At 71.3% G+C, this 57,671-nt stretch carries 10 protein-coding genes (1 of these 10 running past the window's edge); 1 reads left to right on the top strand and 9 read right to left on the bottom strand.

Features of this window, described 5'->3' with window-relative positions:
* The 9 genes from ACZ4WQ_RS42575 to eccD all read right to left on the bottom strand — a co-directional run.
* Nucleotides 1–43,997: the 5' portion of a lonely Cys domain-containing protein gene (locus tag ACZ4WQ_RS42575; protein WP_468022820.1), read on the bottom strand. It extends 17,659 nt beyond the left edge of the window; only the first 43,997 of its 61,656 coding nucleotides appear in the window; its start codon is at nt 43,995–43,997; its stop codon lies off the left edge, out of view.
* 4 nt (nt 43,998–44,001) lie between these two features.
* Nucleotides 44,002–44,409: a hypothetical protein gene (locus ACZ4WQ_RS42580; RefSeq protein ID WP_398896151.1), complete on the bottom strand. Its 408-nt coding sequence runs from the start codon at nt 44,407–44,409 to the stop codon at nt 44,002–44,004.
* Nucleotides 44,406–44,870, bottom strand: coding sequence for a YbaB/EbfC family nucleoid-associated protein (locus ACZ4WQ_RS42585; RefSeq protein ID WP_398896149.1), 465 nt, complete (start codon nt 44,868–44,870; stop codon nt 44,406–44,408). Before ACZ4WQ_RS42585 ends, ACZ4WQ_RS42580 begins: the two co-directional genes overlap by 4 nt.
* Nucleotides 44,871–44,952: 82 nt before the next feature.
* Entirely contained in the window at nt 44,953–48,756 is a 3,804-nt protein-coding gene (locus ACZ4WQ_RS42590; protein WP_468022821.1) for an AAWKG family protein, read from the bottom strand.
* 100 nt (nt 48,757–48,856) lie between these two features.
* The gene (locus ACZ4WQ_RS42595) at nt 48,857–49,345 is read right to left on the bottom strand and encodes a type VII secretion system-associated protein (RefSeq protein ID WP_361181833.1); all 489 of its coding nucleotides are present in this window, start codon (nt 49,343–49,345) and stop codon (nt 48,857–48,859) included.
* A 110-nt stretch (nt 49,346–49,455) separates the two neighbouring features.
* The gene (locus ACZ4WQ_RS42600; protein ID WP_385338687.1) at nt 49,456–49,779 is read right to left on the bottom strand and encodes a WXG100 family type VII secretion target; all 324 of its coding nucleotides are present in this window, start codon (nt 49,777–49,779) and stop codon (nt 49,456–49,458) included.
* A gap of 76 nt (nt 49,780–49,855) precedes the next feature.
* Nucleotides 49,856–50,191, bottom strand: coding sequence for a hypothetical protein (locus tag ACZ4WQ_RS42605; protein WP_385338690.1), 336 nt, complete (start codon nt 50,189–50,191; stop codon nt 49,856–49,858).
* A gap of 53 nt (nt 50,192–50,244) precedes the next feature.
* On the bottom strand, nt 50,245–51,696 hold the full coding sequence (gene eccB, locus ACZ4WQ_RS42610) for a type VII secretion protein EccB (protein WP_398372841.1): 1,452 nt from the start codon (nt 51,694–51,696) through the stop codon (nt 50,245–50,247).
* Nucleotides 51,697–51,728: 32 nt separating this feature from the next.
* Complete coding sequence (eccD, locus tag ACZ4WQ_RS42615) at nt 51,729–53,129, bottom strand: type VII secretion integral membrane protein EccD (protein WP_385338696.1); 1,401 nt, start codon at nt 53,127–53,129, stop codon at nt 51,729–51,731.
* A 381-nt stretch (nt 53,130–53,510) separates the two neighbouring features.
* Between eccD and eccCa the strand changes: the two genes are divergently transcribed.
* Nucleotides 53,511–57,488, top strand: coding sequence for a type VII secretion protein EccCa (eccCa, locus tag ACZ4WQ_RS42620; RefSeq protein WP_468022837.1), 3,978 nt, complete (start codon nt 53,511–53,513; stop codon nt 57,486–57,488).
* Nucleotides 57,489–57,671 lie beyond the last annotated feature (183 nt).

Genomic DNA, 57,671 nt, shown 5'->3' on the forward strand with positions numbered 1-57,671 from the left:
ACCTGCTTCAGATGGCCCATGAACACCGCGTACGCAGCCCGCGCCCGCCACTCGCCACCGCCGGCGACATCGACACCGTACCCGGTGATGACAATCCGCGGCAGCGCCGCGCCCACCTCCCGGTTCCGCAGACCGGCAGACGCCACCTTGAGCGCCAGCGCCCTGATGGCCCGCTGCCCGTCCCCGGACGGGCCGGTCCAGTCCGGCGCGAACTCCACCACGCTCAACGGCGGCAACTCGGGAGGCAACACGGCCGGCTGCGGAGCGAGCGGTGCAACCGGGGCGGGCGCCTGCGGAGCGAGCGCGGCGGGAGGCGCGGGTAGCGCGGCCGGCTGCGGAGCGAGCGGGGCGGGCGGTTCGGACGTCTGCGGGGCGACCGGCGCGACGAACACCCGCGCAGCGGACTCGGAGTCCCCGGACACGGGCGTGGACGGCACCGACAACTCCCGCACCGACCCCCGCGACCCGGCACCGTCCGCGCCCGAAGCCCACGGCACGCCCGGGGCCGCGACCGCACCGGCCGCGCCGGTCCCGTCGGCCGGCCCGGGGGGCGCGCTCCTGGTGGGACCGCCGTGGAGCTTCGCCGGAGCCGCCGAGGGCACGGTCGCCGCCGTCGTAGTCGTCGTAGCCGCGGGCAGGGCCGCCGCGGGAGCGGGAAGCCCGGAAGACCTGGGGAGCGGCCGCGGGACCGGGCGCGGGGCGTTCTGAGTGCCCGGCGGCGGGGGCTCCGGCAGCGCCTCCTGCCAGACGGCGGCGGAGGCCGCTCCGGCGGGCACGGTGAGCACCGGCGCGCCCTGGTCGTCCGTGCCGGACAGGTCCGTCCGGTCGTTGGTCCACAGCACAGGACGGCCAAGCCCCTGCGCCAGCAACCACGCCACGACGTAGATGCGGGGAGCGGTCCTGGCGTGCGACAGGACGACCTTGGTGCCCTTTCCCTTGGCTGTCAGGATGGGGTCGTTCGCCATCAGCTGCAGGAACTCAATGACCGATATCCGGAACACACTGCCGTCGATGTCCAGCTCGATGATGTACGAGTCCTGCGGGTCCTGTTCGATCCGCAGCAGGAAGGGGACCGGCTCGGTCGCCTGCCGCTTCCGGTTCCGGTTCCGCCACGGCGCGTCCACCAGCCCGCCGGACGTACGGATCTGCGCGAGGTTCACCCGCGGCCACGACTCCCCCGTGAAGTCACGGCTTTTCCCCTCGACCCCGTCCAGGACCGTGTCCCTGTCGGTGGCGATGAACGCCAGGTTCACCTCCAGGTGGTACGCGGCCGCCGCGTCCGTGTCGGACGCGTTCTGCCCCACGGCGAACGCGCGGGTGAGCAAGGTCCGCAGGTTCTCACGCTCCGACGCGCCGACGCCGACGGCCGGGTCCAGGTGGCGCACCCGTATGGCGAGATCGTCCACGTCCACACCAGGCTTGCTCAGCAGGTCCATGGTTTTCACCCACGCCCACAGCATCCGCAGCCGCTCCGCCTCACCCAACGGGCGGGGTTCGGGCAGATTCAGGACGGTGGCGGCCTCGGACCTCGCCTCATCCCCCCGCACCCACTGCGCGCCCAGCCGCACCACCGGCAGCTCCACGAAGTCCCACGGCATGTCCACACGCTCGCCCCGCGGACCACGAGGCCGTGCCTCCCACCACGCCGCCGCCGCGGCCAGCACCCGGCGGGCAACCTCCTGATCCACCCCGGACGCCGCCTCCGGACGCGCCTCGATCACCCGCGACAGCAGATCCAGCGTCAGCGGACCCACCCGCCGGAACTCTGGATCGGCCAGCCACATCTCGTCCACCGCCGCCACACCCCGCAGCAGCTCCCCGAAATCCGCACGGTCCTCCACATACACCCCGAACATCGACTTCAGCGCCCGCACCGCAATCAGCGTCCGCTCCCGCACCTCCGCCGACACCGGGCCACTCCCCGAGTGCAACCGGGCCACCACCGCAAGCCGGTCCAGCGCCGCACCCTCCGGCTCCGGCCGCCCCAGCTCCCAGTCCCGGGCCCGCCCCTGGGGATCGGTGAACAGGGTCCGCACGTACTTGCCGTTCCTCTGCAGCTTCATCTCCGACTGCGGGCCGTAGGAGACACGCGCCCAGCGCCGCGCCTTGTTCACGATGTGCTGTCCCGGAGACAGCTCCCGCAGCGGATCGGCCACGAACACTTCGCGGTAGAAGAGGGATCCCACGTCGGGATCCGGCCTGTCGCTGTCCTTGGGGGAGGCGAGGCAGCAGCAGGCGAGGTCGATCCAGCGGTCCTTGGGGAGCCCGGACACCAGCCACGCCACCCACGCCGCTGCCTCGTCCTTGTCGAGGGAGCGGTAGTACACGCGGTCCCCGCTCCGCACCGCCACGGCCATGTAGCCCGGGATGCCATGCGCGCTGATGCGGAGCGCGTCGGCCTCGGGGAACGGACTGCCCTCGGGACCCGGACGCGGCAACTCCCGCTCCGGTGAAACGGTCTCCGAGGCGAAGCGGAAGTCGACGTACGTCGTCATCCGGTCGCTGTGGCGTTCGTTCTCCTCGAATGTCTCCGCGTACTCGGTGGGGCGAAACGAGGAGTGGCCCATCTGCTCGCCAATCGCCTCGCTGACCATCGGCCACATCACCACGCTGCGGTACCAGTCGGGCAGGCCGGCATGGAGAACCGGCCCCTGGCCGGGCCGGAGCGGGAACCAGACACCCTTGGGAACTCCGGGCCGTCCGGCGACCGTGTCGATACGGCCCTTCCCGTCGGGCAGCGGGCTGACCTCCACCTCACCGCTGTGCGGCCACACCACCAGACCCGTACGATCCGCCAGCTCCTGCAACAACGGGCCATACCGGCCCAGGAACGGAACGGCCACCACGATCGGGGTACCCGGCGGCAGACCCGCCCGCGCCACATCCGCCGCCACCAGCTCCACGAACTCCTCGACGTCCACGTCCCGCGTCGAACCGTCCGGAAGCCGCACCACCACCTTGCCGTCCTTGCTGCCGTCGCCCCCGACGACATACGGCCGCGTCCCCTTCGGCCACGGCGTCTCCCGCCCGGGGCCACCGCCAGGGGCCGGGGAGCCGCCCGCCTGCGGAACCAGGACCTCGCTCCGGTCCGTGTCCAGATCCAGGGCGTCCGACTCCAGCCAGTTCAGACCCGGAATTCGGTGTCCCCCCTGCGTGAAGTGACGGCTCCGGTCCGACCCGGCCGCCCCCAGCCTCTCCAGATGGAACGCCCCCAGCGCCGCCAGACTCCCCGCACGCCCATCCGCCTTGGCAGCCCTCACCAACCCGAACAACTCCGCACGCACCGCCTGAACCACCTGCGCGCCCTCCGGCAGACGCAGCACATGACGAGCCACCACATCCACGTCGAACGGGCTGCTCCGGAACCGCAGGTCCCGCCCGTGCAGAGCCTCCAACAACCGCTCTGCCGCCGCCTCGTCCGGGGCGGGTGGCTCGGCCGTCTCCGGGGCGGGTGACGCGGACGCCGGCGGGGCGACCGGCGCGCCCAGCACTCGGTCGGCGGAGTCGGTGGCCTCCCCGGTGAGTGGCCGGGCGGCGGGGAGCTGTGCGACCCCCCTGACAGCCCCGTCGAGGGCCTCGGACTGCCGCGGGGAGGCCGGGGCCGGGAGGGCTGGTGTGGGCGGTGCCTCCGTCAGCGGGATACGGACCGCTGTAGCACCGGTTTCCCGCTCGTCGGGCACCAGCAGCAGACCCGAGGAATCCGCGGACAGCGTGTAGGGCACCGTCGGGAAAGCCTCCAGCACCTCGGCCGCGTTGGCCGCACGCCCGATCCACCCGCTGTCCCCGTACAGCAGCGCACCACTGGGCTCATGCAGGAAATCGGCACCGAACCGCCGCCAGCCCTCCGGCTCCAGCACCCGCCCCACACCATCAGGACCGCCGGGAAGCCGGACCCGGCCCGCGTCACTGACCTCGTAACCCAGCGGCTCCGAACGAGAATCCGCCCGACGCTCGAAACCAAACCACTCCTCCCGGCCCTTCCCCTTGCCCGCGGACACCCCAGCAGACGCCTCAGCAGACGCCTCGGCGGCAGGCACCTCCACCGGCGCGGCAGACCGCGGCCCCGCCACCGTCACCACACGCCCGATCGGCCAGTGCGCCGCCAGCGGATCCACACCCGCATCCGGCGAACCGCCCCGCAAGCCCCCCAGACGCGAACCCAGCCGCCGCACATCCGACCACCGTGGAAGGCCACGGCGCCCGGGGCCTCCCGGCCCACCGGCGGTACCCGCCCGGCCCGCCACCGAGGACTCCGGGGCCTCCTCCCACGCCCGCCGGGGTTCATACCGCGGCGTCAGATCGAAGCCAAGGAGGTCCAGGTCCGTCCCGACCTCGTCCGCGGCCCGCTCCAGGAACAGCGGCAAAGCCTGTGCCAGTGGCGGGGCCGACTGCCCGGGGGAGGCGAAGTGCTCGTCGGTCAGGGCCCGCAGACGGCGCCAGGTCAGCGGGGAAGCGTCACGCCGGCGCGCCCGCCACTCATCCAGCGCGCGGAAACCACGCAGCACAGCGTCAAACGCCGCCCCGTCGTTCTCCAGCAACGGCCCGTACACCAGCCGGACCGCCCGCCACCACCGCCGCACATCCTCAGCCCGCCTCCGATCACCGGTCACCCGCTCAGCCCACACCGCCAACTGCACCGACGACGGCTCCCGACGGAACCCCACCAGCCGGTCGCCCTCCGCCAACTGAAGCCGCACCACCGGCACCTGCCGGGTGACACCGTCCTCGCCCACCACCTCCTCGACGCCCGAGGCGAACCCGAACTCCAGACCCAGGGCGGAAGCCCACACCCCCCGGTCAAAACCGGTGCCGTTGGCCAGCGCCTGACCGGCCAGCGGCCACTCCAGCGGATCACGACCAGCCGCATATGGGCCCCCCACATCCGCACCCGCCACCAGCACATCCGTGTCCCACGACGTCTCCGTCAACTCCGGCGCACGCGCGAAGAGATAATCGATCACCCCCTTGTAGCCGAACGCCACACCCGAAACACCCGAACCGTCCTCGGACCGCACCGGCAACCACGCCGCGGTCCCGTCCCCGTCCAAACCGACCAGGAACAGCCTGCCGAACGGCGCCTTCTCCCACGGGCCCTCCGACACCACCACCGGCGTCTCCGCGCTGCCGTCCGGCTGCTCCCACCGGACCTCCGTGACGTGGCCCACCTCCGGCAGCAGGCCGTAGGACTCCTGCCGCCCCAGCCACACCCCGCCCCCGCGCAGCGACACCCCCACCGGCGCGCCCGAACGGTTCGAGTGCTTCACGTGCCACACCCGGGCCGCGGGAACCCTGGACCCGTCCAGCGCCACGATCTCCGCCAGCGACCCGATCGCGGGCGGCGTCGGCGCCTCGCGGAGAACCTTCAGCGCCTTCTCCGCACCCCTGACAGCCTTACTGACGTCCTCGCGCTCGCCGGCGGGCACGGTCCGGTTCGCCAGGAAAGCGGACGCCTCCCCCACCACCTCGGCCAGCAGCCGATACAACGGATCGGCTGTGGGCAACGGGGTGCCCAGGGCGTAAAGACCCAGCGCCTCGGCCGATTCCTGCTCGCCCCTCACGGTCAGCAGCCGCCGCGGCGCGCCGTCCACGTGCGGCACGCCCTCGACGGCCAGCCGCAGGAACCGGGAGAAGTCCCGCACCACCCGGTTGTCCAGAATCCGTTGCACCGACCGGCGCAGCTCCTCGGGGGGCAGCGGGACCGAGGCCGCCACCGCCCGCCGGTACAACCGCTCACCGAGGGCCGCCAGTTCGGCGTCGGTCTGCTCGATCTGCTCCTCGGTCATCGTGGGGCCTTGGCCGTTCACCGCGAGCGCCCGGAACTCGCCCAGCAGCAGCGCGACCGACAGCCGGGCACTGTCGGTGTCCAGCGGGAACTCCACCATGCCGAGCGTCTCGTACGGGGTGGTCTGCCCTCCCTGGGACGTACGCCCCGTCAGCGCGGCGGTCACCTGCTCACGTGGGGAGGGCGCGTCGCCGAACGCCATGTCGAAGAACCCGTCCGGGACGGCTTCGCCCGGCTTGTACCGCCGGAAATAACGCCTCATCACCGCCGTCAGCTCGTCGTGAACCAGCTTGCTGAGCGCGTCGTGATCCTCGTCGAGAAAACCTCGCGTGTCCGGCCGCAGAGCCCGGCGGGCGCTGTCGAGCGCGTGCCGCAGCGGCAGCGGCAGCAGGTTCTTGAACAGCTGCGGGGGTTTGCTCGCCGGCTGGGCGGCGGCCTGGTTGAACATCTGCCAGGCGTATCCCCAGACCTCGTCCACATCCGGGATGACCGACAGGAACGGCAGGAACCTCGCCGGTACCTTGTCGCCACCCATGATCCGGGTCACGAGTCGCCGGGCGGACCGCTGCCCGGCCTGCCGCCCCGCCAGGAACAGATCCAGCTGGTACGGCGCCAACAGCCGCCCAAGAGCGTGGTCCTGGGCCGCCCTGAACCCGAACGCCGGGGTGCCCAGAGTGGGCTGGTGGTAGGAGCGGCCGTCATACCCCAGACCGGGAGGATCAACGATGACTCCCTGGCCGAGTTCGGCGATCTCCCACCCCGGAAGGTCTTCCAGAAGCTCCCGTAGCGGTATCGGACCGCCCCGCTCGGCCGTGCGCGCCAGCCGGTCACGGATCAGCTTCCGCTTGGCCTCCGCCTCCGCCAGAGTCTGCCGTCGCTCACCCGGAATCGAGACCGCCGGATCGACGACGACCTCCGGGATATACCTGGTGACGAGTTCACTCCCCGGGGGCACTTGAGGCGCACCGATGTCATAGAGCCGCTGGGTGGCGGGGTCGCGCCAGAAGGGCGTCGTGTCGAGGGCGATCTTGATGCCGGGACCTTCGGCGAGGATCTCCCCCCGCATATCGGGCGCCTCTCCGGGGTCCTCCGGGATGAGGACGCCAAGCCTCCGCAGGAGGTCGGGGAGGAGAGGGACGGTGAGCGGATAGCGGTACTCGGTCTCGGTGCCGAGGGCCCCGTACTCATCGCGAACCGCCCCGTCCAGCAACGCGTGCGCCACCGACGACGACTCCACGAACGGCTCCAGCGCGTCCGCCACCACCCGCCCGGACGGACCCACCACCACCGCTTGCGCGTCAAACAACAGCCCCACCTCCGGCGGATCCGTCGACACCCGGCGCCCCTTGCGCTTCGACGCGTCAACCCACACCACACCGCCATCCGCCGTGTGATACGCCGCGAACGCATGCCCCAGCCCGTCCTCCGGCCGCCGCCCCCGCTCCAACGACACCGACCCCGGCCGCCGCGCCAACACCAACGCCACCGACCCCGGCCCCGCGAGCCGCGCTTTCTCCAGCGCATCCGCCACCGCACCCCACGAACCCACCCGGCCCCACCCAGGACCCACCACCGAACGGGAAGCCGCACCCGGCCGGTCCAGCACCGAGTCATCCACCACACCCCCCGCCCGCACACCCGACGCAAGCAACCCGCCCGGATGCAACTCATCCCGCAACGCATCCAGCAACTCCAGACACCGCCGCTCCGACACACCCCCCGGCGGCACCGACACCGCCACCATGCCGTCCACGAGGTCCGTCAGTTTCCTGCGGCTCAGCACCCGGGGAGCGGAGTCCGGGGCGGCGGCCTGGCCGCCGTGAAGCGCCACCGTCCCCGCCGCGCCCGCCCCGTAGCGAGCCCCCACGGCCAAAGCCGCCGAGGGCGGAGCCGATGTCGTCGCAGTCGAGGTCGTCGCGGGAGCAGCAGCCACGGCGGACTTGGGCAACGGCTCCGCGACCGGGCGCGGGGCGGGCGGGACGGGCAGCGTCGGGAACACCACCTTCGCCTCCTGCCAGACCGGGCCGGAGGCCGCACTGGCGGACGCGGTGAGCACCGGCACGCCCTGGTCGTCCTTGCCGGACAGGTCCGTCGGGTCGTCGGTCCACCGCACAGGACGGCCCAACCGCTGCGCCAGCCGCCTCGCCACCTCGTCGATGCCGGGAGCCGGCCGGGCGTGCGAAAAGACGACTTCGGTGCCCCTTCCCTTGGCTAGCAGGATGGAGTCGTTCGCCATCAGCTCCAGGAACTCACTGACCGGTATCCAGAACACGTCGCCGTCGATGTCCAGCTGGATGATGTTCGGGTCCTGCGGGTCCAGTTCGATCCGCATCAGGTAGAGGTCCAGCTCGATCGCCTGCCGGTTCCGGTTCCGGTTCCGCCACGGCGCGTCCACCAGCCCGCCGGACGTACGGATCTGCGCAAGGTTCACCCGCGGCCACGACTCCCCCGTGAAGTCACGGCCGTTCCCCCGGATCCCGTCCAGGACCGTGTCCCTGTCGGTGACGGCGAACGCCCAGTTCACCTCCAGGTGGTACGCGGCCGCCACGTCCGTGTCGGACGCGTCCCGCCCCACGGCGAACGCCCGGGTGAGCAGGGTCCGCAGGTTCTCACGCTGCGACCGGCCAACGGCGAGGCTCGGGTCCAGGTGGAGCACCCGTACGGCGAGTACGTCCACGTCCACACCGGGTTTGCCCAGCAGGTCCATGGTCCTGACCCACGCCCACAGCATCCGCAACCGCTGCGCCTCACCCAACGGAGCGGAGCTGAACAGGCTCAGGACGTTGGCGGCCTCGAACCTCGCCGCACCCCCCCGCACCCACTGCGCGCCCAGCCGCACCACCGGCAGATCCACGAAGTCCCACAGCATGTCCACGCGCCCGCCCTGCGGACCACGAGGCCGTGCATCCCACCACGCCGCCGCCGCGGCCAGCACCCGGCGGGCAACATCCTGATCCACCCCGGACGCCGCCTCCGGACGCGCCTCGATCACCCGCGACAGCAGATCCAGCGTCAGCGGGCCCACCCGCCGGAACTCTGGATCGGCCAGCCACATCTCGTCCACCGCCGCCACACCCCGCAGCAGCTCCCCGAAATCGGCACGGTCCTCCGCATACACCCCGAACATCGACTTCAGCGCCCGCAGCGCAATCAGCGTCCGCTCCCGCACCTCCGCCGACACCGGGCCGCTCCCCGAGTGCAACCGGGCCACCACCGCAAGCCGGTCCAGCGCCGCACCCTCCGGCTCCGGCCGCGGCAGCTCCCAATCCCGGGCCCGCCCCTGGGGATCGGCGAACAGGGTGCGCACGTACTTGCCGTTCGCCGACAGCTTTGTCTCCGTCTGCTGGCCGTAGGAGACACGCGCCCAGCGCCGCGCCCCGTTCACCATGTGCTGCCCCAGAGACAGCTCCCGCAGCGGATCGGCCACGAACACCTGGCGGTCGAAGAGGGATCCGTGGGCGAGAGGACCCGGCGTGTCGCTGTCCTTGGGGGACGCGAGGGAGCAGCAGGCGAAGTCGATCCAGCGGTTCCAGGGCAGCCGGGACACCAGCCACTTCACCCAGGCCACCGCCTCACTCTCATCGATGAAGCGGTTGTACACGCGGTCCCCGCTCCACACCGACAGCACCATGTAGCCCGGCACGCCATGCAGGCTGATGCGGTACGCGCTGCTCTCAGGGAACGGACTGCCCTCGGGACCCGGACGCGGCAAATCCTGCTCCGGCGAAATGAGCTTCAAGGCGAATCTGTAGTCGACGTACGTCGTCATCTGGTCGAGGCGGCGGTCGCCCTCCTCGAAGTCCTCCGCATACTCGGCGGGTTCGAACGAGGCGTCGCCCATCCGCCCCCCGGTCATCTCACTGACGATCGGGAACATCACCACGTCGCGGTACCAGTCGGGCACGCTCTCATCGAACACCGGCCCCTGGCCCGGCCGGAGCGGAACCCAGGCACCCTTGGGAACCCCCGGCCGCCCGACAACCGTGGCGATACGGCCCTTCCCGCCGGGCAGCGGGCTGACCTTCGCCTCACCGCTGTGCGGCCACACCACCAGACCCGTACGATCCGCAAGCTCCTGCAACAACGGGCCATACCGGCCCAGGAACGGAACGGCCACCACGATCGGAGTGCCCGGCGGCAGACCGGCCCGCGCCACATCCGCCGCCACCAGCTCCACGAACTCCTCGACGTCCGTGTCCCGCGTCGAACCGTCCGGCAGCCGCACCACCACCTTCTTCTTGTCCTCGCGCCAGTCGGCCCCGACGACGTACGGCCACTCCCTCTTCGGCCACGGCGTCATCCCCCCGGGGCCACCGGTCGCCAGGGATCCGTCCGCCTGCGGCGTAAGGACATCGCTCCAGTCCGTGTTCAGCTTCAGGGCGTCCGCCCCCAGCCAGTTCAGACCCGGAACCGGGTGTCCCCCCCGCGTGAAGTGGCCACTCTGGGCCGACCCGCTCGCCCCCAGCCTCTCCAGATGGAACGCGCCCAGCGCCGCCAGACTCCCCGCACGCCCGTCCGCCTCGGCGGCCCGCACCAACCCGAACAACTCCGCACGCACCGCCTGATCCACCGGCGCGCCCTCCGGCAGACCCAGCACATGACGGGCCACCACGTCCACGTCGAACCGGCCGCGCCGGAACCGCAGGTCCCGCCCGTGCAGAGCCTCCAACAGCCGCTCCGCCGGAGACACGGCAATCCGCACGGCGAGCGGAACGGGTGGTGTGGCCGTCTGCGGATCAACCGGCGCGGTGAACCGCGAAATGCAGCCCCCTCGCATGGACATCACCCGCTTCGGCGCCAATGCCCGCGATCCGGCACCGTCCGCACCGGAAACCCCGACCGCACCCCGGGCCACGACCTCGCCGGAGCCCTCGGCCGCCTCCGGGGCGGCGAGCGCCCGGCCCGCCACCGCGGACTCCGGAGCCTCCTCCCACGCCCGCTCAGCGACATACCGCGGCGTCAGATCCAAGCCGCGCAGCTCCAGGACCACCCGGACCTCACCCGCGGCCCACGACAGGAACACCGGCAGCGCCTGCGCCAGCGGCATGGCCTGCCCGGTCCCGAAGGAGTACGCGCTGACCAGGTCCCGCAAAGCGCTCCAGGTCAGCGGGGAGACATCGCCCTGGCCGGCCCGCCACAGGTCCAACGCACGGAAACCATGCAGCAGAGCCTCGAACGCCGCCTCGGCGTCCTCCAGCAGCGGCCCGTACACCAGCCGGACCGCCCGCCACCACCGCGCCACATCCCCAGCCCGCCCCCGGTCACCGGTCACCCGCTCGGCCCACACGGCCAGCCGGACCGACGACGGCTCCCGACGGAACCCCGCCAGCCAGTCACCCTCCTCCAACTGAAGCCGCACCACCGGCTTCTGCCGGACCACACCGTCCTCGTCCGCCACCTCCTCGACACCCGAGGCGAACCCGAACTCCAGACCCAGGGCAGAAGTCCACACCCCCCGGTCAAAACCGGTGCCATTGGCCAGCGCCTGACCCGCCACCGGCCACTCCAGCGGATCACGGCCACGCGCATGCGGACCCGCCACATCCGCACCCGCCACCAGCACGTCCGTGTCCCACGACGCCCCCGTCAACTCCGGCACACGATCGAAGAGACAGGCCACCAGCGCCGCGTAGCCGACCGCCACACCCGAAACACTCGAACCGTCCTCGGACCGCACTGGCAACTGAGCCGCGGTCCCATCCCCATCCACACCGACCAGGAACACCCTGCCGAACGGCGCCCTCTCCCACGGCCCCTCCGCCACCACCGCCGGAGTCCCGGCCGCGCCGTCGAGCCCCGGCCCCCACCGCACCTGCGTGACGTACTCCACCCCCGGCAGCAGACCGTAGGACTCCTGATCCCCCAGCCACACCCCATCCCGCCGCAGCGACACCCCCACCGGCTCATCCTGCGGATTCCGGTGCTGAACATGCAGCACCCGATCCACCGGAACCCCGGTCCCGTCCAGCGCCTCGATCTCCCGCTTCCACTCGATCGCAAGCGGCACCGGCCCCTCACGCAGGACCCTCAACGCCTCCCGCGCGCCCTGGACCGCCACCTCGACACGCGCACGCTCACCGGCAGGCACGGCCCCGGCCGCCAGAAGCCCGGACACCGTCTCCACCACCCTGGCCGCCAGCCGATACGCCGGACTGTCCGCGGACAGCCGGACATGCCCCAGGGCATGACGGCCCAGCGCGACGGCCACGGCCATCCCGTCCAGCTCGGTCAGAATGTGCAGATTCGGGCCGTCCGCCCGCGGGATGCCCTCGCCGAGCAGGGTCAGGAACGGAGCGAGTCCCCGGACCACCTGATCGCCCAGAATCCGCTCCACCGACCGGCTCAGCACGTCACGAGACAGCGGAACCGAGGCCGCCACCGCCCACTCGTACATCGCCCTGCCGAGATCCACCAACTCGGCCTCGGCCCGGTCGATCTGCTCCTCGGTCATCCACCGGTGGTCGAACCCGTACGCCCGAAACTCGTCCACCATCAGCGGGACCCGCAGCCGGCCGCCACTGGTGTCCAGGGCCGGGAACCCGTCCATGCCGACCGCCTCGTACGGGCCGATCCGCCTCCCCTGGGACGTCAGCCCCGTCAACGCGGCAGTCAGATGCTCACGCGCGGACGGAACATCACCGGCTTCGGGATCGCGGACCCCGACGTCGAAGAACCCCTCCGGAACAACCCCCCCGCCTGGCTTGAAGAGCCGGAAATGGCGCTCCATTTCGACGAGCAGCATGTCGTGGGCGACCGCGCTGAGCCCATCATGGCGCTCATCAAGGAAGCCTCGCGTACCAGGCCGCAGAGCCCGCCTGTCACTGTCGAACGCGTGCCGCGACGCCACCGTCAGCCAGTTCTTGAGCAGTTGCGGGTACGTGACGTTGAGCGGCCTGGCGGCGACCTGGGTGAACGCCCGCCACGCGTGCCCCCAGACCTCGTCCACATCCGGAATGGCCGACAAGAACGCGACCAGCTCCACCGGCACCTCACCACGGCCAGTGATCCTGCTCGCCAGCTCCCCGGCGACCCGCCGCCCGAAGTCCCTCCCCGCCCAGGCCAGATGCCGCAGTTCCCTGGGCCACGTCCGATCGAGGGAGTGGTGCCAGAGCATCGTGCGGCCCACCGCGGCGTTACCCAGGGAGAACTGCCCGTAGGAGCGGCCGTTGTGGCCCACGGCGAGGGGAAAGACCGTGGTCACCTGGCCGACCTCGGTGATCTCCCACCCCGGCAGATCACCCAGAAGCTCCACCAGCGGCATCGGACGCCCGCCCCGCCCGGCCATGCCCGTCCGCGCCAGCCGGTCACGCACCAGCCTCCGCCGGGCCCGCCCCTCCTCCAGCGACTGCCACCGCTCACCCGGAACCACGGCCGCCGGATCACCGACGACCTCCGGGATGTAGATAACGACCCGTTCGCTCCCTGGGGGCGCTTGGGACGCAGAATCAAAAGGCATCGGGGAGTCGGGGTGGCGCCATTGGAGGATTTGGTCGACGACGATCTTGACCCCAGGGCCTTTCGCCAGCACCACCTTCATGAAATCGGGCTCGTCCGGGGGCTCCGGAATGCGGATGCCGAGCCTCCGCAGAACGTCATCAGGGAGGGGACCGATATCGAGCGGATACCGGTACTCGATCTCGGGACCGAAGGCCCCGTACTCATCACGCACCGACCCGTCCAGCATCGCGTGCGCCACCGACGACGACTCCACGAACGGCTCCAGCGCGTCCGCCACGACCCGCCCGGACGGACCGACCACCACCGCTTGCGCGTCAAACAACAGCGCCACATCCGGCGGATCCATCGACACCCGGTGCCCCTTGCGCTTCGACGCGTCCACCCAGACCACACCATCCGCCGTGTGATACGCCGCGAACGCATGCCCCAGCCCGTCCTCCGGCCGCCGCCCCCGCTCCAACGACACCGACCCCGGCCGCCGCGCCAACACCAACGCCACCGAACCCGGCCCCGCGAGCCGCGCCTTCTCCAGCGCCTCCTCCACCGCATTCCACGACCCCACCCGGCCCCACCCAGGACCCACCACCAAACGGGACGCCGCACCCGGCCGGTCCAGCACCGAGTCATCCACCACACCCCCGGCCCGCACACCCGAAGGATGCAACACACCCGGATGCAACTCATCCCGCAACGCACCCAACAACTCCAGACACCGCTGCTCCGACGCACCCGGCGGCACCCGCACCGCCACACGATCCACACGGTCCGTCAGCTCCCCACGGCTCAGCACCCGGGGAGCGGAGTCCGGGGCGGCGGCCTGGCCGCCGTGGAGCGCCACCGTCCCGTCCTCGTCCGGCCCGTACGGAGCCCGCGCGGCCGAGGCCGAAACCGCCGAGGGCAGAGCCGGCGTAGCCGAGGTCGTCGTGGGAGCGGCAGGCCCGGTGGACCCGGGGACCGGGTACGGCCGCGGGACCGGGTGCGGGGCGGGCGGGACGGGTGCCGCCGGGGCCTCCGGCACCGCCAGGTGCCAGACGGGGCCGGAGTCCGCACTGGCGAAGGCGGTGAGCACCGGCGCGCCCTGGTCGTCCGTGTCGGACAGGTCCGTCGGGTCCTCGGTCCACCACACAGGACGGCCCAGCCGCTGCGCCAGCCGCTTCGCCACCGCGCCGACGTCGGGAGCCCACTCGGCGTGCGAAAAGATGACCTCGGCGCCATTCATCCGCTTTGTCAGTACGGGGTCTACCGCTGTCAGCTCCGAGAACTCACCGACCGGCAGCTCGAACACCTGGTCGTGGACGGTCAGTCGGATGGTGTCCGGATCCCGTTGGTCCAGATCGGCCCGCAGCAGGTAGGGGAGGAACGCGGGCGCCCGCCGGTTCGGGTTCCGGTTCCGGTTCCGCCACGGCGCGTCCACCAGCCCGCCCGGCGTATGGATCTGCGCAAGGTTCACCCCCGGCCACGACTCCCCCGTGAAGTCACGGCCGTTCCCCCGGACCCCGTCCAGGACCGTGGCGCTGCCGGTGTCGTCGAACGCCCCGAACACCTCCCGGTCGTACGCGGCCGCAACGTCCGTGTCGGACGCGTCCCGCCCCACGGCGAACGCCCGGGTGAGCGTCTCCCGCAGTTCCGCACGTTCCGTCGGGTCGACGTCGAAGTCCGGGTCCAGGTGGAGCACCCGCCGGGCGAGCGCGTCCACGTCCACACCGGGTGCGGTCAGCAGGTCCATGGCCTTGACCCACGCCCACAGCATCCGCAACCGCTCCGCCTCACCCAACGGACCGGGGCTGGACAGGTTCAGGGCGATGGCGGCCTCGGACCTCGCCTCATCGCCCAGCACCCACTGCGCGCCCAGCCGCACCACTGGCAGGTCCACGAAGTCCCACGGCATGTCCACGCGTTCGCCCCGCGGGCCACGGGGCCGTGCCTCCCACGCCGTCGCCGCCGCGACCAACGCCCGGCGGGCGACCTCCTGATCCACCTCGACCCCGGCCCCCGCATGCGCCGCGATCACCCGCCGCAGCAGATCCAACGTCAGCGGGCCCACCTGCCGGAACTCCGGGTCGGCCAGCCACATCTCGTCCACCGCCGCCACCCCACGCAGCAGCTCCCCGAAATCCGCACGGTCCTCCACCCAGACCCCGAACATCACCTTCAGCGCCCGCACCGCTATCAGCGTCCGCTCCCGCTCCTCCGCCGACACCGGGCCACTCCCCGAGTGCAGCCCGGCCACCACCGCAAGCCGGTCCAGCTCCGCACCCTCCGGATCCGGCCGCTCCAGGGCAAACCCCCGGGGCCGCCCCTGAGAATCGGAGTACAGGGCCCACCTCCGCCCGTTGGTCCCGGGCCGCTCCCCATCCGACAGCTGGCCGTAGGAGGCACGCGCCCAGAGTCGCGTCGCGTTCGCGGTGCGATGCGCCACAGAGATCTCCCGCAGCGGATCGGCCACGAACACCTCGGGGTCGAAGACGCTCCTCATGGTGGGACCCCGGCTGTCGCTGTCCTTGGGGGAGCCGAGCCAGCAGTCGGAGAAGTCGATCCAGCGGACCTTGGGCCGCCGGGACACCAGCCACTTCACCCACGCCACCACCTGACCCTCGCCGACATAGCGGTTGACCACGCCGTTCCCGCTCCGCACCGCCAGCACCATGTAGCCCGGGATGGCATGCGCGCTGAGGCGGAACCCGTCGGCCTGGGAGAACGGACTGGCCTCGGGACCCGGACGCGGCAGCTCCAGCTCCGGCCCCTCGGTGTTCGTGGGGAAGCTGTAGTGGATGAACGTCGTCATCCGGTCGCTGACGCGCTCCGTCTCCTCGAAATTCCGCGCGTACTTGTCGGGTTTGAACGAGGCGTAGCCGGTCTCCTCTCCGGTCGCTTCGCTGACCACCGGCCACATCAGCACATCGCGGTACCAGTCGGGCACGCTCTCGTCGAGAACGGGCCCCTGGCCCGGCCGGAACGAGGCCCAGTCGCCCGTGGGAACTCCGGGCCGTCCGGCAACCGTGTCGATGCTGCCCGTCCCATCGGACCACGCGCTGACCGTCACCTCACCGCTGTGCGCCCACACCTCCAGACCGGTACGGTCCGCGAACTGCTGGAGGAACACGCCGTACTGACCCAGGAAGGGAACGGCCACCACGATCGGGGTGCCCGGCGGCAGACCCGCCCGAGCCACGGCGATCGCCATGAGCTCGATGAGCTCCTCGACATCCGCGTCCCGCGTCGAATCATCCGGCAGCCGCACCGCCACCATGTCGCCAGGCCCGTTACCCGCGATGACGCACGGCACCGTCTCCTTCGGCCACGGCGTCGCCCGCCGGGGACCGCCGACCGCCAGGGAACCATCCGGCTGCGGGACGAGGACATCGCTCCAGTCCATGTTGAGCTCCAGGACGCCCAGCGCCCCCATCACGTCAGGACCCAGCCAGCTGACACCCGGGATCTGGCTCCACCCCATCGTGAAGTAGCTGCTGTGGTCCGGCCCGACCGCCCCCAACCGGTCGAGGTGGAATGCGCCCAGCGCCGTCAGACTGTCCGCACGCCCAGCCGCCTCGGCGGCCCACACCAGCCCGAACAACTCCGCACGCACCGCCTGGTCCACCGGCGCATTCGCCGGCAGGTGCAGCACACGACGAGCCGCCGCATCCACATCGAACGGGCTCTCCCGCAGTCGGCGGTCCCGGTCGTGCAGAGCCGCCAGCCGCTCTATGGCCACCGTGTCCCAAGAGGGGGTGATCCCGGCCGTCGCCTGCCGTTCCAGTTCCGCCGGGCCCGTCCCGTCCGGCGCGAACTCCACCACGCTCAACGGCGGCAACCCGGGAGCCGGCGCGGCCGCAGACGGGGCGGGCGCCTGCGAGGCGAGCGGGGCAGACGAGGCCGGCGCCCGCGCGGCGACCGGCGCGGCGAACACCCGCGAAGCGGAGCCCCCCGGCCCGGCACCGTCCGTGGCGGGCACGTCCCAGCGCCGCCGCAGACCCAGATCGAGCCGCAGGATGTCGGCCAGCTCCGCCGCGGACCCCAGCGCGGCCTCCGTGTCCGGTCCCCACATCAGCAGGTGATCGGCGACCTGGCGCACCGCGCTGCGGAAGCCGTCCCCGGCGTACCGCGAGTCGGCGAGCACCGCGTGCGGCTCCACCGGCAGCACCAAGGAGACGGCGGCGGCCCAGGCCCGGGCGACGTCCGTCTCCATGGCACCACCGGGTGCCGTACCAGGTGCCGCGCCCGCGAAGTCCGCGTACGCCGACGCCCACAGCCGCCGCGACGCGTTCGCCGCCACGTCGTCCAGTGCGTCCGTCCAGGGGCCGGGCCGCATCATCAGCACCCGGGCCAGCTCCAGCGGCGGGAGCGCGTGCACCGGCACCCGGTTGTCTCCACTGTCCCCGCGGAGCGCCATCTGGATCTGGGCCTGCTGGTCGTAGACCGGCGTGACGCCCGCGGCACGTACGTCGGCCTCGTCCAGGCCGGTGGCGGCGCTCGCGGCGAGCCGCTCCGCGACGGGATCCACATCCCCCTCGGTCAACTCCCCCGCGATCCACCGGCGTTGCGCGTCGTCCCGCAGCACGACCGGGGCCTCGGCAACGTCACCGGTAGCGGCACCCCGCGCCCCGGCCAGGACATCCAGCGGGACACCCAGAGCCCGCAGCCGCGCCTCGGCGTCCTCCAGCCGCTCGCGCGCCCGCTCGACCCCGGCCCAGAAGTCCGGTTCCAGGTCCGGGTCCGGGTCCGGGTCCGGGTCCGGGTCCGCCATCAGCGTGTCCTCGCCGCTTGCCCGCCCGGCCCGCTCCGCCGACGCGGCCCCCGCGGCAGCCTCGGCGAACGCGGTCCGCGCCGCCGCGTGCGCGTTCCACGCGGGGACGAAGACCTGGTCGGCGGAGTCGGCGGAGTCCACGGTGAGTGGCCGGGCGGCGGGGAGCTGTTCGACCCCCCTGGCAGCCCCGGGCTCGGGGCTGCCAGGGGGCTCATGGGCGGTGCCCGCCCGGGGCGCCACCGGGGACTCCGGGGCCTGCTCCCACGCCCGCACGGGGGCATACTGCGGCGTCAGGCCGAGGCGGGACAGCTCCAGCTCCATCCCGATCTCACCCGCGGCCGACACCAGAGTGAACAGCAGCGCCTGCCACCACTTCAGCGGGGCCTGCCCGGACTCGGAGACGTGCGCGTTGACCGCCTCCATGTACGGGTTGACCACATCCAGCAGACCACTCCAGGTCAGCGGGGAAGCATCCCCCCTGCGCGCCCGCCACTGATCCAACGCGTGGAAACCATGCAGCAGAGCCTCGAACGCCGCCTCGGCGTCCTCCAGCAGCGGCCCGTACACCAGCCGGACCGCCCGCCACCACCGCGCCACATCTCCAGCCCGCCCCCGATCACCGGTCACTCGCTCGGCCCACACGGCCAGTTGGACCGATGACGGCTCCGGACGGAACCCCGCCGGCGAGTCACCCTCCTCCAGCCGGAGCCACGTCACCCGCCGCTGCCCACCGTGGCCGTCCGCCTCCCTGCGCGAGGCGAACCCGGGCTCCCCACCCAGAGCAGAGGTCCACAACCACCGGTCAAAGCGGTTGGACAGCACCTGACCCGCCACCGGCCACTGAAGCGGATCACGACCACGCGCATACGGACCCGCCACATCCGCACCCGCCCACCACACAGCCGTATCCCTCGACGCCGCCGTCAACGCCGGGACACGCGCGAAGAGATAGTCCACCACCCGTTCGTAGCCGAACGACACAATCGACCCATCCTGGATCGGCAACTGTGCCGCGGTCCCGTCCCCGGCCACACCGACCAGGAACACCTTGTGGAACGGCGCCTCCTTCCGCGGGCCCTCCGCCACCACCGCCGATGCCCGGTGTCCGTTGCCCTCCTCCGGATCCCACCGCACCTCCGTAAAGTGATCCACCTCCGGCAGCAGACCGTAGGACCCCTGCCGACGCCGCCACGATCCGGCTGCTCCATCCCCCCGCAGCTCCACCCCCACCTGCACATCCGAGGCGTTCCGGTGCTGCACCTGCGACACCTGATCCACCGGAACCCGGGTCCCGTCCAGCGCCTCGATCTCCGCCGGCCACTCGATCACGGCCGGTGCCGGCAACTCGCGGACGGCCGTCAACGCCATCTCCGCGCTCATGACGGCTTCGTCGACGCGCGCACGCTCCCCGACAGGCACGGTCCCGGTCTTCAGGAGAACGGCCACCTTCTCCACCGCCTCGGCCGCCAGCCGATACACCGGACTGTCCGGGGACAACCGGACGTGTCCCAGGGCATAACGGCCCAGGGCGCCGGCCACGACCATCCCGTTCGCCATGGTCAGCACGCGCTGGTTCGGGCCCTCCACCTGCGGGACGCCGCCGACGAGCAGGGACATGAACGGGGCGAACCCCCGGACCACCGGATCGTCCAGAATCCGCTCCACCGACCGGCTCAGCACGTCGGGAGACAGCGGAACCGAGGCCGCCACCGCCCGCTCGTACATCGCCCTGCCGAGTTCCGCCAACTCGGCGTCTGCCTGCTCGATCTGCTCCTCGGTCATGGTCCTGTCGTCGAACCCGTACCCCCGCAACTCGTCCACCATCAGCGCGACCAGCAGCCGGCCGCCGCTGGTGTCCAGGGCCGGGAACTCGTCCATGCCGACCGACTCGTGCGAGCCGATCCGCCTCCCCTGGGACGTACGCCCCGTCAGCGCGGCGGTCAGCTGCTCGCGCGGGGACGGCACATCGCGGGTCTCCCCGGGATCGCGGACCACGAAGTCGAAGAACCCGTCCGAAACGACTCCGCCCGGGCTGAAGAGCCGGAAATGGCGCTCCATTTCGACCTTCAGCATGTCGTGGGCGACCGCGCTGAGCCCGTCATGATGCTCTTCAAGGAAGCCCCGCGTACCAGGCCGCAGAGCCCGCCGGTCACTGTCGAACGCGTGCCGCGACGCCACCGCCAGCCAGTTCTTGAGCAGTTGCGGTTGCGTGACGGTGAGCGGCCTGGCAGCGACGTGGGTGAACGCCCGCCACGCGTACCCCCAGACCTCGTCCACATCCGGAATGGCCGACAAGAACGCGACCAGCTCCACCGGCACCTCACCACGGCCAGTGATCCTGCTCGCCAGCTCCCCGGCGACCCGCCGCCCGAAGTCCCTCCCCGTCGTGGTCAGAAGGAGCAGTTCTCTGGGCCATGCCCGATCCAGGGCGTGGTCATGGAGCATCCTGAGGCCCACCGCGGGGGTACCCAGGGAGAACTGCGCGTAGGAGCGGCCGTTGTGGCCCGGGGCAAGGGGATAGATCGTGGTCGCCCGGCCGACCTCGGTGATCTCCCACCCGGGAAGATCACCCAGAAGCTCCACCAGCGGCCTCGGCCGCCCGCCCCGCTCGATCGTGCCCAACCGCGCCAGCCGGTCACGCACCAGCCTCCGCCGGGCCCTCGCCTCCTCCAGCGACTGCCACCGCTCACCCGGGACCAAGGCCGCCGGATCACCGACGACCTCCGTGATGGCGCCAGAGCCCCGTACGCTCTGCGGGGGCACTTGGGCCGCCATGTCAAAGGGCATCGGGAAGTCGGGGTGGCGCCACAGGGGGGCCTTGTCGACGACGATCTTGATCCCGGGGCCGTACGCCAGCACCACCTTCGTGAGATCGGGCCTGCCCGTGGCCTCCGAGACGGGGATGTTGAGCCTCCGCATAAGTTCAGCGGGGAGGGGGGCGATAGCGAGCGGATAGCGGTACTCGATCTCAGGGCCACTGGCCCCGTACTCATCACGCACCGCCCCGTCCAGCATCGCGTGCGCCACCGACGACGACTCCGCGAACGGTTGCAGCGCGTCCACCACCACCCGCCCGGACGGGCCCACCACCACCGCCCGCGCGTCAAACAACAGCCCCACCTTCGGCGGAACATCCGACACCCGGCTCCCCTCGGGCTTCGACGGATCCACCCACACCACACCATCCGCCGTGTGATACGCCGCGAACGCATGCCCCAGCCCGTCCTCCGGCCGCCGCCCCCGCTCCAACGACACCGACCCCGGCCGCCGCGCCAACACCAACGCCACCGAACCCGGCCCCGCGAGCCGCGCCTTCTCCAGCGCCTCCTCCACCGCACCCCACGACCCCACCCGACCCCACCCAGGACCCCGCACCAGACGGGAGCGCGGGCCCTGGTCCAGCACCGACTCATCCACCACACCCCCGGCCCGCACACCCGACGGAAGCAACACGTCCGGATGCAACTCATCCCGCAACGCGCCCAACAACTCCAGACACCGCCGCTCCGACACACCCCCGGGCGGCAGCCCCTCCGCCATGCCATCCACAAGGACCGTCAGTTCCGCGCGGCTCCACACCCGGGGCGCGGGCGCCGGGGCGGGGTGCGTGACCGGCGCGATGGAGACCCAGTCTTCGGCCGTGTGCGGCCGACCCGCCGCGCCCCGCCCCAGGGCGAGGGTGAGCCTGCCGGTGTCCCGGTCCTGGTAGATGTCGGCCTCGCCGTACGCGGTCCGCGCCAGGTGGCCCGTCGCGAGGCTGGTCGCGAGGAGAAGGCCGTCAACGGCGTCCCCTGCCTCGGCGGGATCCGCGTCCGGGAGCAGCCAGACGATCTCGGCGCCCGGCGGCAGCGCGCGCACCTGGGGGTCGTGGGAGAGCAGGGCGGCGGCGTCCTCCGCCGGCACCACTCCGGACAGCAGGTCCGAGCCGAGGTCGCCGCGCGCCCGGATCACCCAGGGCGCCGGGCCGCCGGGCCGGTGCCAGGGCGCGGGCGCGGAGCCCGAGGAGGCGTGGTCGATCGTGCCGTCGGGCCGGTGCCGGACCAGGGTGACCCGGCTCGGGTCGAAGTCCAGTCCGTCCCTGCCCGGTCCGTCCAGGTGACGGCCGAACGCCCGGTCCCCGGTGTCCCGCAGGAGGGTGTGCGAGCCCAGCATCCCTTCGCGTTCCAGATGGAACGCGCCCAGCTCCACGGTGCTGCCGATGTCGCGGCCGGCGTCCCGTGCCCGGTTCACCAGCCGGTACAGCTCCCCGCGGCGCTCGGGGTCGGGGCGGTCCAGATGCAGGACGCGGGCGGCGAAGGCGTCGGCGTCGCCGCCGTGGTCCCAGACGCCCAAGACGCCCTGGCGCGCGAGGTGGAGCCCGGCCAGCACCGCGAGGCTGGGCGTGTTGTCCGCCGCGTCCAGTGCCAGGCGGAACAGCTCGGCGCGCTCGTCGGCGGTCACGGGCCCGTACCCGTCCGGGTCCAGCACGTGACGGGTGAGCGCGTCCAGGTCCAGCGGCCCGTCGGCCAGTTCCGGGACCTTCGCCCGCAGGGTGTCCAGCCTGCGCAGGACCTCCCGTGCGGTGTCAGGACCGTGTGCGGCGTACAGGCCGGACAGGCCGTGCAGGCGGGACAGGGCGTCGAACTCGGCAAGGGCGGCGGCGTACGGATCGCCGTCGTACGAGTCGCTGTCGTAGAGGTTGTCGTCGCGGGCCGGGTCCTCGGCCGACGCCGGGGGGCCGTCCGGCGGCGGCACTGCCGCGGGCTCTGCGGGCTCTGCGGGCTCGACGGACCGGGCAGGCGGGGCAGCGGTGTCCTGGACGGGAGGGATCTCGTTCCGGGGGCCGAGGGCGTCGTCGGCCGGCGGCGCCTTCGGCTCGCCCTTCGCGCCCTCCGGCCCGTCCGGCGCGAGGACCACGATCGCCGGGGGCGTGTTCCTGCGGGGCGGCTGCGGGGGCCTGGTGGTGCGGTGGTTGCGCGGGGCGCCGGGGTTGCGGTCGCCCTCGGGCAGCGCGGCGAGGTACTCGTCGCCGCGCTCGTACACCGTCACGGCGTTCCTGGCGTTCTCACCGAGCGCCACCCCGAAGGTGTCGATCGTGCCGTTCTCGTGCACCAGGGTCAGGTGGAGGTCCGCGTGGCGGGCGAGGAGTTCCGCCGCGAGCAGGGCGGTGGGGCGGTTCCACCGCCGGGCCGCGAACAGCTGGGCCCTGATGAGGCCTTCCTCCTGCCGCCGGGTCAGCGGCAGAGGCAGCAGGGGCAGCCGGCCGCCGCCGCGCTCGAACTCGCGCCGCTGGGCGTCCGTCAGCGCGATCCCGGCTCCCTCGATCCCGGCCCCCGCCAGCTCCTCGGCGCGGAAGGTCGCCCGCGGGTCGAGCCGCGCCGTGCTGGGCAGCGGCAGGTAGGCCGACCAGGACAGGTGGTCGGGTTGGTACTCGCCGCCGTCGGGGAGGCGCAGCCCGGCCGCGTTCATGGCCATGGCCAGGGCGGCGTAGAAGCGGTTTCCGTCGCCGGGTGGCACGACGAGCCGGTGCGCGTAACCGTCGGGGTCCGTCAGCCGGTTGAGGTCCGATGCCGCGTCGTACTTGGGCTCCGGCTCGGACTCGTCGTCGGTCAGGCCCTCCCAGGTCCACGGGCGGTGGGCGTGGGCGGGCAGCGCGTCGTCCGCCGGGGGCTCGTCGGGGGTGGCCGGGGCGGGGGCGGCCGGTCCCGCTTCCACCTCGTCCGGCAGTACGGCGCGGAAGCGCTCGTCGGCGAGGTGGAGTACGACGCCGGGGGCGTCGTCGGGCAGGGGTTCGGGGTCCGGGGCGTAGTCGAGGAAGCTGCCGTCCTCGCGGACGACGCGGACGACGGTGCCATGGATCCGGGCCGCGAGCGCGGGCAGCAGGTCGGCGGCGGCGTTGTCCCAGGTCTGCTTGTCGACGTGGGCGGCCAGGCGACGCAGTTGCGCGGCCGCCAGGCCGCGGCGCTGGGCCGGGGTCAGCGGCTGGTGGCGCCGGTCGGGGGTGGGCTGGTCCCCGGCCGAGTGCGGGATCACGCCGAAGGCGTCGAACTCGCGGCGCTCGGGGGTGCCGGTGCCCAGGTCGAGCCCGGCGGCCTCGACCTCGGCCGCGCTGAAGGTGTCCTTCTCGTCCGGGGCTAGGTAGGCCAGCAGCGGGGAGTCGTCGGGGAGGGCGGCCAGTGCTTCGGCGAACCGGCCGCGGAGGGTGTCGGCGTCGTCGGTGATCCCGCCGTGGGCGGCGATGAACGCGTGGTAGAAGGACTTGCCGTCCTCGGGCACGTCGCGCAGCGGGTGGGTGGTGCCCTCGGGCGAGGTCAGGGCGGGCGAGCCGTCATCAAGGACGGTGGCGGGGGTGTAGACCGGGGATTCCTCGGATTCCTCGGTGACCGTCTCCAGGACTGCGGTCCCTGTCCGGCCCGTCAGCTCTCCGCCGGTCAGCTCTCCGCTCGTGAGCCGGGGTTCGGGCACCCCGGCGCGGGTGCGGACCGCGCCCTCCTCGCCGCTGCGCGGGTCGTCGGGCAGCTGGTGCCAGCGGGTCAGCCGGATGGTCTCGCCGTGCAGACGGTGCAGGGTGTCGGCGGCGGTCTCGGCGGTCGTGCGCTGCTTGGCCAGCTCCGCCAGCCGGGTGTCCCGGGCGCGTTCGGCCGTGCGCAGGGTGTGGTGGGCGGCCTGGACGGCGTCGTCAGCGCTCACCACGCGCCGGGCCGCCCCGCCGGTGACCTCCTCGTGCACCCGCCGCGCCTCGGTGACGAGCCAGTCCCGCTCGTCCTGCCGGATGCGGGCAACGAGGCGGTCGGCGGCGGCCTGCTCCTCGCGGGCCTCGGCGAGCCGCTGGTCCGCGGCGGTCCACCGCTCCTCGGTCTGCTCGGCCTCCGGCTGCGTCTGCCCGGTCTCCGGCTGCCCGGCGGTGGTCTCCAGGAGTTGTGCCCACAGGGCGTCGCGGACGGCCTGGGCCTTCGCCGCCGCCTCCTCCTCGGCGGCCAGGAGGCGGTCCCGGACACCCTCGCGGAACTCCGCCGCGGGCCCCCTCGCCGCCTCGTCCGCGGCCGCCTCGGCGGCGCGGTAGTGGTGGCGGGCGCTGCGCTTGGCGGCCCGCTCGGCGCGCTCGGCCGCGGAGCGGTTCCGCCGGGCCCGGGCGTACTCCGCCTCGGCCTCGTTCACGGCCTTGTCCAGGTCGGGGACGTCCCGGCGCAGGCGCCAGTACTCCTGGTCCGCCTCGGTCAGGGCCTTCGCCGCCTCGCTGACCTTGTCCCACGCCGTGGCGACCTGCTCGGGGAAGTTCTCGTCGGTGATCAGTCCGAGCTGGCGTGCGATGTCCTCGCGTACCCAGGCGATGATCTGGGTCTGGGTCTCCACGGCCTGGATGCCCGGCTTGACCCCGCCGAACGGGCCCATCAGGTGCTCACGGACCCAGGCGGCGGTTGGGCTGTCCTTGAGCTGCCGGTCGACCTCGGCGACGGTCAGCCAGGCGGTGGGGATGGCGAACGCGAACATCCGGCCCGTGGTGGGCTTCACCTTCGTCTGGTGCACCTGCTCGTTGGTGATGGCCTGGCCGTCGGAGTCCTGCGCGTTGGCGCCGGTGCCGCTCACACCCAGGTTGACCGTACCGAGCGGCTGGGTCTTGATCAGCGGGAAGCCGCCGATGGCGGTGTCCGTGACGCCGCCGTAGTTGGTGTTCGCGGTGTCGTTGTGGGTGTGCTGCTGCGCGGCTTCCATGTCGCTGCCGTCGGCCACCGTCAGCAGCTGGGCGCCACTGAGGTCCGGCCGCATGTAGCGGGCGAGGTTGCCGGTCGCGGAGTCCAGGATGTTGTTCTCCGTGATACCCGCGGTGTGGTAGCCGCTGTCCCCCGTCGCGTCCTCGGCGAACGTGCTGAGCGCCACGTTGCCGGAGGAGTCCTCCAGCACCTGCGCGGCGCCGGTGCCCTCGGCGGTGAGCGGGGTCAGCCGGGCCCAGCGCAGGGCCTCTTCGAGCGCGTCACCGGTCAGCTGCCCCGACACCTGGGCGAGCCGGTTGTCGTACGCCTTGGCCAGGGCGAGGAGCCCCGCCGCCTCGACCCCCTCGGCGCCGATGACGGCACGGACGTCGAAGCCGTTGGACGGCATCTCGAACGGCGCCTCGCCGCCGTCGGGTTGCGGGACGGAGCGCCAGGCGAGCACCCGGTCCCACAGCTCCTCGGACGGGATACGGCTGGTGGCCGACGTCAGCACGTTCACCGCGGGCGGCTCGTCCACCGGCTCCGGCGGGCGCAACGGGTCCGGTGCGGCGCCGGGTTGGCCGTCGTCGGCGGGGTCGGGCCGCAGCAGGCTGAGCGGGATGATGTCCTTCAGCGTGCCGACGTCCTGCTCGTGGGAGATCCGGGAGGCGTCCGAGTCGCGCGGCATGTCCCCGCGGGTGCGCCCGATCTCCAGGGTGAGCTCCAGCCGGTAGCGGGTGGTGAACTGGGCGTGCGGCCCCTTGGTGGTCGCCTTCCGCGACCGGGTGAGGGAGATGCCCGAGGAGCCGGAGATGATCTGGCGGTTGGAGCCGAACTCGGCGAGGGACGGGCCCGCCGTCGGCACGGACGGGTTGTCGGTGCGCACGCCCTCGGTGATGGTCGTGCCCGCGTCGGAGCCGCGGCCCTGCTCGAACGCGCGGGTACGGGTCTCCACGGCCGTACGGGACTCCCCCAGCTCGGCGCCGGGCCACAGCCGGTCGAAGTCCTGCCCGTCCTCGACCGGTATGAGCCGGGCCCGTACCCGTACGTCCCGCTTGCCGATCCGGACCTTCTTCCACCCCGGGCCGCCGATCCTGGCGGGGAGTGCGGAGCCGGTTCCGATCATCTCCCGGCGCAGTGCGCGCGCGACGCGGCCCGACACCAGCCGGCGGACCGCCTCCCGGCCGGCACTGTCGAGGTCGTGGCCGAGGTCGTCCAGCTTCTGGTCGAAGGCGGTCAGGGCTTCGGTGACGTTCAGGGAGTCGACGGGGTACTGGGCGAACGGGTGGCGGCGCAGCCAGCCGGGCAGGGACCACGTCCGGTCCGCGTACATCGGCCCGGCGCCGAGGCCGTCGCGGATCAGGCCCATCTCGGCGGCGGTCCGCTCCGGGATGTGGCCGAGCCAGCCGCCCGTGATCCGCTGCCACCGTCCGGCCCGGTGGCGTCCCTTCTGCAGCAGGAGCCTGCCGACCGGCTTCAGCAGACCGATGGAGCGTACATAGGCCGCGACCTGGTGCTCGGCGTCGCCCGCGGTGAGCACCTGGTAGTCGGAGTTCGACCAGGAGGTGTCGGTGGTGACGGTCCGGGTGACGGTCTCCGTCTCGCTCTCCGAGCGCACCCACGGGCGCCAGACCGCCCCGTAGTTGCCGGTGAGGCCCGGCCCCGCGGAGTGGGACTGGCCGTAGACGAAGCTGACACCGGCGGAATGGCTGGAGGACTTGGTCTGGGTGCCGGTCATCGCGGTGCTTGCGCCGACCGTCACCGAGGCCTTCACCGGCTCGGGCCGTCCCAGGGCGCGCAGCCCGGTGACCCGGATCCGGTGGACGACCGTCGCCAGCCAGTCCAGGTACGGCCCCTTGCTGAACAGGCCCGTGGCGCGGAGCCCCAGCGGTGTCGCGGTCTGGTCGAAGTTGGCCGTCAGAAGCTGCGGCTGGTGCGTGCGGACTGCGGCGTCGTGCGCGGGCGCCCCCTCGTAGGTCAGGTGCCACCGCCCCTGGGACGCCTCCTCCAGGACGGCGTCCATGATGCCCTCGCCGTGCGGCGGCGCCAGGACGGAGACGGTCTGGTGCGGCTGCCCGTCCAGCGGCCCCGGCTCCTGGGGGTGGATGGGGGCGGTGGGCGCGCGGTCCACCAGGTCCCTGGTCTCGCGGACGGACAGGGTGCCCTGGGTGACCCGGTCGGGGCCCCGGTAGGGGTTGGCCGCGCCCGGGGCGTGCGGGTCGGTGTCCGGGCTGTGCTCGGCGGGGACGGCCAGCAGCACCTTGGCGCGTATGGGGGGGACCAGGCCGCGGCGCGGGGCGCGGAAGACGAACAGCTGGGTGCCCAGCAGGCCGAGCGAGGTGATGCCGCGCAGCAGGCTGCGGAACCGCCAGTAGCCGCCCGTGCTCACCGTGATGGACAGGTCGTAGCTGTAGAGGTGCGCGGGTTCGGTGGTGTCCGCCGACGGTTCGGCGGACGCGGTGGAGCCGAAGGGGGTCTCCGCCCGTTCCTGCCAGTTCCCCCGGTAGCCGAACTGTGCGGTGACGGAGTGCGCGGGGGCGCCGCGCTCGTCGGTGGCGCCGGCGTCGATGGTCGAGAACAGGGCCTCGAACGTGGCCTCCGTGCTCCGCGCTCCGTACCGTCCGCCGTCGGCGTTGGTGACGCCGGGGGAGCTGCGCGTCAGCAGGTTGTCGATGGTGCCCTCGAAGCGGCGGCCGGTCATGTCGGCGTAGAGCCGGATGTAGCGGTGGCCGCGGGTGAACCGGCCCGGGTCCTGCAGGGGGACGCGCAGGCCGGTGGTTCTCATCGCGTCCAGGTTTCCCTCCATGGCGTGGTGGGAGGACAGCGCGTTGTACACCGTCAGAACGTTGTGCAGCACCATCTGGTAGTGCGCGTGGTTGCGCCACCTGCTGTCGTCGGGGTCACCGAGGTCTTCGAGCGGGGCGATCATCCCGGGGAACTCGCGGGCGAGGGCCGCCACCACCTGCCGGGTGATCGTGGCCAGCCGGGTGTCCGCGGGGCTGTCGCCCGACGCGGTACGGTCGGTGTACCGGCCGTCGGGGTACAGGAACTGCACCACCCGGCTCATGCCGAGGGTCGGCGGGTGGTCCTCGGTCAGATAGGCCGGGGCGTACGGCTCCCGGCCGTCGCGCTTGGCGAGGGTGGTGCCGTCGTCCAGGCCGGCCAGGCGGCGCGCCTCCCGGTGCGTCATCCAGTCCAGGCTCCAGGTGCGGAACGCGGTCGGCTCGGTGTCCCCGGTCTTCAGCACGTACACGGTCTTCTCGACCCGGTACAGATCGGTGGCGGTCTTCGTGGTCTGGATGGCGGACTTGACCGCGCCGGATCCGCCGACCGTCAGGTACCGCCCGCGGGTGTGTCCCCGGCGTCCGCCCGGGCCGAACTGCAAGCGCGGCTTGATCTTCTCCATGAAGCCGGGGATCAGGTTCAGCACGTCCACCACCGGCAGGTTGAACGTCGGCCCCACGACGCCGAAGAACTCCAGGGTGTGCGCCCTCGTCTGCTTGCGGGTGTTCTGCTTCGTCAGCTGCCCGGTCTGGGCCAGCTTGGCCTTGTCGCTCTCGTTGGCCAGGACGGCCCTCCCCGGCACGACCCGCGGGATGACGAACGCGCCCAGTGGGGTGCGCTTCTTGTCGTCGGCGAACAGCGGCTTGCCCGGCACCACGGATCGGGAGAGCCGCTCCGCCATCTGGTCGAAGTTGCCGGTGGAGAAGAACGCGGACAGTTCGTCGTGGGCGGTGGTGCCCGGTTCGGCGCCGACCCGGTTGACCGCCCAGTCCCGGATCTCCTCCACGGGCCCGTAGCCCACGGTGGTGACGACCCGGTAGTCGGACTCGGGGCCCAATTGCATCCGCTGCGGGGTGCGGACCGTCTCCTGCGTTTCGGTGAGGGTGTCCGCCAGTCGCAGACCGAGCCCGTCGCGCAGGGGCACGCCGGAGGTGAAGTCCGGGGCGCTGGTCCTGGCGGGCCTGGCGCGCCACCGGGTGCCGAGGACGCCCTCCTTGGCGGGGCGCGGGGGCAGGGCGTCGGTGACGGTCACCTCGTAGTACACGTCGTCGATGTGGACGTGTGAGTGGTCGTCGGCCTTGGTCTCCCCCTGGCTCACCACGTCGTCCTGCATGGTGTAGGCGGTGTCGTGGGAGCGGGCGAACCGCATCCCCAGCCGGCCGAAGGCGGCGAAGGCGAACGGCAGCGGGCCGATCGGCACGGCCGGGCCGATCTGCCGGGTGGTGCTGAGGACCTTGCTGCCGCCGACGGTGGTCTTGGCGCGGTACTGGTTGTCGATCTTGGTCGGCCCGGTGCTGTCGGCGAACCTCTCCCAGGCGCCGTAGTTGCGGATCCGTACGCGCAGCGTGCGCAGCCGCCCGGACTCGGCGCGGTAGGTGAACTCCCGGCCGTCGCCGGCGAAGGTGCGCGGCTGTTCCCGCATGGCCCGCAGCAGCCGGTGCTCGACGCCCACGTCGATGTCGCCGGAGCGCGCCGGGTGGCGCGGCTCCTTGGTGTCGACGGGCCGGGTCTCCTCGTCCTCGCCGCGCAGCAGGTCGGTGACGGCCCGCGCGGCGGTGTCGGGGCCGCGCAGGTAGGGGTGGCCCTGGCCGAAGGCGAGCAGCGCGTCCTCGGCCTCCTCCTCCGGTGTGCCGTCGGTGGAGAACGGCAGCAGGCCGTCGACGTACGCGGGCATGCGGCTGTCGTCGGCGAAGTTGCTGACCCGCTGGACGACCGGAGGGGGCAGCAGGGCGCGGTCCACCCGCGGCGGGCGGCGGTCCATCAGCTCGTCGTCGATCTGTGCCCCGGGGAACGGCGGGGTCGGCTGCTGGACATGGGCCAGCCCGGCCCGTTGGCTGGAAGAGCCGGAGAGGGAGGATCCGGAGCTCACGCGCTCGAAACCCTCGCGGGCCTGGTCGCTCCCGGGGCGCGGGGAGGGCGCCGAGTCCCTCGTCGGGGACGCGGCGGAGCCGGGGCGCCCGAAGACCCCGAAGGTGTCGATCCGCCGCAGGGGGTTCCGCCATCTCCCGGCGTCCCGGTCCGCCTTGACGTGCGACGGGCTCTGGTCGGCGGAGAAGGTCATCGTGTTACGGGGGGCGGGCATCGTCGCGGAGCGGCGGCGTACGGCGGGCCGGTCTCCCTCGACGGCCGACTTGTGGGGCGACGGCGTGTCGAGGAACAGCTCGGACTGCCGGGGCGGGCGGGCGGTGGAGGGCCCGGCCCGCCCGGCGGCCGTCGGGGCGACTGCCGGGGTGGACGGCGGGGTGGACGGCGGGGTCACTTCCGGGGTGGACGCCGGGGAGGACGGCGCCGTGAGCGCGCCGGGCAGCGGCAGGCGCTCCGGGCCGCGGGGCGTGCGCACGGTCGTCTGATGGCCGGGACCGTCGGAGAGTGGCACCGGGTCGATGGGCCGGCCGTCGGGGCCGAACTCGATCGACAGGAAGTTGTGGCCCTCGTAAAGGGGGCGGTCGCTCACGCGCCCGTACTGGCCGTCGACCCAGTCGATGCGGCCCTCGTGGTTGAAGGCGTTGACCGCGTGAACGGTGCCGTTCGGCCGCTGGAAGCGGAGGATCGCCGCCGAGCCGTGGCGCTCGGCGTCGCCCCGGCCGAGCCGCCGCTCGACGGCGCGGACGGCGTTCGCGGTGGCCGTGTGGGCGCTGGTGCCCGGGTCCTCGGCGTGGAACCGCCATCCGGTGCCCAGCCAGCGGGCGGTCCGCTGCATGCTGTCCCGCTCGACCTCAAGCCTGCGTCCGGGCCCCGGGGCCTGGACGGGCGCGGCCGCGGTGGGCCGGCCGAACCAGGACACCAGTGCCGAGCGGGCCACGTCGAGGCAGTTGAGCTGGCGCGCCGGGTCGGCCCAGCCGCCGTTGAGGCGCCGCACCCACGGTGCGCCGCCGGCGTCGGTGAACAGGGTGTTGTAGGGGAGCCTGCGGTTCAGCTTGCGGACGGGCGCGGCCAGCCCGAAGTGGGCGCCGCGCGGGTCGGGGAAGCGCTGGTACGCGCCGTCGAGATCGACCGGGAAGACGTCGTGCAGCCGCCGCTCGTCGGCCTCCGACGGCCGGTCGAGGCCGCCCGACTCCCGGTCGTACGGGCGGATCGCGCGCAGGCTGTCCGTCGACGGGCCGGTGAGAACGGACGTGGACCCGGGCCGGTCGCCGTCCGGAACCAGGGCCGGGGCGGGGGCCGGAGCCGGGGCCGGGGGGACGGCGTCCGCAGCGCTCATGCCCGGGCGGCCGGGGCCGCGGGTGGCCACCTGGCGCGGGCCGCCGCGCCGGTCGTCGAGCGTGAGGGTCAGCGTGTCCAGGCCCGGTCCGGTACCGGACCGGCCGCCCCGGTGCTCGACGACCTCGACGGTGAAGTCGTCGGCGGTGATGTGCTGTCCCGGCGAACCCTCCTGGAGCCGCTCCAACTCCGCGTCCAGATGGCTCCTGTACAACGCCTCGATCGCCGCGGCGCGCGCCTTCCCGGCCTTGACGGACCCGCGGCCGCCCCTCTCGTAGGTGATCTCCAGTCTCGGCAGCGGCAGTTGGTGATCGGTGTTCCACACCCCGGCCCTTGCCGCCACGCTCGCCGGGTACCTGACGATGTTGGCGGCGTCGGCGGGCGCCTCCGTGACCCCACTGGCGAAGGTGATGGGCACCGGGTCTGTTTCGTGGCCGCGGAGCACCACGCCGGTGATCGGGTTGACCATCCGCGAGGGGGCCTCGCTCAACAGGCCCGCGTAGACGTCATGCACAGACTCGCCGGGACGCTGTGCGTACATCCGCATGTACCACTGGCGCTCGCCGGGGATGACCGGTTCGACCTTCCCGAGCCAGAACGCCGCCCTGTTGATGGCGACTTCCAGCGCCAGCTCCGCACGCGCGCGCTCCTCAGAGCCCTCGGGCGCCGCGCTCACCGCTTCCTGGGCCTGCTCCGCCCCGATCAGGGCCAGCGTCAGATCACGGTAGTCGCGCACCTCGGCGAGGTACTCGTCGATACCGGCGGCCTCCTGCCGCTCGATCTCCTGGCGCAGTTCCGCCGCCGTCTCCCGCAGCTTGTCAGGACCCAGGCTGTTGAGGTTCGCCCCGATGGCCGCGCGGCGCCGGTCCGCCCGCGCCGACCTCCGTGCGCGGTTCTCCAGAGAGATCTGGTGGGTGCCGTCCTCGCTGGCGAGGACCACGCTCAGGAAGTGGTAGCCGAAACGGCCGCCGCCGGGCTGTTCGCCGGGTTTGGCGTGGTTGTGCTCCAGGCTCGGCCGGCCGTCTGCCCCGGGCGCGGCGATGGACTGCACCACATACCCGTCGCCGACATCGGCCCAGGCGTGCTCGTTGACCCCGATACGCCGTCCGGCGTCCGACAGAGCATCCCGTCGCGGGTCCGCGGGCTCGGCAAGACTCAGCGCGCTGCCGTACGACTGACCGGGCAGCGGACCGTCGTACCCGCCAATGGGCCGGTCGTCCCGGCGCAGCAGGCCGGCCGCCCACTCCGGACGCACCGCGTCCGGCGGGGTCTCGCCGTCCGCCACCCGTGCCAGGGCTTCGGCGAGGTAGTGGGTCCCGGTGGTCTCCCCGCCGTCGGAGGCATCGACCGGAGCGGTGGCCACCTCACCGCTCCGGGGATCCGAGAGGACCAGATGCGATGTGGGGTGACCACCGGACACCTGGTCGGCGAAGTCCCGGCACACCTCCTTGGTGGACTCCCCGGACTCCCCGGTGCGGGTCATGAACACGGGGGTGACCCGGAACAGTTGCCTGCTTCCCCCGTCGGGGGTGGGGAGGATGATGCTCAGGTTCTCGTCGGTCTCCAGCCGTACCCCGCTGCCCGCGCGCGCCAGTTTGACCGAGGAGCGGGCGACGGCCTCGGCCGTCGCGAAGACCTGCTGTCCCAGCGCGCCGTCCTCCACGGCGAGCGTACGGTCGGCGGAGATCCGCAGGGCGGGCCGCTCGGTGGCGAGGATCTCGGCGTGGTCCTGCACCGACACCGCGAACTCCGGGGGATCCGCTCGCCGGTCGAACGCGCGGGGCGTGCGCCAGTCCCCCCGGGTCTCCCCGGGCCTGCGGAACAGCACGCCGTCGCCGCGGTTGTCCACGACGGTGTAGTCCCTGGTCGTCAGCGGCCTGGCCCGGCGCGCGTCGATCCCGTCGCGGGGAGCGGGGTCCTCGATGTCCGCGTCGCTGTTCCTGTCGCCATCCGCGTCGCTTTCGCTGCCCAGCGCGGTGTCCATGTCCGCCCGGCGCGACGCGAGGACCGCCTCACTGGTCAGCTGATCCGAGGGGACAGCGAGGGCCAGCGAGCCGAGGCGGCGGAGGTGCTCGACGTCCACCTCGCCGTCGGCACCGAGGTTCAGGACCCGCCGGGCCAGGCCGTGGATCCTGTTGAGCGGGTCCGGGGACGTGCCCGGCCGCTCCGCGCCCGCCAGGGCGAGCCGCCGCAGCGCCCCGGCCGCGGCCATGAGTGTGTCGAACGAGTGGTGGTCCATGGCGCCGGTCCCGAAGAACAGGTGCAGCGACCACAGGTCCTCGACGTCCTGCGCCGGGGCGGGGGGCGGGGGCAGCGGCACGCCCCCCTCGCTGGACGTGTCGCTGGACATGTCGGTGTCGCTGGTGCCGGACTCCGCGTCCGGCTCCAGGTCCGGCAACTCGCCGCCGGGTGCCGGGGCGGTGGCGGTGCGCTGGTGGACCACCTGGGCCATCGGTGCCACCGGGGCCAGAGCGTGCGGCTGCGGCCGGTACACCCCCTCCACCTGGTCCCAGAAGGCGCGGAACCCCTCCCACAGCCGCTCCTCCCGCGTGTACTCCACCGGATTCGCGGGACCCGGATCCTGCGGATCCCGGCCGAACAGCCGCTCCAGAATCGGCAGCAGCGCCGGCTCGTGCTCCCGCACCCAGGCCGCCCCGTTGTTCCGCGGCCGCCCGGTGTACGCGTCCGTCCCCGCGTTCACCCCCAGATACGCGCAGACAGCCTGAGCGAAATACTCGAACTCGTTCGTCGAGGAATAGTTTTCGGCCGGTACACCATTCAGGTCCCGCCGTATCCCGTCCGGCCACTCCACATCGAAGGGATCGACGCCCGGCGGCGGATTCAGCTTGGCCTCATAGGCCATCTTGATGACCTTCCGGTCAAAATCATCAAGCGCCTTCTCGTGGAGCGTGTGCGCGAGCTCGTGATCGGACGTGGAGTAACCGTCCTCAAAAAGGCTCGCACCCGGCACACTCGTGGCCTCACCCACGAGGTTCTCCTCCGTCACCGCCGTGTCACGCGTACCGCCCGCGCCCCGCACGTTGTCCCAGATACGCAAGTCGTTCGGGGCGACCTGCACCCCCGTGAGATGCCGGAACGGGCCCAGCGCGGTCACCGCCACGTCCTTGGGCACCACCACGACCCGCACATCACTCTTCAGCAGCGCGGCCGCCGCCCCCGGGTCGACCACCATGCGTGCGATGCGCTTCCGCGCCAAGTCCTCCACCGTCTCCGGCCGGAACGGCCACACCGGCCGATCCATCCCGGGCTGCACCACCACCATCAACTGCGCCGCCGTCTCGGCGAACTCCGCCGCGGGCAGACCCCGCCGCAACGCGTCCACCAGCACCGGATCAGCCATCAACTTCTGCCGCTTATCAGGCGACAGCAGCGACAACTCCCGGAACCGGTCCTCCGCCGACATCCCCAGCAGACGCGACCCGAACTCCCCCACCGGGCCGGCCGACACCCCGCCGAACACCACCTCGCGCGGCAGGCCCCGGCCCGCGGCACCGGGCAGGGGCAACCCCTGCGGACCCGAAGCCGGCGGAGCCGGAGCCGGCGAACTCGGAGCCGGCGGAGCCGAAGCCGCCGAACCCGGAGCCGGCGGAGCCGCGTGCCCCAGCTGCTCCGCGGCCCGGTACGCCTCCAGCAACTGGCCCAGCAGATTCGGGCTCAGCGTCGGGTCCCAGCCCGTCTGCCCGGCATAGCCCGCCGCGACCCGCTCCAGCTCCGCCCACGTCAACGGCCCCATACTGCGCGCCAGCGCCTGCCGCTCCAGCGCCCCGAAACCCTGAAGCAGCCGCTGGAACTCCTCGGCCAGCGCGGGATTGGTGTCGATGTCGACGCCGTGGATCTGCCGCATCGCCCGCACCCACCGCTGCACCCGCGTCGCCCGGTCCGCCACGTCCCGCGGCAGCCCCGCCACGTCCGCCCACGCCGACAAGGCGGCCGGCCCCGGCTCCGGCGGGAGCTCCTGCCACCGGAACATCGGGTTGTCCGGATCATCCGCCTTGGCCAGAGACGGCGGATTCATGTTCCCGAACACGTCCAGGTGCGCGTCCGAGCTGAACACCGTCCGCCCGAGCCCGGTCCCCACGACCTGCGCGCCCGACACGTACGCCAGCCGGTCGGCGCCCGCCGGCAGCTTCCCCAGCGCACACCCCACCAGCCACACCGGCCAGTCCGCCGGAACGGACATCGTCGCCATCTGGCGTTGGAGGAAGCGGGTCAGCACCCCGCTCCACACCACATTGTTCTGCCCCGTGCTCGCCCGGGGGAACGCCGCCAGGCCGTTGTAGCTGTGCCCCACCATGACGAACGCGTCGGTCAGCCCCCGCGGCAGGCGATGCACGGCACGGGTGCGGGGCCCGCCGAGCGCCGGCACATCGACGTAGTGCTGGATCTGCGACAAATTCCGCAGCTGCTCCTCGCGTTCCGCCATCTCCCCGGGGTTCAGCAACGCGACCCCGATCAGCCGCTGCCCGTCCGACGTGGGCAACGCGAACGTATGCACGTCGGTGTCCAGGAACCTCGAACCGTCCGGCGTCGTCACCTCCCACGGACCGTCCAGAAGCTGACCCGGATCGCTCGGCACCCACACCCCCACGGGCGTCGACCCCGGATTCGTAGCCGTGAGCACCACGCGCTGCCTGGACGTGCCGTCGCCCACCGGCTCCCGCCGGAGACCGCCGTACGTGGACCACACCCGCCCGCCGATCCAGTCGGCCATCAGCCGGGGTAGCCGCCTCATGCCCGCGCCCGCCTCCGGCATCAGCAGCACCACCGGAGCGCCCGCCGGCCGCCGGGGGTCATACTTCACCAGCTCGGCCAGTTCCACGTATGTCACCTCGGACGGGTTGCCCTGCCCGTCGCGCACCACGACCATGCCCGCCTCGCCACCGGGCTCCACCACCACCACGTACGGCGAACCCTGCCACGGGGGCAGTGTCCAGCTCAGACCGCCAGGACCCTGCCGCCCCACATAGTCCAGCAGCAGATCCGGAAGCTGCCCGGTGAAGTTCCGCCCCAGGAACCGGCCGTCCGGGCCGACCAGCGCACTCGCATCCCCCAGCACCCCCGTCCCTTGCAGCCGGTACGCCGCTACCGCGGCCAGACTCCCCGCGCGCCCGTCCCGGTGCGCGGCGGCCACCACCGACAGCGCCTCGAAATACCGCCCACGCGTCATCGAATCCGAAGGACCCAGGCGCAGAACCTCCCGCGCGATCCGCTCCAGATCTCCGGTGCCGAACCGCGAACGCCCCCCGCGCGCCGCCTCCAGCACCTCCAGCCCGCGCACCATCACCTCGTACCGCGGGTCCTCCGCCACCCGCGCCCCGAACACCTCACGCAACACCTGCGGCACACCCGACCACCCCCGCCGCGGACGCGACGGCCCCTCCCCCGGAGCCGGCGGCGCGGGCAACGGCCCGACATCCTCAGCGGAACCCGAACGCCGCCCGGGCGCCGGGGTGGTGGCGGTGTCCTGGGCCGGCGGTGCCACTGGTGGCACCGAAGCCATCCGTCCCGCCGGGGCCAGGGCGTGCGGCTGCGGCCGGTACACCCCCTCCACCTCGTCCCAGAAGGCGCGGAAGGTCTCCCACAGGTCGTTCTCCGCCCGCGTTTCCTCCCTCGGGTTCGCCGGACCCGGGCCCTGCGGATCCCGACCGAACAGCCGCTCCAGAATCGGCAGCAGGGCCGGCTCGTGCCTCCGTATCCAGGCCGCCCCGTTGTTCCGCGACCGGCCGGTGTAGCCGTCCGTCCCCGCGTTCAGCCCCAGATACGCGTTCACCGCCTGCGCGAAATACGCGGACTCGCCCGTGGAGGAATAGTTGTCGGTCGGCACACCAGCCAGGTCCCGCCGAATCCCGTCCGGCCACCGCACATGGAGCGGATCGAAGCCCCGCGGCGGATTCAGCTTGGCCCGATAGGCGTCCTGGACGACCTTCCGCTCAGCATCGTCAAGCAGATTCTCGTAGTGGCCGAACAGCCGCCTCATAATCGGCAGCAGGGCCGGCTCGTGCTCCCGCACCCAGGCCGCCCCGTTGTTCCGCGGCCGACCGGTGTTCATGTCCGTCCCCGCGTTGACCCCCAGGTACGCGTTCACCGCCTGCGCGAAATACTCGTACTCGTTCTCCGAGGAATAGTTGTCGACCGGATCGCCATCCAGGTCCCGCCGAATCCCGTCCGGCCACTCCACATCAGACGGATCGATGCCCCGCCGCGGGTTCAGCTTGGCCTGATAGGCATTCTTGATGGCCTTCCGGTCGGAATCACCCAGCGCGTGCACATGGAGCGCGTGCGCGAACTCGTGATCGGGCGTGCCGTAACCATCCGTATGATTTTTCGCATCCGGCACACTCGTGGCCTCACCGAGAAGATTCTCCTCCGGCACCGCCACGGCACGTCCGTCCATGACGCCCCGCCAGGTGTCCCAGTCAGACTTCCCCGCATAACCCCGGAACCGGCGCAGCCGGGTCATCGCCACGTCCCTGGGCACCACCAGAACCCGCACACCGCCCTTCAGCAGCGCGACCGCCATCTTCGGATTGACCAGCATCCGCGCGGCCCGCGCCCGCGCGACCCGCCCCGCCGACACCGGCTGATCCGCCATCGGCTCACCCGGGCCGTCCTGCACCACGACCATCAACTGGGCCGCTGTCTCAGCGAACTCCACACCGGGCAGAGCCCGCCGCAACTCGTCCACCCACACCGGATCCGACGCCAGCTTCCGCCGCTCGTCGGGCGACAGCAGCGACAACTCCCGGAACCGGTCCTCCGCCGACATCCCCAGCAGACGCGACTCGTCCTCCCGCACCGGGCCGAACGCCACCTCACCATCCTGGTGCCCCCGCCCCAGCACACGGGACACGTCCTGGGGCCCCACCCCCAGCACACCGGACATGTCCTCGCTCTCGGCACCGGGCTGGGGGGGCTCCCCGGCATCGAGGGCCTCCGCCGCCCGGTACGCCTCCAGCAACTGGCCCAGCAGATACGGGCTCAGCGTCGGGTCCCAGCCCAACTGCCCGGCGTACTCCCCCGCGGTCTGTTCGAGCCCCGCCCACGTCAACGGCCCCAGACCCTGCGCCAGCGACTGCCGCTCCAGCGCCCCGAAACCCAGGAGCAGCCGCTGGAACTCCCCGGCCAGCCTGGGATTGGTGTCGATATCGAAGCCGTGAACCTCCCGCAGCGCCCGCACCCACCGCCGCACCCGCTCCTCCCGGTCCGGCACGTCCCACGGCAGTCCCGCCACGTCCGCCCACATCGACAACGCGGGCGGCCACGGCTCCGGAGGGAACTCCCGGTACCCGGACTTCGGATTGTCCGTGTCGTACACGTTGGCCAGATACGGCGTATCCGCGTCTCCCCTCACAATCTGCTTGCCTTCCGGGGCAAGCGCCGTCCGCCCCAGCCTGGTCGCCACCTCCTGCGCGGCCGGCACGTACTCCAGCCGGTCGGCGCCCTCCGGCAGCGTCGCCAGCCCACGCCCCACCAGCCACACCGGCCAATGCGCCGGGACGGACGCGGCAATCTGGCGCCACAGGAACGCGGACAGTTCCCCGCTCGTCACCATGTGGCTCCGCCCCGTGCTCTTCCGGGGCAGCCCCGCCTCGCCGTCCCCCACCACGACGATCGCGTCGGTCAGGCCCCTCGGCAGAGGCAGGAGGGGACCCGTAGTACTGATCCCCTCGTACTCGAACTGGTCGCCGTAGTGCCGAATCCGCGACACGTTCCGCAGATCACTCTCACCGGCGGCCATATCCCTGGCGTTCAGCAACGCCAGTCCGGTCAGCCGCTGCCCGTCGGACGTGGGCAGCGCGAACATCTCCACGTCGCTGTCCGGGAACGTCGAACCGTCCGCCGCCGTCACCTCCCACGGACCGTCCGGAAGCTGACCCGGATCGCTCGGCACCCACGCCCCCACGGGCGCCGACCCCGGATTCACCGACGCGAGCACCACGCGCCGCCTGGACGTGCCGTCGCCCACCGGCTCGAACCGGAGACCGCCGTACGTGGACCACACCCGCTCCCCGAGCCGAGCGGCCATCAGCCTGGGCAACGCCCTCATGCCCGCGCCCGCCTCCGGCATCAGCAGCACCACCGGAGCGCCCGCCGGCCGCCGGGGGTCGTGCGCCACCAGCTCCGCCAGTTCCTCGTACGGCACCTCGGTCGAGTTGCCCTGCCCGTCGCGCAGCACGACCAGGCCCTCCTCGGAACCGGGCTCCACCACCAGCACGTACGGCGGGCCCTGCCCCGGGAACGGCGACAACTTCAGACCGTCAGGATCCTGCCGCCCCACGTAGTCCAGCAGCAGGTCCAGAGCCTGCCCGGTGAAGTTCCACCCCTGGAACCAGTCGTCAGGACCGGTCAGCGCACTCGCATCACCCAACACCCCCGCCTTCTTGTGCAACCAATACGCCGCCACCGCGGCCAGACTCTCCGCTCGCCCGTCCCGGTACGCGGTCGCCGCCACCGACAACGCCTCGAAATACCGCCCACGCGTCATCGGCTCCGAAGAACCCAGGTGCAGGATCCCCCGCGCGATCCGCTCCAGATCGAGGCCCCCGGTGCCGAACCGCGCATCCCCCCTGCGCGCCAGCTCCAGCGCGGCCAGCCCGCGCATCATCACCCCGTACCGCGGGTCCTGCGCCACCTGCGCCCCGAACGCCAGACGCAACACCTGCGGCACATGCGACACACGTGACGGCCCCTCCCCCGGAGCCGGCGGCGCCGGCAACGGCCCGACCGCCTCAGCGGCACTCCGGTCGGTCGGTTCCTCGTCCGGGCGCGCGTCACCCACCGCCGCGGACTCATCGTCCGACGGACCGGAGGGATCGGCGGGGCCGGACGCGGTGGGCACCGACGACAACGGCGCCGGGGCCACCGGGCCGGGTTCCGGAGTCGGCGCCACCGTGCTGGAGGTGGTGGGAACGCGGGGCGCGGGCGGCGGCGGGGCGGACGGGCCAGAGGACTTCGTGGGGGCGCCGCGCAGACGCTGCCGCAACCCCAGCCCCGCGCGGAGGGTGTCGGCCAGGGCGACGCCCGACGGCGCATCGGGGCCGTGCGTCAGCAGGTTCTCGGCGACCTGGCGCACCGCGTCGCGGAAGTCGCGCCCGGCGTGCCGCGAGTCCGCGAGCACCGGGTGCAGCTCCAGCGGCAGCACCAGGGAGACCGCCTTGTCCCAGGCGCGGCCGGCGGCCAACCGCTCCGGTCCGTCGTCCGGTATCGCGCCCGCGAAGTCCGCGTACGCCGACTGCCAGATACGCCGGGTGGCGTTGGCCGCGGTTTCGTCGAGCGGGGCGGGCCAGGGATCGGACCGCACCATCTGGAGCTTGACGTGGTCCACCGGGGCCAGGTCGATGTCGCGCACCGGGAACCGGTCCATGCCGAGGGCCGCGGCGGTCTGTTGCTTGGGGCCTGGCGTGACGCCCGCGGCGTTCAGCTCGGCGGTGGCCACGTGGTCGTCCGGGTCCAGCAGCGGCGGGTTCTCCGGCAGGTCGTCCGGGATGACCTGCCGGGCGATCCACTGGCGCTGCGCGTCGTCGCGATGGACGTCTGGCACCTGCCCCTGCCGCGACCACGCGTCGCCCTCGGCGCCCTGGCCCGTGGTGCCCTCCTGGCCCGGGGCGTACGGGTCGCCGTGCGGGTCGATGCCGAGGCCCCGCAGCCGCGCCGCCGCGTCGAGCATCTGCCCCCGCGCCTGCTCGGCCCGGTGCCCGGCGTCCTGGTGCGCGGCGGTGTCTGCGCTGGTGCCGACACCCGTGTCCAGCCGCTCGCCGATGGTGTCCACGTCGGTCGCGGCGGAGCGGAAGGAGTCCAGCGCGTCCTCGTAGTCCCGCCGGGCGCGGTCGATCTCCTCCTGGTCCGGGGGCGCCGGGGTGGCCGGCGCCTTGCCCCGGTCGGCGGGGTCCGTGTCGGGCCGGGTGTCGGTGTCGGTGTCCGCGTCGATGGCGGAGTCGTCCAACGGGCCGCCGGACGTCTCCGTGTCCGGGCGCGATTGCTGCTGCTCGGCGCGGGGCGCCTGGCCCGGCTGAGGGGTGCCGGAAGGCTGTTGAGCCGACGGCGTGTGCGGAGTGGTGGCCGGGGTCTGCCCGCCGCTGTGGGAGACGGGGGGCGGGACCGCTCCCGCGTTCTGGCCTGCGGGGCCGTTCTGGCCTACGGGGGTGTTCTGGCCCGTGGGGGTGGATTCGCCGTTCTCGCCGAAAGCCCCGTCGAACTCCGCGTCCGGGTTCGAGACCGTGGGGGTGCGCGTCGCCGGCGGCGTCGGGAGGCTCGACGAGTTCGGCAGGCCCGAGGTGCCGGGGAGACCCGGGGTATTCGGGGAGCCCGAGGTGCCCGGCAGACCTGAGGTGTTCGGCAGATCCGAGGTGTTCGGCGAGCCCGAGGTGGCCAGGGAGCCATCGGGGCCCGTCTGGAACTCCTTGTTCCCCTTGAAGTCCTCGACGCCCTCGGGCGTCGTGAGACCGGACCCCGCGGAGTAGGAGCCCGTCGGCGGCAGGTTGCTCCCGGCGGAGCCGGGCAGGTTCAGCGGCGGGCTCTGCGAGGTGGTCTGGAACCCCTTGCCGGCCGGGAAGTTCGCGTGGGGCACATACGAGGACGAGGAGCCCCCGCCGTTCAGCGCCGATGAGGAGTTGTACTCCGGGATGTCCGAACCGATGGAGTCGGAGGAACTGGCGGAGTTGATGGACGCGGTGTCGTCGAAGACGGAGCCGGCCGAGGAGTTGGAGGAGCCGTACGAGTCCACGGAGTAGGTGTCGGAGTCGCGGTACCCGGGCGTGAACGAGCTGTTGTCGCCGTACAGCGAGCTGTTGTCCTCGTACAACGAGCTGATGCCCTCGTACATGGAGTAGTTGTCCCGGTACGACGAGCTGTTGTCCCCGTGGGTGGGGATGTCTGCGGACGTTGTGATGGGGAGGGAGGACTTCGGGAGGTCCGGGCCCGCGCCGGAGCGGGAATCGGAGCCGTAGTCGGAGCCGGGGTCGGAGCCGGAATCGGCTGGGGAATCGCTCCCCGCCCCGTCCGGGAGATCAGCTATCGCATAGCTCTTGTTGATGAAGTCGGTGAAGATGTTCCCGTTGGGGAATACCTTGCCGTGCAGCCAGCCGGCGCCGGACCCCAGCGCCATTTCCGCGCCCATGTCCGCCATGGCGCTGGTACCGGAGAAGACGAACGTCTCCCACTTGAACGCCCAGTTGCCCTGGAGCAGCCCCGTGACGACCACCTCGGCGAAGCCCTCGCCCAGACCGTGGGAGACGAACGCCGCCGGGAAGTCGTAGGCCATGTTCTTGATCGGGTCGGGCTTGAACCCGCCGGGGTTCTTGAAGATGCGATCAAGATCCGGTGAGTTGAAGTCGATGTCCTTGAACGTGTTCCCGAAGTCTCTGTCCCACTTACCGAAGATGTCCTTGTCGAAATTCTTCTTGAAGAAGTCCGAAATGCCCTTCTTGAAGTATTTCGCCGCGCCCTGGAAGACGTCGATGAAGAGACCGGTCACGAAGCCGTAGAAGCCACTCTCCCAGACGTTCTTCCCGTCGATGCCGTCCGGCCTGCGGTTCGGGGGAGGGATGGTGAGCTGCGCCAGGTTGACCGCGAGGGCCTGGATCATCTCCTGGACCGCCTCCAGCAGGGCCCCCGCGATGGGGAAGAAGTTGAGCAGGCGCTGCATCGCCATGAGGATGGCGAGCGCATGCCGCGCCCTCACCAGTGCTGCCATGGACAGTGACGCCCCGCCGGTGAAGAAGGACATCGCCGCGAGCGCGGCCAACTCGATGAGCATCATCGTGATCTCGGCGATGATCTCCCAATGCGCCTGCTGGATCTTCATCGACTGCTGGCCCCGCTCGTTGGGCAGGTCCATCCGGAGACGGTTGAGCAGGTCCCCGATGCCGTTCGATCCGCCGGAGCCGGTCAGCGGCTCCATGGCCTTGGTGAGCGCGTCCCCGACGGGCTTCGGAAACGCGCGAGCGACATCCGCGATGGCGTCCCGGACACTGTCCACGAACGCGACCAGGTTGTCGGCGAGATCGGGGAACTGGTCTTGGCTCTCCCACGCCAGGTTCGCCTTGGCGTGGATCGGCTTTTCACCGATGAGGATCTGGATCCACATCGCCTCCTCGGGGGTGTAGGTGATCTCCTCCACGGGGTCAGTGCTTTCCGCTGCCGGACTCGTCGTCGCTGGAGTCCTCGTCGTTGGACTCGTAGCCGCCGTCGGAGTCGGCAAGACGTTCCTGCTGCGCGATCAGCTCGGTCACGTCGGCATGAACGGCTTTGACGCTGTCGAGACTCTCCAGCAGCGCGGATTCCACCGCCTCTATCGCCAACCCGAACGAGTCGATCGTTTCGGTGAGCGTCAGCGTCGTCTTCTCGTCGTCGGGCTCGGTCTTCTTGTAGAAGTCGTCCGGATCGTCGGGGTCGCCGTTCCAGCCCTTGTACCTCTCATGGTCGGCCAGGTACTGCCCCTTCAGCACCCTGGCTCGTTCCCCCAGACCGTGCAGGCCGTTGAGCGCTCCCCGAATCTTGCCCAGGTCCAAGTCATACGTGTCGTCACTCATCGCCGTCCTCCGGAAACATCCGGGTCCTCGTGGATCTCGTCGCGCAACCGGTCCCCGGACGACCTGCCGCCACCCGCTCGCCGGCCGCCCTCGAACGCCGACCCGAAGAGCCGGTCCCAGTCGACGTCGATGTCCCGGGACCCCGGGACATCGGGGTTCGCCGCCATCAGCGGGCGGAAGGTGTCCATCACCCGCTGGGCAACCTGCTGACGCCCCCGCTGGGCCGCCTCCAGCACCGAGGCGGCCAGTTGCGGTCCGGTCATGCTCAGGTACTTGTTGTCCAGGAACGTCAGCCCGCTCAGCTCTCCCTGCGGGCCGATGGTGACCTCGACCGCACGGTCCCGCGAACGGGCCGTCACGTTGGTGCCCTCGAGGTCCTGCTCAGCGCGGGCGATGGCGGCCCTCGTGGCTTCGAGGTGGGCCCTGGCCTGATGAATGCGCTCTGCGTACGGCTCGTTCAACGGGTGCTCCTCGGGCTGGTCGAGCTGGTCTGGCTGGTCGGGCCGGCTGCACGGTGTCCCGGAACGACGGCGCGGCGGGGGCTCATCGGCCGATCACGGCCGGCGAGCCGCCTTCGTCGCTGCCCCAGACGTCCTCGTCCTCCGGCACCCACGCGTCGCGCTCGCGGTCGTCGGTCTGGGTCGCCACCTGGCCGGGTGACCCGGCTCCGCCCGCTCCGCCCATCGGCGGCAGGAACGGGGTGCCTCCGCTGGTGATCACGTTCTCGCGCTCGTCGAGGGGCCCGCCACCGGGGCGGCCGGGCCTGGGGGTCGCCCGGCGGTTACTGACCACGTCGTCGCTGTCGATCACGTTGCGGACCCGCTCGGAGGGGCCGCCCTCGCCACCGCCGGCGCCGCCACCGCGTCCGGGCATCGTTCCGGGGTTGAGCGGCATGCCGCCGCCCGGTGCCCCGGACTGGTTCTGGTTGCCGGCGTTGGCCGCCGCCTGGTTGTTGCCGTTGCCGTTCTGGTCACCGGGCGACTGATACGGGTCCTTGTCCCACAGCTCCTCCTCGTACGAGGACGGGTCGTACAGCGAATTGGAGTTGCCGCCTCCACTGCCCCCGATGTTGCCGAAGTTGGATCCGGGGGACTGTTGCTGGAAGTCCGGGAGTGAGTTGCCGCTTCCGTTCAGGTGCCCCGTGACCGACTTGCCGTCCGGGTCGGTGATCGAGGTGCCGCCGGTGTCCGGATCGACCGTGGTCTTGCTGCCGTCCGGGTACTCCGTGACGACCTGTCCCTGCGGATCAATGTGCGACCTGCTGCCGTCGGGGTTGTTGAGGACGTTATCGACGTTGAGCGGCCCGGAACGCGTGTGGCCGTCCGGGTCGGTGATGCTGGAGGTCTGGTTGTCCGGATCGATCGTGGTGATGTGACCGTCCGGGTACTCCGTGACCACCCGGCCGTGAGAGTCAATGTGCGACTCGCTCCCACCGGGGTTGTGCAGTGAGTCATCGCCGTTCACCGGCCCCGTGATCAGGTCGTGTGACATCGGCGGCAAGTTATCGCCGTTCAGAGCGCCGCCAATTTGGTTGAGCGCCTGCTCCTGCTGTTTCTGGTACTGCTCTTGCTGCTGCTGGTACTGCTCCTGCTGGTATTGCTGTTGTTGTTGTTGCTGCTGGAACTGCTTGTCCTGGTACTCCCGCTGCCGCTGCTGGTACTCCTCGTCCCTCTTCTGCTGCTCTTCCTGTTGCTGCTCCTGCCGCTGTTGCTGCTCCTCCTGGTACTGCTGTTGCTCCTTCTGGTACTGCTCCTGCTTCTTCTCCTGCTCCGCCTGCTTGGCCTCGGCCTCGTTCTCCTTCTGCCCCTGCTCCTTCTGGAGCTGCTCCCGCTCCTCCTTCTGCTCCTTCTGGAGCTGCTCCCGCTCCTTCTCCTGCTCCTTCTGAAGCTGCTCCTGTTTGGCCTCCTGCTCCTTCTGAAGCTGCTCGCGCTCCTTCTCCTGCTCCTTCTGAAGCTGCTCCTGCTCCTTCTCCTTCTGCCCCTGCTCCTTCTGAAGCTGCTCCTGCTTGGCCTCCTGCTCCTTCTGAAGCTGCTCCCGCTCCTTCTCCTGCTCCTTCTGAAGCTGCTCCTGCTTGGCCTCCTGCTCCTTCTGAAGCTGCTCCTGCTCCTGCTTCTGCTCCTTCTGAAGCTCCTCCTGCCTGGCCTCCTGCTCGGCCTGCTTCTGCTCCTGCTCCTTCTCCTTCTGCTCCTGCTTGGCCTCCTGCTCCGCCTGCTTCTGCTCAGCCTCCTTCTCGGCCTCGGCCTGCTTCTGCTCCTGCTCCGCCTCCTTCTGCTCCTGCTTGGCCTCCTGCTCCGCCTGCTTCTGCTCAGCCTCCTTCTCGGCCTCCGCCTGCTTCTGCTCCTGCTCCGCCTCCTTCTGCTCCTGCTCCTTCTTCGCCCGCTCCTGCTCGGCCTTCTGCTGAGTCACCTGGCTGATCTGGAACTGCTGCTGCTGTTGCTGGTACTCCTCCTGCTTCTTCTGCTGCTCCTCCTGCTTGGCCTCGGCCTCTTTCTCCTTCTGTTCCTGCTCCTTCTCCGCCTCGGCCTGCTTCTGCTCCTGCTCCTGCTCCTGCTGCTCCTGCTTGGCCTCCTGCTCCTTCTGGTCGGCCTCGGCCTCCTTCTTCGCCTGCTGCTGCTCCTGCTCGGCCTCCTTCTCCTTCTGCTCCTGCTTGGCCTCCTGCTCCGCCTGCTTCTGCTCAGCTTCCTTCTCGGCCTCGGCCTGCTTCTGCTCCTGCTCCTTCTCCTTCTGCTCCTGCTTGGCCTCCTGCTCCGCCTGCTTCTGTTCCTGCTCCTTCTCCTTCGCCGCAGCCTTGGCTTCGGCTTCCTTCTCCTTCTGTTCCTGCTCCTTCTCCTTCTGCTCCTGCTTGGCCTCCTGCTCCTGCATGTACTTGTCCTGCTTGGCCTCGGCTTCCTTCTCCTTCCGCTCCTGCTCAGCCTCGGCCTCGGCCTGCTTCTCTTCCCACTCCTTCTCCTTACGGGCAGCCTCTTCCTTAGCCTCCTTCTCCTTCTCCTCCTGCTCCTTCCGGTACTTCTCCTCCTTCTCCTCCCACTCCTTCTCCTTCTTCTCCTGATCCTTCTCCTTCTGCTCCGCCTCCTTCTTCTCCTTGTCGGCCACGTCCTCCTCGTACTCCTTGGACAGGCTGTCCCCGCTCGATGTCTTGATCGTGCCAAGATCGAATACCGAGGGGCTCCACGCGTCGTGCACCGTCCGCAGCGCGAAGTCGGCGTTGTCGACCAGGTTTTCCTCGACGGATTTCTTCCACCGCTCGATCGCCGCCTGACCGACCGCCTTCCAGGTCTCCAGACTGTTCAGCGGGCCGTAGTTGTGGCCCTTTTCGTCGACGGCATCCTGGCGGAACTTACCGGTGGCGTGATAGGTGGTTTCCGTTTCGCCACGGGCACGGGTATGCACTTTGTAGGTGATTTTCGTGATGTTGTGGTCCCACACGTGGTCGGTGATCTTCGACAGCAGGTCGGAGAGGAAGCTCAGCGGGTTACCATCTTTCGCTTCCCACGTGGCCCAGTCCTGCTGGAGTCCCCGGGCCGCGTTCTTGAACACGTCACCTGCGATCCGGATGGCGTCGCCCGGTACGGAAAACAGCGCACCGTTGCGCAGGTCGTCGGCGTAGTCCTCGTACCGCTTGTTCAGCATGTGGATGAGATGCCAGAAGACGCCGGCTGCCGTGCCCTTCCACGCCTCGTTCTCCTGCATCCCGACCCGCTTGTGCCATTCCTCCAGTTCCGCCTGGCGGTTGACGTAGAACCGGGCGACGCGGTCGAAGGCGCCGGCCGCCCTGTCGAACGACGCGAGATCGACGACCCGTTCGGGGGGCACGGATATTCCGTTCCACTCGAAGCCAGTCGTACCACCGTCGTTGTCGAGCAAAGCCTCAAGGGCCCGGCCCGTTCCGTAGGCGTACTGCGTGTGCGGGCCGGTGTCCCACTCCGTCCCGTTGTCCGACTTCTTGAAGTCGTTGTCGTACCTGGCCTTGTTCTTGCCCCCCTCGTACACACCGCCGGTCGGCCTGTCTTCCATGTTGTGGTTGCCCAGGAGCGTGAACCGCGCCTTGTAATAGGTGACTTCGTCTCCCGACGCTTCTTCGCCGGACTCCTCCTCGTCCCCCGTCTTGTAGAAGGGGATCACGAAATCTGTGTTGTTTATGTTGCGACCCGCGTTATCGACGCGCCATTGAAGGTCATCCACATCGACGTAGGTGACGCTTTTCTGCTTGGTGAGTTGCACCTTCATCAGCGGGATTTCGTCGTTGCCGAACCACTCCTCAAACAACGTGTCGATCTTTGGCGCTTCGTAACCGGTGAAATAGTAGATCGCCTGCTGCCAACGATCACTTTCCTTGGAAAACGGCACGGCGGCGCCTCCATCGGGCGGGGGAACGAAGGGGGGTGTGGGGTACTGCGGCACTCAGCCGGGACGACTACCGCTCACTTGTTGTCATGATTCTTCACCATCAGTTTTCATCGTTCTCGCCATCGCCCCCGCCGGAGCCCGACCCCCCGGAAGTCAGGTCGTCCTCCACGTCTTCGAGGCCGTCGAGGAACTTCTCGCCATCGATCTTGGCCAGGTTGCCATCCTGCGTCTTCAGCAACGTATGGACGGTTTCCCGCAGGTTTTCCTCGATGTCGTCGAACAGCGTCTGCTGTTCCTCAATCATCCCCACGATCTGGTCGATGAGAGCCACCAGGGTCTTGTGCAGGTGCGCCCCGTTGGTCAGCTCCTCCCCATCACCGGTCATGGCGCCGATCGTGAGGGGCAGCTGCGTCCCCGAAGGGATGGGGGGATCCGCGAAATCATGCGGATTCTCCTTCTTCAGGCTGCCCAGCGCGGGAATATCACCCCTATCCTTGAGGATGTGTTTCAGCTCCACCTGGAAGTTGTGCACATCGACGTTGATGAAGTTCTCCATCCACTTCTTGTTCAGCTGAATCTGTTCGGCCATCTCACTGCCCCTTCTCGCCGGTCGCTGCTCTCCGTGGATGTCCTATGCCGAAACGGGCGACCGCCCACGTGTCTCAAACGCGCAGACGGTCGCCCGTACCGCACCGTGCCTCAGCGGCCGATCTTCACGCTTTCCCAGCCCTGCGTGAGGTTGCGCTGGTTGGTCCGGTAGTTGTCGCCGATCTCGTTGAGCAGCGTCGCATGGCTCGCGAGAAGTGACTTCATCTTCTCGACGGCCTCGTGCCATTTCTGCTGCTTTTTGACGTAGACCTCCTGGTCGTCACCCTCCCAACTGCTGATGAGCTTCTGCATGTCCTCTTCGTACTGGGCGAGGGCCTTTTCTATCTGCTGAGTCTGCAGACGCATGTCCTCAGCCGCGTTGTCGGTATGCGTGAACTGGACGTAGATCTGCCCGTCGGAGAAGTCAGTTGACACAGCACGTGCCTCATTTCGCTTCGGGGGGTTGGGGAAATGCGGGACGGGTCCGGGTGTCCGTCACCCGGGGTTTCACTCAGCCGTGCAACGCGTCGAAAATCGACTGCGACTGCGAGTACTGCTGGTCAACGGCGTCGTTCTGCGAACCCTGCGTCAGGTTGTTCTGCCGGAGCGTCTCGTTCAGCTGGTCGATGACGTCGCTGAGGTTCTTCGAGATGACCTCGGCCTGGTCGTCCCACTGCCGCAGCAGGTCCTGGTACTTCTGACCGTCACTGCCTCCGTAGGCGTTGCCCACGTTGATCTTCGTGTTCTCGACGTCCTGGCGGCTGAGCTGGATGTTGCTGAACGTCTGTTCCGTGGCGGAGATTCCGTTGCGGGTTGCGCTCTCTTCTGACCTCGTCAGTCCTGACATGCGATGCCCCTTCGGCTGTTATCCGCCACCAGGCAGGGTGCGCTGGCGGCCTGTCATTTCTCTGTTCCACACCGCGGCGCCGAGGATTTACTGCGCCCCTCGCTCGCCGCCTCTGGGGTCAGATCCGGGCCCGTTGGCAGCATGGCCAGCAGTGAGGACGGAAGGGCCTGCGCCTCGCCCTCGCTGTATCCCAGCGCCTTCAGGGAATCGGCCGCGGGCAGCCGGTATTTCATTCCGGTGTCCGTCACCAGGTACAGCGTGTTGCCGACCTCGCCGCCGCCCGCGCCCAGCACATGCACCAGTGCGCCTCCGCCCGGCCGCACCGTGATCCGGTTGACCGTCACACACGCCGGGACCAGCCCCTCCGGCGGGGCCTGCGTGGTCGGGCCGAGATCCACGTCGCGGATCAGGGCCACGCTCACCCGCGTACCGTCGCTCCCGGACTCCACTCCGACGCACGGTGTCCGTCCGGCGCCGAGGTCCACCGGCTCCGGCGGGGTCGCCGGCTGCCGCTTCCCCGTCTCCACCTCCGTCGTGTCCGGGGCCAGATGGCCGCTCAGCACGTCGGCGCCCAGGCTCGCGGGCGACACCGCCCCTCCCGCGTACGCCTGCTTCCGGGTGTCCGGATCGCCGAGGACCAGCGCCGCACCGGTGGCGGTCAGCGGGGCAAGCCCCTCCTTGCGCAACAGGTAGTAGCGGGCGGTGCCACCCGGCGCGGCGACCTTGAAGACCTGGCCGACCCGGGTCTTGAGTCCGCCCAATGCCGGCCCCTGCCCGCCCCGGCCCGGCACGTCGGCCGGGGCCAGGTCCGGGCCCGTGGGCAGGGAGTTGAGGAACGCGGCCGAGACCGGCACCGGCTTGGTGGAGCCGTAGCCCAGCGCCTCGGCGGCGTTGGCCTTCTGGTCGAGCCGCAGCCTGCGGCCCTGCCACACCAGGTAGTCGTCGTTGTCGGGCCCGCTCACCAGCAGCCCCTGCCCCGACTTCAGCCCCGCGCCGTCGGCCTTGGCGCCCACGGCCACCGTGGTGCCGGTCGCTCCGCTGGTGTTGCCGGAGCACACCTGCCACGGGTCACCGGTCAGGTTGCCGTTGCCCGGCGGCTCGTCGGGGGCGCCGCTGATGCCGACCGGCGAGCCGTGCGGGGTGCCGCGCAGCGACTTGCTCCCAATGGTCATGACCTTCATCTGGTCACCCGCGAGCAGCCGCGCCGAGGTGTGGTTGCGCACCGGGCGCAGCCGTCCGCCCAGGTACAGGTAGCGGGTACCGGTCTCCTTGTTGATGACCAGCGTGCCCGGGTCCCGCCAGGAACTCTTCGTGCCGGGGCTGAGCAGGCCGAAGACGAACGATCCGGCGCAGAGCAGGATCCCGATGAGGACGCTGATGGTCACGGCCCGGTTGGTCCTGCCCTGCGGGCTCTCCGGGGCGTCGGGATCCGCGCGCAGCATGGCGGATGTCAGCCGCCCCATGACGAACATGTGCGCCTGGACCTGATCCCGCTTCGTCTGCATCGGTCACTCCCTTCCGTCTCGGTCCGTCTCGCTCACGCCATCAGCCCGCGCAGTGCGCTGTAGACGCCGAGCGCCCACAGGACCAGGGGCAGCAGGCTGAGCGCCATCAGGTAGTGCAGGATCTCGGCCGCCCGTCCCCAGTACGGGACGAGGCGTCGCCCCGGTACCGTCCAGGAGACGATGGCGATGACCGCCGTGAGGCCGAGCAGTGCGGCGGCCACCAGCGGTCGGCGGTCCGGTGCGTACGACTCCGCGCCGACGAGGATCAGCAGGAGCAGCCCGCCCACGCCGGGGAGGGTCAGCGAGAGCCGCTGCCAGGTGTTGCCCAGACCCCGCGCGTGCAGCATCAGCAGCAGCGACAGCACCACCACCGTGAGCACGGAGGGGAGGTTGGCGTACCAGGCGAGCACCGCGAGGCAGGCGGCGCAGGTGGCGCCGACCGCCCCGTACAGCGAACTCATCCAGCCGTCCGCGAGCGCGGTGCGGCCGATGACCGCCGCGGTCGGGTGCGGTTCGATGCCCTCCTGGAGTTGCTGGGCGTTGGTCGGCAGCGGTGGCACTTTCAGCCCCGACATCCGGAAGGACAGCGAGGGGACGAACGCGCCGAGCACCACCGCCGCCAGGGCGATGATCCCGGCGACATGGTGCGGCGCCAGGTCCGCGGTGATCATGAGGGTCCCGGTGATCGCGCCGAACGCCGCGACCACGCCGGTGCCGAGGAAGAGCGCGGCGTACGCGGCCACTGCGGCGAGCACGACGATCGCGCCGCCCGCGCCCGCCACGCAGGACGCCAACAGCCGCGAGCCCACAACCTCGTTGGCGTGTGCGCCGGTGAGGTCGCCGCCGGGCAGCAGCCACCCGGCGAACGCCAGGTAGGGCGCGGCCATGAAGCCGAGCGTGGCGCCCGCTCCGGCGTCGCCGACCGCGCGGCTCGCCGACCCGGCGCCCGCGATCAGCAACAGTCCGGCCACGGCGGCGCACAGGGCGCGCACCCCCACCGAGCCGCCGGGCAGGGCGAGCACCACGAGCCCGCCGGTGAGCGCGGTCACCGCGAGGCCGAGCAGCAGCCGCCGGCTCGCCTCGGGGGTCCAACCGTAGGGGCGGGACTGCATGGTGTCGGAGATGCCGGCCACGAGGTCGTCGAGGTGGGCATCGGGCAGCGCCTCGGTGCGCGGCCGGAGGTAGAGCGTTTCGCCGTCGCGCAGATCGTAGGAGTCGAGGGTGCGCTCCTCGTCCATCGGCCCGGCGCCGAGGCGTTGCAGCACCCAGCCGCCGTGGTCGATGCCGGTCTCGTCGAGGTCCTCGCCGCCGTAGCCGAGGACGGCGGGCAGCAAGTCGGCCACGGGCACATCGGAGGGCACCGCCAGGTCGACGCTCTTGGCGGGCGCGCGGACGGTCAGCCGGCACAGGTCGGCAACCTGGGTGTCAGTCATCTGGCCGACTCACGCTCCTCCGGGGTATTCCGCCGAAAGAAATCGTGTCGCGAAATGACAGAATGACACAGAAACTCCGGCCGGAAGCTGTCTCGGTGGCGAAACGGGTTGGACCTGTATTTCGGTAGGACATGGCTCCGTCCGCACACCTGGGTAATGCACTTACCTTTCGGCAAAGTACACACGTTCCATGGCGTGCACAAGTAAAGAGACCAAAGGACAGCGTGTCACTAAATGACAGAATGTCACTGGAGTTCATTGACGCAATGGAACTGAAACTCCAGGCGTAAGCTCTCGCGGTGGCGGAAAAGGCTGGGCCTGCATTTCAATAGGGCATGGTTTTCATCCGCACACCGCCCGTAAGGAGACCGTTCGTTGAGTGTGGTCCTGTTCCGCAGGCCGGCCCGCCGCCGCGGCCCGGACATGCCCGAGGGCGAGCTGAACCTCCAGGAGCCGCCCACGCTGCCCGAGGTGGTGCCCGACAGCTCCGCCGTGTGGACGTATCTGCCCATGGCGCTGATGTCGGTGTCGATGATGCTGATGTTCATGCGGCCGGGCATGAGCCGGGCGTCCGGAAGCCACTTCATGTACCTGGCCGTCGGCATGATGGTGCTGGCGTCCGCCGCCATGATGCTCGGCCAGATGATGCGCAAGATCAGTGAGCGCAAGCAGCGCCTGAAGGGCGAGCGCCGCGACTACCTGCGCTATCTCACGCAGATCCGGCGCAAGGTGCGCACCGCGGTAGCCGACCAGAAGAAGGCGCTGGCCTGGCGCCACCCGGAGCCCGCGGCCCTGTGGGCGCTGGTGGGCACCACCCGGCTGTGGGAACGCCGCCCGCAGGACGAGGACTTCGGCGAGGTCCGGGTGGCCGTCGGCGAGCAGAAGCTCGGCCTGCGGCTGACGCCGAAGGCCACCACGCCGGTGGAGGACCTGGAGCCGCTGGCCGCGCACGCCCTGCGCAGCTTCATCCGGGCGTACTCCACCGTGCCCGACCAGCCCATCGCCATCTACCTGCGGGCCTGGGCGCGGGTGCTGTTCCGCGGCGACGAGGAGCGGATACGTTCCGTCGCCCGTGCCGTGATCGCCCAGTTGGTGACCTTCCACGCGCCCGACGACATATGGGTGGCGCTGTGTGTGTCCGACGAGCGGCGGGCGGACTGGGAATGGGTGAAGTGGCTGCCGCACAACCTCCACCCCCAGGAGAGCGACGGCGCGGGCCCGGCCCGCATGTGCGTCTCGGCCTTCAACGAGCTGGAGGACCTGCTCGGCGCCGAGTTCCTGGAGCGGCCGGCCTTCGACCCGGACGCGGCGGCCGGGCGCGAGGAGCCGTTCACCGTGATCGTGGTGGACGGCGGGAGCGTCCCCGGCGGGCACCGGCTGGACGGGCCGGGCTTCCGCAACGCCGTCGTGCTGGATCTGAGCGGCGCGCTGACCTGGCGGCCCGGCCGGGTAACGCTCCGCTTCGAGGTGTCCGGGCAGGACTTCACGCTGGTCCGTACCGACCGGGAGCGCAAGGAGCAGCCCACGCGACTCGGCCGCCCCGACCGGTTCGGGCCGAGAGGCGCCACCGCGCTGGCCAAGCGGATCGCCCCGTACCGGATGGGCATGGGCAGCGAGGTCGCCGAACCGCTGGCGACGAACGTGGAGTTGACCACCCTGCTGGGGATCGGCGACCTGCGCCGGCACGACCCGGCCACGCTGTGGCAGCGCAACACCGGCTCCGCCCGGCTGCGGGTGCCGATCGCGGTGTGCGCCGACGGCACCCCGCTGGAGCTGGACATCAAGGAGTCCGCCCAGGGCGGCACGGGGCCGCACGGCATGCTGATCGGCGCCACCGGCTCCGGCAAGAGCGAGCTGCTGCGCACCTTGGTGCTGGCGCTCGCGCTGACCAACTCCTCCGAAACGCTCAATTTCGTCCTGGTCGACTTCAAGGGCGGCGCCACCTTCCTCGGCCTGGACGAGCTGCCGCACACCTCGGCGGTGATCACCAACCTGGCGGGCGAGGCGGCGCTGGTCTCCCGGATGCAGGACGCCGTGCACGGCGAGCTGATGCGGCGGCAGGAGCTGCTGCGGGCGGCGGGCAACTACACCTCCGCGCTGGACTACGAGAAGGCGCGGGCGTCCGGCACCCCGCTGACGCCGCTGCCCAGCCTGTTCATCGTCGTTGACGAGTTCAGCGAACTGCTCGCGGCGCACCGCGAGTTCATGGACCTGTTCGTGATGATCGGGCGGCTCGGGCGGAGCCTGGGCGTGCATCTGCTGCTCGCCTCGCAGCGGCTCGACGAGGGCCGGATGCACCAGCTGGAGAGCCATCTGTCGTACCGCATCGGGCTGCGCACCTTCTCCGCCATGGAGAGCCGCGGCGTGCTCGGCGTGCCCGACGCCTACCAGCTGCCGCCGCGGCCCGGCAGCGGCTATCTGAAGTCCGGTGTGGAGGCGCTGACCCGGTTCCGCGCGGCGTATGTCTCCGGCCCGTACCAGGAGCGGCGGGCCGGCGCGAACCAGGCCCGGGTGGCCAGTCAGACCATGCCGTGGACCTCCGGTTACGTGGTGCCGCGCCAGTTGCCCGATGTGCCCGAGCCAAAGCCCGAAGAGGAGGCGGAGCTCGAGGAGACGGGCGACACGCTGCTGTCCGTCGCGGTGGAGCGGCTGCTCACCGCGGGGCCGCCCGCCCACCAGGTGTGGCTGCCGCCGCTGGACCTGCCCGCGACCCTCGACCAGGTGCTGCCCCCGCTCACCCCCGACCCCGACCTGGGGCTGACCACCGTCGGCTGGCCGGGGCGGGGGCGGCTGACCGTCCCGATCGGCATCGTGGACAAGCCCTTCGAGCAGCTGCGGGACCTGCTGACGATCGACCTGTCGGGCGTCGGCGGGCACGTGGCCATCGCGGGCGGCCCGCAGAGCGGCAAGTCCACCCTGGTGCGCACCATCCTCACCGCGCTCGCGCTCACCCACTCCCCGCGCGAGGTGTCGTTCTTCTGCCTGGACTTCGGCGGCGGCGCGCTGGCGGGCCTGGCGGAGCTGCCGCACACGGCCGGGGTGGCGGCGCGGCTGGACACCGAGCGGGTGGGCCGGACGATCGCGGAGGTCAACTCGCTGCTGGCCGCGCGCGAGCGGTACTTCCTCGACCACGGCATCGACTCCATGGCCACCTTCCGGCGCCGCCGGGCCGCCGGGGAGTTCGCGGACCAGCCCTACGGGGACGTGTTCCTGGTCATCGACGGCTGGTCGACGGTGCGGCAGGACTTCGACCAGCACATGCAGACGTTCAACTCGATGGCCGCCCGCGGCCTCAACTACGGCATCCACCTGATCGTCACCACCGCCCGCTGGGTGGAGCTGTCCGCGGGCGTGCGCGACCAGGCCGGCACCCATCTGGAGCTGCGGATGGGCGACTCGATGGACTCCGAGATCAACAGCCGCCGCGCGGCCACCGTGCCGCGGCTGCCCGGCCGCGGTCTGACCCGGGACGGCATGCTGCACTACCTCTCCGCGCTGCCCCGCATCGACGGCGTGGAGAGCGCGGAGGACCTCGCGGACGGGGTCGCCGGCCTGGTCGCGGCGGTCAAGGAGAGCTGGCCGGGGCCGCGGACCCCGCAGGTGCGGATGTTGCCGACCAGGCTGCCGGTCTCCCAGCTCCCGCCGCCCGAGGGCGATCTGCGGATGCCGATCGGTTTGGAAGAGAACGAACTGTCCACGGTCTGGCACGACTTCAGCGAGACCCCGCACATGGTCGTCGTCGGCGACACCGAGAGCGGCAAGACCAACATGCTGCGGCTGACGGCCAAAGCGATCATGGAACGGTACTCCCCCGCCGAGGCGCGGATCATGGTCGTGGACTACCGCCGCACCCTGGTGGAGGCCATCCCCGACGAGTACCGCCTCGGCCATGCGGTCTCCATCGACGCGCTGCGCGACATGATCGGCGGGGCGGCCCCGGCGGTCAAGGAGCGGGTGCCGGGCCCGGACATCACACCGGCCCGGATGAAGCTGTGCGACTGGTGGACGGGCCCGCGGCTGTTCATCCTGGTCGACGACTACGACATGGTGGGCGGCGACTCGATGAACGCGCCGTTCGACCCGCTGCTGGCGCACCTCGCGCTCGGCTACGAGGTCGGGCTGCACCTGGTCGTGGCCCGCGCCGCGGCGGGCGCCTCGCGCGGCCTCAACGACCGCCTGCTGCGGCGGATGCTGGAGGTCAACACCCCCAGTCTGCTGCTGTCCTGCCCGCCGGCGGAGGGATATCTCTTCGGCAGTATCAAGGGCCGGGTGCTGGCGCCGGGGCGGGCCACGCGTATCGCCCGTCACAAGACGACGCGGGTGCAGACGGCGCTCGTGGACGACGGGCCGGCGCAATGACGCGCCGGCGCGGGAAAACGGCCCGGTCCCCCCGGGGATATTCACCTTCCCGCAAGGTCGCGGACACCCGCCCGGAATATAAGGGCGGGGCGGCTGCCCGAATTACCCCGGAGGCTGACCGATTTCCTTTGCGGGACTGCCCGGAAAAGAGTCGGCGACGAGTCGGCGATTACCGGAAAGAGC

This window comes from Streptomyces sp. NPDC028305, assembly GCF_055569495.1.

Excerpts from the sequence above, each read along its gene's own strand:
- ACZ4WQ_RS42605 (WP_385338690.1), bottom strand. The coding sequence starts at position 50,191 with ATGTCAGGACTGACGAGGTCAGAAGAGAGCGCAACCCGCAACGGAATC.
- ACZ4WQ_RS42580 (WP_398896151.1), bottom strand. The coding sequence starts at position 44,409 with ATGAGTGACGACACGTATGACTTGGACCTGGGCAAGATTCGGGGAGCG.
- ACZ4WQ_RS42595 (WP_361181833.1), bottom strand. The coding sequence starts at position 49,345 with ATGGCCGAACAGATTCAGCTGAACAAGAAGTGGATGGAGAACTTCATC.
- eccD (WP_385338696.1), bottom strand. The coding sequence starts at position 53,129 with ATGACTGACACCCAGGTTGCCGACCTGTGCCGGCTGACCGTCCGCGCG.
- eccB (WP_398372841.1), bottom strand. The coding sequence starts at position 51,696 with ATGCAGACGAAGCGGGATCAGGTCCAGGCGCACATGTTCGTCATGGGG.